Annotated in this window: 41 protein-coding genes and 1 pseudogene (1 of these 42 only partly in view); 37 read left to right on the top strand and 5 right to left on the bottom strand. The window is 45.7% G+C overall.

Going from position 1 to position 50,339, the window contains the following annotated elements; genetic code table 11:
• Positions 1 to 137: 137 nt before the first annotated feature.
• Complete coding sequence (cysK, locus tag WKT17_RS09215; protein ID WP_173749363.1) at positions 138 to 1,073, top strand: cysteine synthase A; 936 nt, start codon at positions 138 to 140, stop codon at positions 1,071 to 1,073.
• A gap of 7 nt (positions 1,074 to 1,080) precedes the next feature.
• Here cysK and WKT17_RS09210 read toward each other — a convergent pair whose 3' ends face one another.
• Positions 1,081 to 3,180, bottom strand: coding sequence for a glutamine synthetase III family protein (locus WKT17_RS09210; protein WP_291682295.1), 2,100 nt, complete (start codon positions 3,178 to 3,180; stop codon positions 1,081 to 1,083).
• A gap of 266 nt (positions 3,181 to 3,446) precedes the next feature.
• Between WKT17_RS09210 and WKT17_RS09205 the strand changes: the two genes are divergently transcribed.
• From WKT17_RS09205 to WKT17_RS09120, 18 genes are all read left to right on the top strand, one after another.
• Complete coding sequence (locus WKT17_RS09205; protein ID WP_173749361.1) at positions 3,447 to 3,677, top strand: HPr family phosphocarrier protein; 231 nt, start codon at positions 3,447 to 3,449, stop codon at positions 3,675 to 3,677.
• 186 nt (positions 3,678 to 3,863) lie between these two features.
• On the top strand, positions 3,864 to 5,477 hold the full coding sequence (locus tag WKT17_RS09200) for a CTP synthase (protein WP_173749360.1): 1,614 nt from the start codon (positions 3,864 to 3,866) through the stop codon (positions 5,475 to 5,477).
• A 1-nt stretch (position 5,478) separates the two neighbouring features.
• Positions 5,479 to 10,011, top strand: coding sequence for a glutamate synthase large subunit (gene gltB / locus WKT17_RS09195; RefSeq protein WP_173749359.1), 4,533 nt, complete (start codon positions 5,479 to 5,481; stop codon positions 10,009 to 10,011).
• A 37-nt stretch (positions 10,012 to 10,048) separates the two neighbouring features.
• Positions 10,049 to 11,530 (top strand): glutamate synthase subunit beta, encoded by a 1,482-nt coding sequence (locus WKT17_RS09190; protein ID WP_173749358.1) that lies wholly within the window; start codon positions 10,049 to 10,051, stop codon positions 11,528 to 11,530.
• 33 nt (positions 11,531 to 11,563) lie between these two features.
• Positions 11,564 to 11,866, top strand: coding sequence for an urease subunit gamma (gene ureA / locus WKT17_RS09185; protein WP_173749357.1), 303 nt, complete (start codon positions 11,564 to 11,566; stop codon positions 11,864 to 11,866).
• A gap of 13 nt (positions 11,867 to 11,879) precedes the next feature.
• The gene (ureB, locus tag WKT17_RS09180) at positions 11,880 to 12,242 is read left to right on the top strand and encodes an urease subunit beta (protein WP_173749356.1); all 363 of its coding nucleotides are present in this window, start codon (positions 11,880 to 11,882) and stop codon (positions 12,240 to 12,242) included.
• 12 nt (positions 12,243 to 12,254) lie between these two features.
• Positions 12,255 to 13,976 carry an urease subunit beta gene (ureB, locus tag WKT17_RS09175; RefSeq protein ID WP_173749355.1) on the top strand — a complete coding sequence of 574 codons (1,722 nt, stop codon included), beginning with the start codon at positions 12,255 to 12,257 and terminating at the stop codon, positions 13,974 to 13,976.
• A gap of 15 nt (positions 13,977 to 13,991) precedes the next feature.
• Positions 13,992 to 14,498, top strand: a complete 507-nt coding sequence (locus tag WKT17_RS09170) for an AmiS/UreI family transporter (RefSeq protein WP_173749354.1) — start codon at positions 13,992 to 13,994, stop codon at positions 14,496 to 14,498.
• 12 nt (positions 14,499 to 14,510) lie between these two features.
• Complete coding sequence (locus WKT17_RS09165) at positions 14,511 to 14,990, top strand: urease accessory protein UreE (protein WP_173749353.1); 480 nt, start codon at positions 14,511 to 14,513, stop codon at positions 14,988 to 14,990.
• A 21-nt stretch (positions 14,991 to 15,011) separates the two neighbouring features.
• Entirely contained in the window at positions 15,012 to 15,704 is a 693-nt protein-coding gene (locus WKT17_RS09160; protein WP_173749352.1) for an urease accessory protein UreF, read from the top strand.
• 23 nt (positions 15,705 to 15,727) lie between these two features.
• Positions 15,728 to 16,336 (top strand): urease accessory protein UreG, encoded by a 609-nt coding sequence (gene ureG / locus WKT17_RS09155; RefSeq protein WP_173749351.1) that lies wholly within the window; start codon positions 15,728 to 15,730, stop codon positions 16,334 to 16,336.
• A 2-nt stretch (positions 16,337 to 16,338) separates the two neighbouring features.
• Entirely contained in the window at positions 16,339 to 17,130 is a 792-nt protein-coding gene (locus WKT17_RS09150; protein WP_173749350.1) for an urease accessory protein UreD, read from the top strand.
• A gap of 95 nt (positions 17,131 to 17,225) precedes the next feature.
• Complete coding sequence (glnA, locus tag WKT17_RS09145; RefSeq protein ID WP_173749349.1) at positions 17,226 to 18,557, top strand: type I glutamate--ammonia ligase; 1,332 nt, start codon at positions 17,226 to 17,228, stop codon at positions 18,555 to 18,557.
• A gap of 29 nt (positions 18,558 to 18,586) precedes the next feature.
• Positions 18,587 to 19,138, top strand: coding sequence for an ANTAR domain-containing response regulator (locus WKT17_RS09140; RefSeq protein WP_173749348.1), 552 nt, complete (start codon positions 18,587 to 18,589; stop codon positions 19,136 to 19,138).
• 13 nt (positions 19,139 to 19,151) lie between these two features.
• On the top strand, positions 19,152 to 20,366 hold the full coding sequence (locus WKT17_RS09135; RefSeq protein ID WP_291682286.1) for an LL-diaminopimelate aminotransferase: 1,215 nt from the start codon (positions 19,152 to 19,154) through the stop codon (positions 20,364 to 20,366).
• Between the two features lie 71 nt (positions 20,367 to 20,437).
• Positions 20,438 to 21,172 carry an RNA polymerase subunit sigma-70 gene (locus WKT17_RS09130; RefSeq protein WP_291682284.1) on the top strand — a complete coding sequence of 245 codons (735 nt, stop codon included), beginning with the start codon at positions 20,438 to 20,440 and terminating at the stop codon, positions 21,170 to 21,172.
• A 135-nt stretch (positions 21,173 to 21,307) separates the two neighbouring features.
• Positions 21,308 to 23,230 (top strand): ATP-dependent zinc metalloprotease FtsH, encoded by a 1,923-nt coding sequence (ftsH, locus tag WKT17_RS09125; RefSeq protein WP_173749345.1) that lies wholly within the window; start codon positions 21,308 to 21,310, stop codon positions 23,228 to 23,230.
• 201 nt (positions 23,231 to 23,431) lie between these two features.
• Positions 23,432 to 25,381, top strand: a complete 1,950-nt coding sequence (locus tag WKT17_RS09120; RefSeq protein WP_291682280.1) for a glycoside hydrolase family 31 protein — start codon at positions 23,432 to 23,434, stop codon at positions 25,379 to 25,381.
• A 75-nt stretch (positions 25,382 to 25,456) separates the two neighbouring features.
• Here WKT17_RS09120 and WKT17_RS09115 read toward each other — a convergent pair whose 3' ends face one another.
• Positions 25,457 to 26,446: a uroporphyrinogen decarboxylase family protein gene (locus WKT17_RS09115; protein WP_291682279.1), complete on the bottom strand. Its 990-nt coding sequence runs from the start codon at positions 26,444 to 26,446 to the stop codon at positions 25,457 to 25,459.
• Positions 26,447 to 26,621: 175 nt separating this feature from the next.
• The gene (locus tag WKT17_RS09110) at positions 26,622 to 28,145 is read right to left on the bottom strand and encodes a PucR family transcriptional regulator (protein WP_291682277.1); all 1,524 of its coding nucleotides are present in this window, start codon (positions 28,143 to 28,145) and stop codon (positions 26,622 to 26,624) included.
• Between the two features lie 136 nt (positions 28,146 to 28,281).
• Between WKT17_RS09110 and WKT17_RS09105 the strand changes: the two genes are divergently transcribed.
• The 8 genes from WKT17_RS09105 (at position 28,282) to WKT17_RS09070 (ending at position 36,086) form a co-directional block, all read left to right on the top strand.
• Positions 28,282 to 28,809, top strand: coding sequence for a hypothetical protein (locus WKT17_RS09105; protein WP_173749341.1), 528 nt, complete (start codon positions 28,282 to 28,284; stop codon positions 28,807 to 28,809).
• 220 nt (positions 28,810 to 29,029) lie between these two features.
• Positions 29,030 to 29,179 (top strand): glutamyl-tRNA amidotransferase, encoded by a 150-nt coding sequence (locus tag WKT17_RS09100; RefSeq protein WP_173749340.1) that lies wholly within the window; start codon positions 29,030 to 29,032, stop codon positions 29,177 to 29,179.
• 164 nt (positions 29,180 to 29,343) lie between these two features.
• Positions 29,344 to 30,738 carry an MATE family efflux transporter gene (locus WKT17_RS09095; RefSeq protein WP_226853594.1) on the top strand — a complete coding sequence of 465 codons (1,395 nt, stop codon included), beginning with the start codon at positions 29,344 to 29,346 and terminating at the stop codon, positions 30,736 to 30,738.
• 253 nt (positions 30,739 to 30,991) lie between these two features.
• Complete coding sequence (locus WKT17_RS09090) at positions 30,992 to 32,107, top strand: ABC transporter ATP-binding protein (RefSeq protein ID WP_442860026.1); 1,116 nt, start codon at positions 30,992 to 30,994, stop codon at positions 32,105 to 32,107.
• Positions 32,104 to 32,976 carry a carbohydrate ABC transporter permease gene (locus WKT17_RS09085; RefSeq protein ID WP_173749338.1) on the top strand — a complete coding sequence of 291 codons (873 nt, stop codon included), beginning with the start codon at positions 32,104 to 32,106 and terminating at the stop codon, positions 32,974 to 32,976. The genes WKT17_RS09090 and WKT17_RS09085 overlap by 4 nt, the downstream gene beginning before the upstream one ends.
• Before the next feature lie 83 nt (positions 32,977 to 33,059).
• Positions 33,060 to 33,899, top strand: coding sequence for a carbohydrate ABC transporter permease (locus tag WKT17_RS09080; protein WP_291682305.1), 840 nt, complete (start codon positions 33,060 to 33,062; stop codon positions 33,897 to 33,899).
• 23 nt (positions 33,900 to 33,922) lie between these two features.
• A complete protein-coding gene (locus tag WKT17_RS09075; protein WP_173749337.1) occupies positions 33,923 to 35,329 on the top strand; it encodes an ABC transporter substrate-binding protein in 1,407 nt (468 codons plus the stop codon).
• A gap of 22 nt (positions 35,330 to 35,351) precedes the next feature.
• Entirely contained in the window at positions 35,352 to 36,086 is a 735-nt protein-coding gene (locus WKT17_RS09070; protein WP_291682303.1) for a glycerophosphodiester phosphodiesterase, read from the top strand.
• A gap of 43 nt (positions 36,087 to 36,129) precedes the next feature.
• Here the strand turns inward: WKT17_RS09070 and WKT17_RS09065 are convergent, their stop codons facing one another.
• Positions 36,130 to 36,834, bottom strand: coding sequence for a zinc metallopeptidase (locus tag WKT17_RS09065; protein WP_291682273.1), 705 nt, complete (start codon positions 36,832 to 36,834; stop codon positions 36,130 to 36,132).
• Between the two features lie 248 nt (positions 36,835 to 37,082).
• Between WKT17_RS09065 and malQ the strand changes: the two genes are divergently transcribed.
• Genes malQ through WKT17_RS09045 form a run of 4 tightly spaced genes read left to right on the top strand, consistent with a single transcriptional unit; the run spans position 37,083 to position 43,001 of the window.
• Entirely contained in the window at positions 37,083 to 38,561 is a 1,479-nt protein-coding gene (gene malQ / locus WKT17_RS09060) for a 4-alpha-glucanotransferase (protein WP_291682271.1), read from the top strand.
• A gap of 25 nt (positions 38,562 to 38,586) precedes the next feature.
• On the top strand, positions 38,587 to 39,657 hold the full coding sequence (locus WKT17_RS09055; protein ID WP_291682269.1) for a LacI family DNA-binding transcriptional regulator: 1,071 nt from the start codon (positions 38,587 to 38,589) through the stop codon (positions 39,655 to 39,657).
• 19 nt (positions 39,658 to 39,676) lie between these two features.
• On the top strand, positions 39,677 to 41,941 hold the full coding sequence (locus WKT17_RS09050) for a glycogen/starch/alpha-glucan phosphorylase (RefSeq protein ID WP_173749333.1): 2,265 nt from the start codon (positions 39,677 to 39,679) through the stop codon (positions 41,939 to 41,941).
• Positions 41,942 to 41,972: 31 nt separating this feature from the next.
• On the top strand, positions 41,973 to 43,001 hold the full coding sequence (locus tag WKT17_RS09045) for an alpha/beta hydrolase (RefSeq protein ID WP_291682266.1): 1,029 nt from the start codon (positions 41,973 to 41,975) through the stop codon (positions 42,999 to 43,001).
• Here the strand turns inward: WKT17_RS09045 and WKT17_RS09040 are convergent.
• The gene (locus WKT17_RS09040; RefSeq protein ID WP_173749331.1) at positions 42,926 to 44,107 is read right to left on the bottom strand and encodes a MerR family transcriptional regulator; all 1,182 of its coding nucleotides are present in this window, start codon (positions 44,105 to 44,107) and stop codon (positions 42,926 to 42,928) included. The two genes, WKT17_RS09045 and WKT17_RS09040, sit on opposite strands and share 76 nt — an antisense overlap.
• A gap of 187 nt (positions 44,108 to 44,294) precedes the next feature.
• Here WKT17_RS09040 and glmM point away from each other — a divergent pair, with 187 nt between their 5' ends.
• The 6 genes and pseudogenes from glmM to WKT17_RS09010 form a co-directional block, all read left to right on the top strand.
• On the top strand, positions 44,295 to 45,653 hold the full coding sequence (gene glmM, locus WKT17_RS09035; protein WP_291682264.1) for a phosphoglucosamine mutase: 1,359 nt from the start codon (positions 44,295 to 44,297) through the stop codon (positions 45,651 to 45,653).
• A 3-nt stretch (positions 45,654 to 45,656) separates the two neighbouring features.
• Complete coding sequence (gene glmS, locus WKT17_RS09030) at positions 45,657 to 47,495, top strand: glutamine--fructose-6-phosphate transaminase (isomerizing) (RefSeq protein ID WP_291682262.1); 1,839 nt, start codon at positions 45,657 to 45,659, stop codon at positions 47,493 to 47,495.
• Between the two features lie 144 nt (positions 47,496 to 47,639).
• Positions 47,640 to 48,656: a 3'-5' exonuclease gene (locus tag WKT17_RS09025; protein ID WP_291682260.1), complete on the top strand. Its 1,017-nt coding sequence runs from the start codon at positions 47,640 to 47,642 to the stop codon at positions 48,654 to 48,656.
• Positions 48,657 to 48,675: 19 nt separating this feature from the next.
• A pseudogene (locus tag WKT17_RS09020) lies at positions 48,676 to 48,912 on the top strand (carbohydrate ABC transporter permease); the annotation flags it as partial.
• A 30-nt stretch (positions 48,913 to 48,942) separates the two neighbouring features.
• Positions 48,943 to 50,055 carry a glycoside hydrolase family 172 protein gene (locus WKT17_RS09015; RefSeq protein WP_291682258.1) on the top strand — a complete coding sequence of 371 codons (1,113 nt, stop codon included), beginning with the start codon at positions 48,943 to 48,945 and terminating at the stop codon, positions 50,053 to 50,055.
• Positions 50,056 to 50,067: 12 nt separating this feature from the next.
• Positions 50,068 to 50,339, top strand: the 5' portion of a protein-coding gene (locus WKT17_RS09010; RefSeq protein WP_291682256.1) for a hypothetical protein. Its footprint extends 253 nt past the window's final position; only the first 272 of its 525 coding nucleotides appear in the window; it begins with the start codon at positions 50,068 to 50,070; its stop codon lies off the right edge, out of view.

Raw genomic sequence — 50,339 nt, 5'->3', positions numbered from 1 at the left:
CGGTTCCGCTGGTGTAAAACCTGCGGAATCGCTTTTTTTGAAAAAATCCCTTGACAAATCTTACTTAATAACATATAATTCCTACTAAGTTAATAGGAATATAAAACATGAAATCACAATATAAGGAGGAATCAGTTATGGCAAAGAAGATTTATAAAGGTGTACAGGAATTAATCGGCGGAACTCCGCTTCTGGAAGTGACCAACATTGAAAAGGAAGAGGGATTAAAAGCAACCGTTCTGGTGAAGCTGGAATACCTGAATCCTGCAGGAAGCGTAAAGGACAGAATTGCAAAAAATATGATAGAAGATGCGGAAGCCAAAGGGCTTTTGAAGCCGGGGGCAACCATTATTGAACCGACTTCCGGAAACACGGGGATTGGTCTGGCCTCTCTTGCAGCATCCAAAGGCTATAAGCTGATTCTTACCATGCCGGAAACCATGAGTGTGGAGAGAAGAAATATTCTCAAAGCATACGGAGCAGAGATTGTACTGACAGAAGGAACCAAAGGCATGACAGGCGCTATTGCCAAAGCAAAGGAATTAAATCAGGAAATTCAGGGCAGCTTCCTCACAGGGCAGTTTGATAATCCGGCAAATCCGGCAGCGCACATTGCCACTACAGGACCGGAAATCTGGAATGACACAGAGGGAGAAGTGGATATTTTCGTAGCAGGTGTGGGAACCGGCGGAACCGTAACAGGTGTAGGTGAATATCTGAAAGAAAAGAAACCGGAAGTGAAGATCGTGGCTGTAGAGCCGTCTGATTCACCGGTGCTTTCCAAAGGAACCCCAGGTCCTCACAAAATTCAGGGAATCGGTGCGGGATTCGTACCTCAGGTATTAAATACAAAGATTTACGATGAAGTGATAACCGCCACTGCGGAAGATTCTTTTGCAGCAGCAAAATTCTTTGCACACAAGGAAGGAATTCTGGTAGGTATTTCCTCCGGAGCTGCTCTGCACACAGCTATTGAGCTGGCAAAGCGTCCGGAAAATGAAGGAAAAACCATTGTGGCACTTCTGCCGGACAGCGGAGACAGATATTACTCCACCCCGCTGTTTGAATCTTAAATCTTATTTAGATAGAGAATAAAAGTGCGTCATAAGTAGGATAAGGCAGGTTTTCATCCGGGATTTTGGCTTCCACGGCGTCTGCGGTCTGACGGAGTTTGTCCATGGACACCAGGAGCGTGCTGCGGCAGTAGTCCGCGGCCTTCTGCATGGAAGCAAAACCGGAGACAGTCTGAATTTCCTTATCCAGAGCTTTCACACCGGAGGAAATGCTTTCATAAGCAGAAGTCAGTTTGCCAACCAGTGCGGCGGCTTCTGCAGTGGAAGCTTCCGGTATAAAGTTTTTCACAGCCATAGCCTTGTCTGCCTCCTGGGCTGCATAGTCGGAAAGGGCAGGCAGGAAATCTTTGGTCAGCATTTCTTTTAAAGTTTTCGCTTCGATTTCTACTGTTTTCACATAGTTTTCCAACAGAATTTCATATCTGGAGAAAATTTCTTCCCGGGTAAAGATTTTGTGTTCTGTAAAGAGCCGGATATTTTTTTCTTCAATAAAGGCAGGGAGGCAGTCCGGTGTGGAAACCAGATTGTAAAGTCCCCGTTTTTTCGCTTCTTCCACCCATTCTTCGGTATAGCCGTTTCCGTTGAAAATAACTTTTTTGTGCTTTTTGATGGCGCGTTTAATCAGTTCATGTACGGCATGCTCCATATCTTCCGGAGCCGTGCCTTTTAATTCTTCATAAAACTGAGCCAGGGCTTCTGCCACAGCAGTGTTCAGTACAATATTCGGCGTGGATACAGAGGCAGAGGAACCCAGCATGCGGAACTCAAATTTGTTGCCTGTAAATGCAAAAGGTGAGGTACGGTTCCGGTCTGTGGTATCCTTGAAAAAGTGAGGCAGTACATGAGCGCCTGTTTCCAGAGCCACTCTCTGCTGTTTACCGAAATAAGTATCTTCTTCAATGGATTTTAAGACAGCGGTCAGTTCATCTCCAAGAAAGATGGATACAATGGCAGGCGGCGCTTCGTTGCCGCCCAGGCGGTGGTCGTTTCCGGCGCTGGCGGCAGATACACGCATCATATCTGCATACTCGTCTACGGCTTTGATTACGGCCATGAGGAACACAAGGAACTGGATGTTCTGCGCAGGAGTTTTGCCCGGCTCTAAAAGATTGTCTCCCTGGTTGGTAGTCAGGGACCAGTTGTTGTGCTTGCCGCTGCCGTTAATGCCTTCAAAGGGCTTTTCGTGGAGCAGACATACCATATTGTGTCTGTCCGCTGTATTTTTCATGACTTCCATGGTAAGCTGATTGTAGTCCACAGCTACGTTGGCTGTGGAGAAGATGGGCGCCAGTTCGTGCTGGGCCGGGGCAACCTCGTTGTGCTTGGTTTTGGCCGGAATGCCCAGCTTCCACAGTTCTTCGTCTAAATCATGCATATAAGCGGCAACTCTGGGCTTTAAGGAACCGAAGTAATGGTCTTCCAGTTCCTGTCCCCGGGGAGCCGGTGCGCCTATCAGGGTTCTGCCGCAGAACTGCAGATCACGTCTTTGGCGGTACAAATCCTTATCTACCAGAAAGTATTCCTGTTCCGGTCCGATGGTGGTGGAAACACTGGTGACATCGGTGTTTCCCAGTGTGTGAAGAATCTTCACCGCTTCCCGGCTGAGTGCTTCCATAGAGCGCAGAAGAGGTGTTTTCTTATCCAGGGCTTCTCCGCCGTAGGAACAGAAAGCTGTGGGGATGTACAGAGTTCCATCCTTAATAAATGCAGGAGAGGTAGGGTCCCATGCGGTATAGCCTCTGGCCTCAAAGGTGGCGCGAAGTCCGCCGGAAGGAAAGCTGGAGGCATCCGGTTCTCCTTTTACCAGTTCCTTGCCGGAAAAGTCCATAATGACTTCCCCGTCTCCGGAAGGGGTGATAAAGCTGTCATGTTTTTCGGCTGTGAATCCGGTCATGGGTTGAAACCAGTGCGTGTAATGGGTAGCGCCCTGTTCCACAGCCCATTCCTTCATGGCAACCGCTACGGCATTTGCCACGTCCAGCTCCAGATGGGTTCCGTTTTCAATGGTTTTTCTCAGCGCCTTGTAAACATCCTTGGGAAGTTTGTTCCTCATAACCTTGTCATTAAATACCAGGCTTCCGTATAAAGCGGGAATATCTTTCTTCATAGTGGTGTCTCCTTTCATTTTGCATAAAACAGAAAAAGACGCCTTGGAAGTTATCCAAAGCGCCTTTGCTTTATGTTCTGTAGTATACTCAAAAAAATCGGCTTGTCAATACATTTTTTGAAAAAAATGGAAAGAGCCTGTATAGATGACGGCAGCAGGGTCATACTGAAAAGAGAGTGGGAAATACATCAAAAAGGCAGGTTCTGCATAGGTTAAAATAATAACAGAACGTCTGCAAAAAGGCTCTGGAAAAGGAGATTTGGATTATGGAAGAAATAAAAATCCGCCTGACGACGGCTGAAGAAGTGAGAGAATTTGTAAGGGCTGCCAGAAAATGTGAGTTTGACGTGGATATTTCTTATGGAAGGGCTGTGGTGGACGGAAAATCCATTATGGGAATTTTTGCCCTGGGACTGGAACATTTGCTGACTGTAAACTGCCACGGGGAGAACCCGGAATTTCGACAGAGCATAGGGAAATTTGCGCAGGAAGCATAAGGAGAGCAAAATTTGGTTATATTTTTTAAAATTCGGGGATTTACAAATCGGGAAAAATCGTTTATAGTAGACAGCAAGTGAAAAATGAGTATGACAAAGGCGTCAGAATTTCTTTTAATACGGGGATTCTGACGCTTTTTTATTTTTTCAGCAAAGAAATAAGAAAGGAGAACGGAGGAAAACACCATGGTAAAGTATGTATTTGTAACAGGAGGCGTTGTTTCAGGGCTTGGAAAAGGCATTACAGCGGCCTCTCTGGGGAGACTGTTGAAAGCGAGAGGGTATCAGGTCACTATGCAGAAATTTGACCCTTACATTAATATAGACCCGGGTACCATGAACCCCATACAGCACGGGGAAGTGTTTGTGACAGATGACGGGACGGAAACGGACTTGGACCTGGGACATTACGAACGGTTTATTGATGAAAGTCTGGATAAAAATTCCAATGTAACGACAGGGAAGATTTACTGGTCCGTTCTCCAGAAGGAACGGCACGGAGATTACGGCGGAAGAACCGTTCAGGTGATTCCTCATATTACCAATGAGATTAAAAGCCGGTTTTACAGAGGGAAACTGCCCGAAGAAAACCGTATCGCCATTATCGAGGTAGGAGGTACGGCCGGGGATATAGAAAGCCAGCCGTTTTTGGAAGCCATCCGTCAGTTTCAGCATGATGTGGGAAAGGAAAATGCAGTACTCATTCATGTGACGCTGATTCCGTATCTGAAAGCGTCGGGGGAACTGAAGACCAAGCCTACCCAGGCAAGCGTAAAGGAGCTTCAGGGTATGGGGCTGCAGCCGGACATTCTGGTGTGCCGTTCTGAATACCCTCTGTCTGAGGAACTAAAGGACAAGATTGCTCTGTTCTGCAACGTACCCTCCCATCATGTACTGCAGAATCTGGATGTGGAATATCTCTATGAAGCGCCTTTGGCCATGGAGAAAGAACATCTGGCCCAGGCCGTTTGTGAGTGTCTGAAGCTGCCCTGTGAAAAACCGGATTTGGAGGAATGGAAAGCCATGGTGGAGGCTTTGAAGCACCCGGTCTCAGAAACGGAGATTGCCATTGTAGGAAAATACATTCAGCTTCATGATGCGTATTTAAGTGTGGTAGAAGCTTTAAAGCACGGCGGCATTGCCGGCCATGTAAGCGTGAAGCTGCGCTGGGTGGATTCCGAGGATATTGAAAAGCAGGGCTGTGAAGGGCTTCTTTCAGGAGTACATGGAATTCTCATACCGGGAGGTTTTGGCACCAGAGGTACGGAAGGGAAAATTCAGGCCGTGCAGTTTGCCAGAGAGAACAAAATCCCATTCCTTGGTATCTGTCTGGGCATGCAGATGGCTATCGTGGAATTTGCCAGAGATGTGCTGGGGTATCGGGATGCCAACAGTGCGGAACTGAACCCGGACACCATGTATCCGGTGATAGATCTGATGCCGGAGCAAAACGGTGTGGAAAATCTGGGAGGAACCCTGCGGCTTGGAGCTTACCCCTGTGTGCTGAAAGAGGGCACAAAGGCGCGGCAGCTTTACGGGAAAGAAGAGATTTCCGAGCGGCACAGACACCGCTATGAGGTCAACAACGATTACCGTCTCCGTCTGGAGGAAGCAGGACTGGTGCTGTCCGGCCTGTCTCCTGACGGAAGAATTGTAGAAATGATAGAAATTGAAACACATCCCTTTTTTGTGGGAACGCAGGGGCACCCGGAACTGAAATCCAGACCAAACCGTGCTCACCCGCTGTTTCGGGGATTTGTAAAGGCAGCAGACGAATATGGAAAGCAAGGAGGAAATTAATATGAGCCGAAATCAACAGGGCTTATACAGCCCCACATTTGAACACGATAACTGCGGTATCGGCGCTGTGGTAAACAGCAAAGGTATCAAAAGCCACCAGACCGTAGAACGGGCGCTGTGCATTGTGGAAAATCTGGAACACCGCGCCGGGAAAGACGCGGAGGGCAAGACCGGAGACGGTGTGGGAATCCTTCTGCAGATTTCCCATAAATTTTTTGCAAAGGTCTGTAAGAAGCTGAACATTGCCATTGGGGGAGAACGGGAATACGGAATTGCACAGCTGTTTTTCCCACAGGATGAGATAAAGCGCAGACAGGCAAAGAAAATGTTTGAAATCATTGCCGAAAAGGAAGGCCTGGAACTGCTGGGATACCGGGAAGTCCCTGTATATCCCCAGGTACTGGGACACAAAGCGAAAGAATGTATGCCCCATATTGTGCAGGCCTTTATCAAAAAGCCGGAAGGTGTGGAGAAAGGGCTTGATTTTGACCGGAAGCTGTACATTGCCAGAAGAGTTTTTGAGCAGAGCAATGACAATACTTATGTGGTTTCCATGTCCAGCCGGACCATTGTCTACAAGGGTATGTTTCTGGTAGGGCAGCTTAGAACTTTTTTTGCGGATTTGCAGGATAAAGATTATGAATCTGCCATTGCCATGGTACATTCCAGATTCAGCACCAATACCAATCCAAGCTGGGAGAGAGCACACCCCAACCGCTTTATGGTACATAACGGGGAAATCAATACTATACGGGGCAACGCGGACAAAATGCAGGCCAGAGAGGAAAATATGGCGTCTGCTCATCTCAAAGGGCAGCTGCACAAGGTTCTCCCTGTGGTAGACCGCAGAGGTTCTGACTCCGCCATGCTGGACAACACCCTGGAATTTCTGGTTATGAGCGGTATGGAGCTGCCTCTGGCTGTGATGATTACCATTCCGGAGCCCTGGGCCAATAATAAAACGCTGTCACAGGAAAAACGTGACTTCTACCAGTATTATGCTACGATGATGGAGCCCTGGGACGGCCCGGCCTCTATTGTATTTTCCGACGGAGATGTGATGGGAGCCGTATTGGACAGAAACGGTCTGCGTCCTTCCCGGTATTATGTGATGAAAAACGGCGACGTGATACTGGCATCGGAAGTAGGTGTGCTGAAGGTTCCGGAAGAGGACATTGTGCAGAAAGAACGTCTGCATCCGGGAAAAATGCTTCTGATTGATACGGTGAAGGGCAGAATCCTGTCTGACAACGAGGTAAAGGAACGTTATGCCAAGGCGCAGCCTTACGGAGAATGGTTGGACAGCAATCTGGTGGAATTAAAGGATTTAAAGATTCCCAATATCCGTGTGGAAGAGTATACGCCAAAGCAGAGAAAACAGCTGCAGAAAGCCTTTGGCTATACATATGAGGAGTACCGCAATTCCATCTGCAGTATGGCGTTAAACGGGGCAGAGGGCATTGCTGCCATGGGTGTGGATACCCCGCTGGCTGTGCTTTCTGAGAAGAACCGGCCTTTGTTCGATTACTTTAAACAGCTTTTTGCACAGGTCACCAATCCGCCTATTGACGCTATCCGTGAGGAAATTGTCACCAGTACCACCGTGTATGTAGGCAAGGACGGAAATCTGCTGGAGCAGGTACCGGAAAACTGTCAGGTACTGAAAATCAATAACCCGATTCTCACAAACACCGATTTGCTGAAAATCAAAAATATGAAGCAGGAAGGCTTTAAGGTGGCAGTGGTTCCTACCACTTACTATAAATCCACCAAGCTTGCGAGGGCCATGGAGCGGCTGTTTGTAGAGGTGGATAAGGTTTACAGAGAGGGCGCCAACATTGTGATTCTTTCCGACAGGGGCGTGGATGAAAACCATGTGCCCATTCCGTCGCTTCTGGCGGTTTCCGCAGTACACCAGCATCTGGTGGATACGAAAAAGCAGACCTCTCTGGCGTTGATTCTGGAATCCGGAGAGCCAAGAGAAGTGCACCACTTTGCAGCCCTTCTGGGATACGGAGCCTGTGCAGTGAATCCGTATCTGGCCCTGGATACCATTCAGGAACTGATAGATGAAAAACTGCTGGACAAAGATTACTATGCAGCAGTCAGTGATTATAATTACGCCGTGATTCACGGCATTGTAAAAATTGCGTCCAAAATGGGAATTTCTACTATCCAGTCCTATCAGGGTTCTAAGATTTTTGAGGCTATCGGTATCTCAAAGGAAGTCATTGACAAATATTTTGCCGGTACGGTGAGCCGTGTAGGCGGCATTACGCTGGACGACATAGCCCGGAACGTGGATATGCTTCATTCTCAGGCCTTTGACCCGTTGGGCAGAAGCACAGATTTGACTCTGGACAGCATGGGCAGACACAAAATGCGCAAAGACGGAGAAGAGCACCGCTACAATCCGGCTACTATTCACATGCTGCAGAAAGCCACCCGTCTGGGGGATTACGGCATGTTTAAAGAATATACAAAGATGGTAGACGCAGAGCGAAGCGGAAACCTCCGCAGTCTTATGGACTTTAGGTTTGCAGAACATCCCCTTCCTCTGGAGGAAGTGGAAAGCGTGGATGACATTGTGAAACGCTTTAAAACAGGGGCTATGTCCTATGGCTCCATTTCGCAGGAAGCACACGAAACCCTGGCCCTGGCTATGAATATGCTTCACGGCAAATCCAACACCGGTGAGGGCGGAGAAAGCGAGGAACGTCTGGATTCCGCAGGAAGTGACAGGGACCGGTGTTCTGCCATTAAGCAGGTGGCCAGCGGACGTTTCGGCGTGACCAGCCGCTATCTGGTCAGCGCCCGGGAGATTCAGATTAAGATGGCTCAGGGCGCGAAGCCGGGAGAAGGCGGACACCTGCCAGCCAGAAAGGTGTACCCGTGGGTGGCCAGAACCAGACACTCCACACCGGGAGTCAGCCTGATTTCTCCTCCGCCGCATCACGATATTTATTCTATCGAAGACTTGGCACAGCTTATCTATGATTTGAAAAATGCCAACAAATATGCCCGGATTTCCGTAAAACTGGTTTCTGAGGCAGGCGTGGGAACCGTGGCGGCAGGCGTGGCCAAGGCGGGTGCGCAGGTGATTCTGATTTCCGGCTATGACGGCGGTACGGGAGCAGCACCGGAAAGTTCCATTCACAATGCAGGACTTCCCTGGGAACTGGGACTGGCAGAAACACACCAGACATTGCAGAAAAACGGTCTGCGAAACCGGGTAATGATAGAGACGGACGGAAAGTTGATGAGCGGACGGGACGTAGCCATTGCGGCGCTTCTGGGCGCGGAAGAATTCGGATTTGCCACAGCGCCTTTGGTAACCATGGGTTGTGTCATGATGAGAGTCTGCAACCTGGATACCTGTCCGGTGGGTGTGGCTACCCAGAATCCGGAGCTTCGTAAGAGGTTTAAGGGAAAACCGGAATATGTGGTAAACTTTATGCGTTTTCTTGCAGAGGAACTGCGGGAATATATGGCAAAACTGGGTATCCGCAGCCTGGATGAAATGGTGGGAAGAAGCGACCTCTTAAAGAAGAAGGAAGAAGCGGAGAATCCCATGGCAGCTAAGGTTGATTTAAGCGCGATTCTGGAAAACCCTTATTTGGAGGACAAAGACCAGGTGATTTTCCAGCCGGATAAGGCTTATGACTTCCAGCTTGAGAAGACTCTGGATGAAAAGGTACTGCTGAAAAAGCTGGGGACGGCTCTGAAAAAGGGAGAGAAAGCCTCTGTGTCCGTGGAAGTGAGCAACACGGACAGAACCTTTGGAACGATTTTCGGTGCGGAAATCACAAGACAGCATAAAAACGGACTGCCGGAAGACACGCTGACAGTGAACTGCAAAGGTTCCGGCGGGCAGAGCTTCGGCGCCTTTATTCCAAAGGGACTGACCCTGAATCTGGAAGGAGATACCAACGACTATTACGGAAAAGGTCTTTCCGGAGGCAAACTGGTGATTTATCCACCGAAAAACAGGCATTACTGTGCAAAAGACAATATGATTGTGGGTAACGTTGCACTTTACGGCGCCACAAGTGGAAAAGTCTTTATAAACGGTGTGGCAGGCGAGCGTTTTGCCGTGCGAAATTCCGGCGCTTACGCAGTGGTGGAAGGCGTAGGAGAGCATGGCTGCGAATATATGACTGGAGGCCGGGTCGTGATTCTGGGCTCCACAGGCAAGAACTTTGCGGCCGGTATGAGCGGCGGTATTGCTTATGTGCTGGATGAGGACAACACCCTGTACAAAAATCTGAATAAGCAGATGATTTCCATTGAAAAGCTGGAGAGCAAGATAGATGTACATGAATTAAAAAGCATGCTCAAAGAACATCAGACTCTGACCGGGTCGGAGAAAGCGCAGGAGGTACTGGAGCATTTCACAGAATACCTGCCTAAATTCAAGAAAATCATTCCATATGATTACAAGAAGATGACAGCCCTGAGCATGAAACTGGAAGAGCAGGGAATGTCTACAGAACAGGCGCAGATGGAAGCGTTTACGGAAGTATTTCAGAAATAGAAACAGGAAGATGTGATTTTTTAAACGGAGGCAGAACATGGGAAAACCCACGGGATTTTTAGAATTTGACAGAAAAGAAGCGGTGCACAAAGAGCCGCTGGAGAGAATCAGAGATTTTCAGGAATTTAAGAAACCGTTGTCCCTGAAAGAGCAGCAGAAACAGGGCGCCCGCTGTATGGAGTGCGGCGTGCCCTTCTGCCAGTCCGGCATGATGATTGCTGGTATGGCATCGGGATGTCCCCTGCACAATCTGGTGCCGGAGACCAATGACCTGGTATACCGGGGCAAATGGAAACAGGCGTACGACCGTCTGGCTAAGACACACAGTTTTCCGGAATTTACCAGCCGGGTATGCCCGGCTTTGTGTGAGGCGGCCTGCACCTGTAATATAAACGGAGAACCGGTGGCTACCAAGGAAAACGAAAGGGCAATTATAGAAAAGGCCTGGGAAGAGGGCTGGGTGACACCTCAGAAGATTCCGGTGCGCACCGGGAAAAAGGTGGCTGTCATTGGCAGCGGGCCTTCCGGACTGGCGGTAGCCCAGGAATTAAACCGCAGGGGACATGAGGTTACGGTATTTGAGCGGAGGGACCGGATAGGCGGCCTTCTGCGCTACGGTATTCCCAACATGAAGCTGGATAAATCTGTCATTGACAGAAGAGTGAAGTTGATGGAAGCGGAAGGTGTGGTATTCCAGACCGGTGTGGATGTGGGAAAAGACAGGAAGGCATCTCAAATCCGGAAGGAATTTGACAGGGTGGTACTGGCCTGCGGCGCGTCCAATCCCAGAGATATTTCCGTGCCGGGGAGAGAGGCAGGCAATATCTGCTTTGCCGTAGATTTTCTTACCTCTGTGACCAAAAGCCTTCTGGATTCCAACTTTGAGGATAAGCAGTATATTTCCCCAAAGGGAAAAGATGTGCTGGTTATCGGTGGCGGTGACACGGGAAATGACTGTGTGGGAACTGCTATTCGTCTGGGGGCAAAATCTGTAACCCAGCTGGAAATGATGCCCGAACCCCCAAAAGAAAGAACTTTGCAAAATCCATGGCCGGAGTGGCCCAGGGTGCTGAAAACAGATTACGGTCAGGAGGAAGCCATTGCCGTCTTTGGAAAAGACCCCCGCATTTATCAGACCACAGTGACAGAGTTTATCAAAGATGAAAAGGGCAATGTAAAGAAGGCGAAAATCGTGAAGCTGGCGCCTGAAAAGGATGAAAAAACCGGACGGATGAACATGGTTCCCGTAGAAGGAACCGAAGAAGAGCGTCCGGCACAGCTGGTACTGATTGCCGCAGGTTTTCTGGGCAGTCAGAAATATGTCACAGATGCCTTTGGAACAGACTTAAATCCCAGAACCAATGTGCTGACAAAGCCGGAGGAATACGAAACCAGTGTACCGGGGGTATTCGTGGCAGGCGATATGCACAGAGGCCAGTCTCTGGTGGTATGGGCCATTGCAGAGGGGCGAAAGGCAGCAGAGGCTGTGGACAGGTCTTTGATGGGCAGCAGTTTTTAAGACACAAGAGAACAAGACAAGGAGGATAAATTCATGCGACTCAATCCTAAGGAACAGGAAAAATTAATGCTGCATATGGCAGGTATGCTGGCAAAAGAGAGAAAAGACAGAGGACTGAAGTTGAATTATGTGGAGGCTGTGGCTTTCCTTAGTTCAGAACTTCTGGAACTGGCAAGAGACGGAAAAGACGTGGTGGAACTTATGCGTCTCGGAAGAGAACTTTTGACAAAAGAAGACGTTATGGATGGTGTGGCAGACATGGTACATGAGGTACAGGTAGAGGCAACTTTTCCGGACGGTACCAAGCTGGTAACGGTACACGACCCGATTCAATAAGGAGGAAATAAGGATGAAAATCGGAGAAATCATGGCTTTAGACAGAGAAATTACCTTAAACGAAGGGAAAAAGAGTCTTGTGCTTTCTGTGTCCAATGTAGGAGACAGACCGGTGCAGATAGGCTCCCATTTTCACTTCTTTGAAGTCAACAGATGTCTGAAATTTGACAGGGAAAAAGCATATGGATACCATCTGGACATTCCTTCCGGTACTTCGGTAAGATTTGAGCCCGGAGAGGAAAAGGAAGTGCAGCTTACGGAAATGGGCGGTACAAAGCGCATCTTCGGTTTTAACGATTTGACCTGTGCCCAGGTATCCGAAAATACGAAGAAGGCAGCACTTGAGACAGCAGCGAGAAAAGGTTTTTTAGAGTAAGGAGGCAGACAAATGAGCACAAAAATTTCCGGTGAAAAATATGCGGCAATGTACGGCCCGACTACAGGGGATAAAGTAAGACTTGCAGATACCAGTCTTGTCATTGAAGTGGAAAAAGATTATACCCATTACGGTGACGAAATCAAGTTCGGCGGCGGCAAAACCATTCGTGACGGCATGGGACAGTCTGTAAAAACAAAAAGCAGCGACGGAGATTTGGATTTGGTGATTACCAATGCCCTGATTGTAGACTATACAGGGATTGTAAAGGCGGATATCGGAATTAAAGACGGCAAAATCAAGGGTATCGGCAAGGCAGGAAATCCTGCAGTCATGGACGGGGTGACTCCGGGGATGATTGTAGGCGCATCCACAGAAGCGTTGGCAGGAGAAGGTCTGATTGTCACTGCAGGCGGCATTGACACACATATTCATTACATCTGCCCGCAGCAGATTGATTGTGCGCTGTATTCCGGTGTTACTACCATGATTGGCGGCGGCACAGGTCCGGCAGACGGAACCAATGCAACTACCTGTACACCAGGCCCCTGGAATATGGAAAAAATGCTTCAGGCCGCAGAGGAGTATTCCATGAATCTGGGCTTTCTGGGCAAGGGAAACTGCTCTGATGAAGGTCCTCTGGAGGAACAGGTAAAAGCGGGCGCCATGGGACTGAAAATTCACGAAGACTGGGGTGCCACTCCGGCTGTGATTGACCACTGCTTAAATGTGGCGGACGAATATGACGTACAGGTTGCCATTCACACGGACACCTTAAACGAAGGCGGCTGCGTGGAAGATACCTTAGACGCCATTGCGGGAAGAACCATCCATACATACCACACTGAGGGCGCAGGCGGCGGACATGCGCCGGATATTATCCGTGCGGCAGCCACAGAAAACGTACTGCCCTCCTCCACAAACCCCACTATGCCGTTTACGGTAAATACTCTGGACGAACACCTGGACATGCTGATGGTATGCCATCACCTGGATAAGAAAATCCCCGAAGACGTGGCTTTTGCAGATTCCAGAATCCGTCCGGAAACCATTGCGGCAGAAGACGTACTTCACGACATGGGCGTTTTCAGTATGATGAGCTCTGACTCCCAGGCTATGGGACGTATCGGTGAGGTCATTACCAGAACCTGGCAGACTGCCAGCAAGATGAAAGACGAAAGAGGCGCCCTTTTGGAAGACGAAGCCAATGGAAACGACAACTTCCGTGTAAAGAGATATATTTCCAAATATACCATTAATCCGGCTATTACCCACGGAATTTCCAACTATGTAGGTTCTGTGGAAGAGGGCAAATTTGCAGACCTGGTACTGTGGAATCCCGCTTTCTTTGGTGTGAAGCCGGAAATGATTTTAAAAGGCGGCATGATTGTGGCTTCCAAAATGGGTGACGCCAACGCTTCCATCCCGACTACACAGCCTGTTATCTACCGTCCGATGTTCGGAGCCCAGGGAAAGGCAAAATACAAAACCAGCATTACTTTTGTATCCAAAGCGGCAGCAGAAGGCGGCGTAAAGGAAAAATACGGACTGGAGAAAATGGTGCTTCCAGTAGAAAACTGCAGAAATATCGGCAAAAAGGATATGAAATTCAACGGCGCCACACCGGAAATCACGGTGGATCCGGAAACCTACGAGGTAAAGGCAGACGGCGTTTCGATTACTTCCAAACCGGCTAAGAGTCTTCCACTGACACAGCTTTACAGTTTATTCTAGAAGAGGAGAGGGAATATGTTAGGAGTTTGTCTGCTTTTTGTAGGAATTGTGCTAATTAACAACGGTATCTGCGGTCTTTGCCGCATAGACGGGAAAGCAGCGTCTGTGATGAATATTTTCACAGGCGGTCTCTCCCTGTTTATTAACTTCGTCAATCTGGCTCAGGGAAATTATTATGCGGCAGGTACCGGGCTTCTCTTTGGCTTTACCTACTTGTTTGTAGCTGCCAACAATCTGTTTCATCTGGACACCCGTCCGTTTGCCTGGTTTTCTTCTTTCGTGGCAGTCAATGCTGTGATTTTCGGAACCATGGAAGGCTTTTTGGGAATTCCTGCATGGAATATTTCCCCGGACTGGAGATGGGCAGCTATCTGGTATCTGTGGGCCATTCTCTGGGGAACGGCTTTTGTAGAGGATATTATGGGAAAGAAGCTGGGAAAATTTGTGCCCTGCCTGCAGGTGTTTGAAGGCGTGGTAACGGCCTGGATTCCGGGCGTAATGCTGTTATTAAACTGGTGGTAGGAGAGAGAAAACATGCTGTGTGAAAATATTTGGGGAAATCTAAAAGATATTGATACAACAGGAAAAAAGATAGATTATGTGGAATTTGAATGGGATGAAGCCTTTAAAAGAATTCACAAGAAGGTCAGCAGAGCGGGAAAAGAAGTGGGTATCCGTCTGGACGATTCTGTGCTGACGAAAGGAATCCGCACGGGAGATATTCTCTGGCAGGAGGGAGATGAACTTCTGGCGGCGGAAATTCTGCCCTGTAAAGTCATTGAGGTAAAGCTTACCAAAGGCCATGAAAAAATGGCCGCCAAGGTCTGCTACGAAATCGGAAACCGTCACGCCGTACTTCTGTGGGGAGAGGAGGAACAGACTTTCCTCACTCCCTACACACAGCCGGTATTGGAAATGCTGGAAAAAATCCACGGCGTAAAGGCAGAAGTAAAAGAACAGGCGCTGGATTTTGACAAAAGAATCTCCGCCTCCATCAATTCCCATACACATTAAAAACTGGAAAAGGGAGAGCGTATGGATAAAAAGAGTAAATTTCTGCTGCTGCAGGTGAATGACGCCCTGTTTCCCATAGGGGGATATTCCCATTCCTATGGACTGGAAACTTATATTCAGAAAGAACTTGTCACCAATGCAGCAGAGGCAGAATCCTATATCAGAAACAAACTGACACAGAATCTTCTGTACAATGAACTTTTCTTCTGCCGTCTGGCCTGGGAACGGGGGCAGGCACAGGATATGGAAGGCTTACAGGAGCTGGAAGAAGTGCTGGAGGCGGGAAAAGTGCCGTCAGAAATCCGGGAGGCGTCCAAAAAGATGGGCTCCCGGTTTGCAAAGACACTGAAAAACTGTGGAATTGTCTATGAGACACCGGTCTTTCTTCGCTATCTGGAGAAAAAAAAGAACGGCAGCGTACATCATGTCATAGCTTACGGAATTTTCTGCAGCAGCATTGGCATTTCCCTGGAAGACTGCCTGGAACATTTTCTCTATGCCCAAACGTCTGCCATGGTGACCAACTGTGTAAAAAGCATACCTTTAAGCCAGACCACGGGACAGCAGATTCTGGTGTCCTGTACAGAGGAAATGAGCCGCCTTTTGGAACAGGTGAAGGAACTTCCAACAGAACTTCTGGGGGCAGGCGCTCCCGGATTTGACATTCGGTGTATGCAGCATGAAGGGCTGTATTCCAGAATTTATATGTCATAATAACAGAGGAAAGGGGACAAAACATGTCTTATGTGAAAATAGGTGTTGCCGGGCCGGTGGGTTCCGGCAAAACGGCGTTAATTGAATGTCTGACAAGAAAAATGGCAGGACAGTACAGTATTGGAGTCATTACCAATGATATTTATACAAAAGAAGATGCGGAATTTCTCTGCAAAAACAGTGTGCTTCCAAGAGAGCGCATTATCGGTGTGGAAACCGGCGGCTGCCCCCACACGGCTATTCGGGAAGATGCTTCCATGAATCTGGAAGCAGTAGATGAGATGCTGGAGCGTTTTCCGGATATAGAGCTGTTGTTTATAGAAAGCGGCGGAGATAACCTGTCTGCTACCTTCAGTCCGGAACTGGTAGACGCTACTATTTTCGTCATTGATGTAGCAGAGGGGGACAAGATTCCGAGAAAAGGCGGTCCGGGCATTGTTCGTTCCGACCTGCTTGTGATTAACAAGACCGATTTAGCGCCCTATGTAGGGGCCAGTCTGGAAGTTATGGAACGGGATTCCAAAAAAATGCGGAAAGACAGACCCTTCCTCTTTACCAACATCCGGGGCGAAGAGGGCACGGATAAGGTTGTGGAATGGATACAGAAAAACGTACTTCTGGAAGGATGTTAAGTATGGAAAATCAATTCGGAAGAACTTCTCTTTGCACCCTGAGGGCAGGGGAAAAAGAGGGGAAAACCGTACTGGAACAGGTGTCGTTTACCGCGCCCTTTAAGATTATGAGCCCCTTTTACGAATCGGGAGACTTTATGCATGTCATGCTTTTGTCCGCTTCAGCAGGCATTATGGAAGGGGATACCCAGGAATTTGACATAGAGGTAAAGGAGGGCGGCAGACTGCGGTTTTCCGCCCAGGCTTATGAAAAAATCCACAAGATGAAGCAGGGCAGCGCCAGGAGAAATGCCCGTATTCGGGTAGCGCACGGCGGTATCATGGACTACGGTTCCCAGCCGGTGATTCCCTTTGCACAATCTGCCTTTCGCAGCACTTTGGAGGCGGAGCTTGAAGACGAAAGTTCCCTTTTCCTGTATCAGGAGGTGCTGTCCTGCGGGCGGGCTGCCAGAGGAGAAAAATTTGAATACCGTTTTTATCATAATCTGGTTCATGTAAGGCGACAGGGGAAACTGATTTACAGGGACAACTGTTTCTTTGAACCTGAAACCATGGACCTGCCAGGACTTGGCATGTATGAAGGCTTTTCCCATATGGGCAGTTTTTTGGTGTTCGGAACGGAAAATACGTCAGAGAAAGTGGAGAAAATCCGGGAACTTCTGGAGGAGGACGAAAAGACTCAGGGCGGTGTGACGCGGATTTCGGATATGGATTTGGCGGTCCGGATTCTGGGAAACGGTGCACAGCATATAGAAGACTTGTTTGCACAGATACGGAAAATCATTGACATTTAAAATGTGGACTGCTATAATACGACCCATAAAGGACAAGGGCGTTCTTATTCAGAGATTTGAATAAGTGCGCCCTTTTTGTAAAAGGAGCAAAAACTATGGAAAAGTATACCAGAGAAGATATTCTGCAGATGGCAGAAGAGGAGGATGTGGAATTTATCCGTCTCCAGTTCACCGATATGTTCGGAACCATGAAGAATATTGCGGTTCCGTTCAGTAAGCTGGAAAAGGCCATGGACAACCAGTGCGTCATAGACGCGTCTTCCATGGAGGGTTTTTATCGAAACGAAGAGGAGGACATGTATTTACATCCGGATTTGAATACGTTCTGTATTCTGCCCTGGCGTCCTCAGCAGGGGAAGGTGGCAAGATTTATCTGCGATATTTATAAGGCGGACGGCACGCCTTACAGAGAAAGTCCCAGATATATTCTGCAGGAAACCGTAAGGAAAGCAAAGGAAAAGGGATATACGTTTATGGTAAATCCCGAGTGTGAATTTTTCCTGTTTCACACGGATGATAACGGCATGCCCACCACAGTCACCCATGAGCAGGCGGGCTATATGGATTTGAGTCCTGTGGATTTGGGCGAAAATGCCAGAAGAGATATTGTGCTTACCCTGGAGGAAATGGGATATGATGTGGAATCTTCCCACCATGAGATTGCGCCCGGACAGCAGGAAATTGACTTTACCATGTCAGATGTTCAGGAAACCGCGGACAAGCTGATGACCTTTAAAGTAGCGGTGCGAACCATTTCCAAGCGCCACGGGCTTCACGCTACCTTTATGCCAAAGCCGAAAGAAGAGGTCAATGGTTCCGGTATGCACATCAACATGGTTTTGTATAAGGACGGGAAGAATATTTTTGAAGACGAAAACGACATTCTGGGACTCAGCCGTGAAGCCTATGCTTTTATTGCGGGAATTCTGGAGCACATCAAGGGCATGACGGCAATTTTCAATCCGCTGGTGAATTCTTACAAACGTCTGGTGCCGGGATTTGAGGCGCCTTCGGAGATTACCTGGTCTTCAGGACAGAGAACTGCCCTTATCAAGGTGCCGTCCAGACGGCAGAGAGAGAAAGAAATCGAGCTGAGGAGCCCGGATCCTTCCGCAAACCCATATCTGGTCTTTGCCCTTTGCCTGGCAGCAGGGATTGATGGGATTGAGCGGAATCTGGAGATACCGGAGGAACTGACAAAAAGTATTCGCAGCATGTCTGAGGAAGAGAAAAACAGTCAGGGAATTGACTCCCTGCCGGAAAATTTAAGCGACGCTTTATATGAACTGGAAAAAGATGTGTGGCTGAAAGAAATACTTGGAACCGCCTTTTTTGAGCATTATAAGAAAGCAAAGAAAAAGGAGTGGAAAAGCTACATGAAACAGGTTTCCGATTGGGAGCTGGAGCAGTATTTATACCAGATATAAGCAGAAGGAGAAAAGGCAGGGAGCAGTATATGAGCATCATCATTGTGGCATTACCAAAAATTGAAGATGCAAAGCGGATACGCAGAATCCTCACCGACCACGGATTTGAAAATATTGTATCCTGCAATACCGCTTCCGCAGCTTTGATTGAGGCAAACAGACATCAGAGGGGACTGGTTATCAGCAGCTACAAACTGCCGGATATGCATTATTCCCAGCTTGCACAGTGCATCCCGGATTATTTCGAAATGCTGCTGATAGGCTCGGCCACTACGGTAAGTGCAGCGGGCAGCGGCATTATGGCCATTACCACACCTGTGAAAATTTACGACCTGGTCAACACAGTGGAGCTGATGGCAGGTCAGGCAGAGAAAAGATACAAGAAAGCAAAGAAGAAGCCGAAGAAACGCTCAGAGCGGGAAGAGAATTATATTAAAAATGCCAAACTGCTTTTGATGGAGCGAAATCATCTTTCCGAGGAGGAGGCTTTCCGCTATATTCAGAAATGCAGTATGGACAGTGGTACAAATATGGTGGAAACGGCCCAGATGGTATTGACACTGATTTATGACGAATGTTAAAGGAGAATGTGAAATGTTTACGATAAATGAAAATTACCTGAAACTGCCGGGAAGCTATCTGTTTTCCGACATTGCAAAGAAAATTGCGGCATATCAGCAGGAAAATCCGGGAAAAGAGATTATCCGGCTGGGAATCGGAGACGTGACGCAGCCTTTAGCGCCGGTCATTATTCAGGCTCTGCACAGTGCGGTAGAGGAAATGGCTCATGGGGAGACCTTTCACGGTTATGCCCCGGATAAGGGATATGGGTTTTTAAGAGAAGCCATTGCCAAAAATGATTTTCAGGACAGAGGATGCCGAATTGACGCAGATGAAATCTTTGTGTCAGACGGCGCCAAGTGCGATTCCGGAAATATTCAGGAAATCCTTGCTTTGAACAACAAAATCGCTGTCTGCGATCCTGTGTATCCGGTGTATGTGGACACCAACGTGATGGCAGGGCGCACAGGCAGCTACAATCCCAAGACGCAGAATTTTGACGGTATGATTTACATGCCCTGTACGGCCCAAAACGGTTTTGTGCCGGAATTTCCAAAGGAAACGCCGGATGTTCTTTATCTCTGTTTTCCAAACAATCCTACAGGAGCTGCAGTAACAAAAGCACAGCTGCAGGAATGGGTGGACTATGCCAACAGAAACGGAATTCTCATTATCTATGACGCGGCTTATGAGGCTTACATTACCCAGGAAGAAGTGGCTCACAGCATTTACGAATGTGAAGGCGCGCAGACCTGTGCCATAGAGCTTCGCAGCTTTTCCAAGAATGCGGGATTTACAGGGGTGCGTCTGGGATACACGGTTGTTCCGAAAGAATTGAAGTCCGGGGAGGTTTCTCTGAATGCTCTGTGGGCAAGACGCCATGGCACGAAGTATAACGGCGCGCCTTATATTGTACAGAAAGCAGGGGCAGCCGTGTATACAGAAGAAGGAAAAGCCCAGGTGAAAGAGCAGGTGGCTTATTACATGCGGAATGCACATGCCATTTACAATGGCCTGAAAAAAGCGGGTTACACCGTATCCGGCGGTGTCAATGCCCCGTATGTATGGCTGAAAACACCGGGAAATACCACTTCATGGGACTTTTTCGACCAGCTTTTAAAGACGGCAAATGTGGTAGGCACGCCGGGAAGCGGATTCGGAGCCCATGGAGAGGGATATTTCCGTCTCAGCGCCTTTGGTACCTATGAAAATACGCTGGAAGCCATTGACAGAATCACGAAAATGTAATCCCTGCTTTTCAGACGGAACGGTTTGTGTTAAGCTACCTTTATAGTATAGAGAACAATAAGGAGGCAGCTATGGATATTAATCAGTTTCAGGAGAAATTAAAGGATATACAGACCTTAGCCATGCAGAATGGAAAAAAGGTTCACACAGAGTTGGTAGAGCAGTTTTTTGACGAACCGGGCATGGATAAGGACAAACTGCAGAAAGTGTATGATTTTCTCGAAGTCCAGGGAATCTATGTGGAGGGATACAGCAAAAGCCGTTCTAAAGAAGCAGAGGCAGATGTTCCGGCGGAAATTCTGGCGCTTACCCCGGAGGAAGAAGCCTTTCTGGAGGAGTACCTGGAGGGCTTTGTACTTCCGGGTCAGGCGGAAAAAGAAGCTGTTTTAAAGGCGCTGAAAGCAGGCGGAGACTATGAAGCAGAAGAACTGCTGCGCTGTCTGCAGGAGGATTTGATTCAGGCGGCAAAGGAATTGAACTGTCGGGAAATCTTTTTCGGAGACTTGCTGCAGGAGGGCAACATGGGGCTTCTTATGGCTGTCAAAAGCGCAGAAGAACAGGAAAATCTTGCCAAGTGGCTTCTGGAAGAGGCCAGAAGTACCATGCGCCTTTTTATTGAAGACCAGACACAGCAGAAAAAAGAGGACAATATTCTGGTGGAAAAGGTGCGGAATCTGGAAACAAGGGTGAAAGAACTGACAGAAGACGAAAATGTGAAATACAGTGTGGAAGAACTGGCGGCCTTTCTGGACATGGATCCGGAGGAGATGGAAGCCGTGATTAAGCTGACCGGAGACGATAAATAAGCGGTTTATTCTTTTTTTATAGAATAAACATGTTTTCTTCATTGCATATTATCTTTGAAAGACGTATAGTTGATATAACAAGAATAGCACAGCAGATTTTTGTGTCTGCCATGTGCTGAAACGGAGGAGATAGAAATGGACGTTGAAGAAAAAAAGAAACCCCAGCCGCCGAAGAAACCGCTGCTGTTCTGGTATGCGATTATTCTGGTGGCTTTGATGGTCATTAATTTATTTATTACCCCGGCCATAGCGGAGAAAAGTATTAAACAGGTATCCTATGATAAATTTCTGGAAGATTTGGATGATGGAAAAATCAAAGAAGTAAATCTGGAATCCGATACAATTTATTATTCCCTGGAGAGTGAAGACAAGAACGGAAAAGAGCAGATTTGCAAGACCGGACGTATTGCGGACGGACAGGAGGTAGAACGTCTGCAGGAGGCGGGCGTAAAGTTCTCCTCTGAGATACCGAACAGAGCCAATCCTCTTGTGAGTTTTTTGATTTCCTGGGTACTTCCTTTTGTATTTATCTGGTTTGTAGGCGGCTGGTTTATGAAACGGATGATGAAAGGTATGGGAGGCGCCGGAGGTCCGGGCGCTATGACATTCGGAAAGAGCAATGCCAAGATTTATGTGAAATCCTCTACGGGAATTAAATTTTCAGACGTAGCGGGAGAGGATGAGGCGAAAGAACTTCTGACCGAAATCGTGGATTACCTTCACAACCCTGAAAAATACAGAGAAATCGGCGCTTCTATGCCGAAGGGCGCACTTCTTGTAGGCCCTCCGGGAACCGGTAAAACTCTTCTGGCAAAAGCCGTTGCAGGAGAAGCCAATGTGCCGTTTTTCTCCATTTCCGGTTCTGAATTTGTGGAGATGTTTGTGGGTATGGGCGCTGCCAAGGTAAGAGATTTGTTTAAGCAGGCCAACGAAAAAGCACCCTGTATTGTGTTCATTGACGAGATTGATACCATTGGTAAAAAGCGTGACGGCAGCGCCATGGGCGGTAATGACGAGAGAGAGCAGACCCTGAACCAGCTTCTGACCGAGATGGACGGATTCGACGGATCTAAGGGTGTTGTGATTCTGGCTGCGACCAACCGGCCGGATTCCCTGGATGCGGCCCTGCTTCGTCCCGGCCGTTTTGACCGGAGAATTCCGGTGGAACTTCCGGACTTAAAGGGAAGAGAAGAAATCCTGAAGGTACATGCAAGAAAAATTAAGATTTCCGATAATGTAAACTTCCACGAAATTGCAAAGGCAGCTTCCGGCGCTTCCGGCGCAGAGCTGGCCAATATTGTCAATGAAGCGGCGCTTCGGGCTGTTCGTGACAGAAGAAAATTTGCCACACAGGCGGATATGGAAGAGAGTATCGAAGTGGTAATTGCCGGTTATCAGAAAAAGAGCCGTGTGCTGTCTGAGAAGGAAAAGCTGATTGTTTCCTATCACGAAGTGGGCCATGCGCTGGTAGCCGCTTTGCAGACCAATTCCGCCCCGGTACACAAGATTACCATTATTCCCAGAACGTCAGGCGCTCTCGGCTACACCATGCAGGTGGATGAAGGTGAGCACTTCCTGATGTCCAAAGAGGAACTGGAGAATAAGATTGCAACCTTTACAGGCGGAAGGGCGGCAGAAGAGCTTATCTTCCACTCCGTAACCACAGGTGCGTCAAATGATATTGAGCAGGCAACCAAGATTGCCAGAGGCATGATTACCCGCTTCGGTATGAGCGATGAATTTGATATGGTGGCTATGGAGAGCATGTCCAATCAGTATCTGGGCGGTGACAGTGCCCTGGCCTGCTCCTTTGAGACACAGACTTTGATTGACAAGAAAGTTGTGGAACTGGTTAAAAAACAGCATGATAAGGCCTATAAGATACTGGAAGATAACATTGCGAAACTCCATGAACTGGCGAAATTCCTGTATGAGCACGAAACCATTACCGGAGAAGAATTCATGAGAATTCTGGAAACGAAGCCGAGAATCGGTATGAGTGAACCGGAAGAGACAGAAAGCAGTGAAGTTTCTGAAGAGGCTGCGGAAGAAGAATAGAGCTAAATTTATTATAGGAAAAGCGGGGACTATCGTACGAATATTCGTGTGGTAGTCCCTTTTCTATAGGCGAAAGGTTTTGTGTCCGCTAAAAATAGTAAGAAATTTTACATTAAAATGAGAAAAAACACCTATTGAGCCATCCCAGGCAAAATGCTAAAATGACCTTATCATCAATGGTTTATGTAAAGGAGAAGGACAATGATTCAGAAATACAAGTTTGGAAAGCCTTTTGAAACAGAGGCGGTTGTGCGGGACATTCCCTGTGCGGAAGGAATGCCGAAGTACGGAAACATTAATCTGGAAAAAGGATTTCGGTTTACTTACGAAATGCAGGAAAAGGACATGGTGTATGGGCTGGGAGAGGCGAACAGAGGCATCAATAAGCGTGGTTTTGTTTACATAAGTAACTGTACCGATGACCCGGAGCACACAGAAGATAAAAAGTCTCTGTACGGCGCGCACAATTTTATTATCGTATCCGGGGAAGAAACCTTTGGTATGTTTGTGGATTACCCGTCTGTTTTGACTTTTGACATTGGCTATACACAGCAGAACCGTCTGGATATCACCTGTGAAGATGCGGATTTGTACCTTTATATCATAGAAGGAACTTCTGCCTACGATATTGTGAAACAGTTCCGTAAAATCATCGGACGAAGCTATATTCCTCCGAAATTTGCTTTTGGTTTCGGACAGAGCCGCTGGGGCTATAAGACAGCAGAGGATTTCCGTGAAGTGGTGAGACAATACAGAGAAAATCACATTCCTATGGATATGCTGTACATGGATATTGACTACATGGAATCCTTCAAAGACTTTACAGTAAATAAAGAGAATTTCCCGGACTTCAAGGCATTTGTGGATGAAATGAAAGCCCAAGACATCCATTTGATTCCCATTATTGATGCCGGGGTAAAAATTGAGGATGGATATGATATCTACGAAGAGGGAAAAGCCAAGGGGTATTTCTGTAAGCAGGAAGACGGCAAAGAATTTGTAGGAGCCGTATGGCCGGGCTGGACCCATTTTCCGGATGTGCTGAATCCAGAGGCAAGAGAGTGGTTTGGCAGTAAATATGAAATTCTGACTTCTCAGGGAATCGAAGGCTTTTGGAATGACATGAATGAGCCGGCAATTTTCTACTCTGAAAAGGGTGAAAAAGAACTTCGGGACATGGTAGACGCTTATGCAGAGGACAAGAGCCGCGGCACTTACGGCATTACCGAGAAACTGCAGCACTTGAGCAATGACCCGGAGGACTATCGCAGCTTTTATCACAAGGTAAAGGGAGAGAGAGTCCGTCATGATAAGGTGCACAATCTTTTTGGCTATAACATGACCCGTGCAGCAGGAGAGGCCTTTGAGAAAATTGCGCCGGATAAGAGAATTCTCATGTTTTCCAGAGCTTCTTACATTGGTATGCACCGCTATGGCGGTATCTGGACAGGAGACAACAAATCCTGGTGGTCTCATCTGCTTCTGAATCTGAAAATGATGCCCTCCTTAAATATGTGCGGTTTCCTGTATGCAGGTGCGGACTTAGGCGGATTTGGGGCAGACGCCACAGCGGATTTAGTGCTGCGCTGGACAGCCCTTGGAGTATTTACACCTCTTATGCGAAACCATTCTGCCCTGGGAACCAGAGAGCAGGAAAGCTACCGCTTTGGAAATGCAGAAGACTTCCGCCATGTAATTGGTGTGCGCTATCGTCTGGTGCCATATCTGTACAGTGAGTACATGAAAGCCGCGCTGCAGGATGATATGTACTTTAAGCCGCTGGCCTTTGTGTATCCGGAAGATACACGGGCGCGGACTGTGGAAGACCAGTTGATGCTGGGAAATGAAATCATGATTGCACCTGTTTACACGCAGAATGCAGACGGACGCTGTGTCTATCTGCCGGAAGAAATGATGTTCGTGAAATTCATGCCGGACGGCAGCATCCAGGAAGAGATACTGGAAAAAGGACATCACTATGTAGAAGTGGCGCTGAACGAAGTACCGCTGTTTATCCGCAAAAGAAAATGCATTCCTGTGGCTGATGTGGCAGAAAGCGTCAGCCGGATTCGGGAAGACAGTATTCAGTATGTGGGATACGAGGGGGCGTCCTATGAATTGTATGAGGATGATGGAGTGAGCCGGATTTAGAGAAAAAGGTGAAAACATAGAAAAGGCTGTCGTAGGAAAGCGGCGGCCTTTTCTATGTTTATAAAAATCGTTGTCCTAGAAAATTTCTTTGCTTATTTTTTCAATCACTTCACTTGTAGCTTCATAGACACCTGGGAAGGTACTGATACCAAGTCCCTGGGTCAGACATGGAATAAAGTATTTTGTACCGTTTTCCTGGCAGACCCTGCGAACTTCTTTATCTACCAGTTCCGGCGTCCAGTCGGGTCTGTCGATGGAGGCACTGTCAATACCGCCCATAAAAGTTATCTGACCTCCGTATTTTTCAATCAGTTCCGGAATGTTGTTGGAACTCATAGTTCCCTGCCAGATATCAATCCCCATATCAATCATGTATGGAACCAGTGTTGCAGCGTAAGAATCACTGTGGTGGATAATCAGTTCTACTCCATGAGATTTATAATAGCCGTAAATCTTTTTGTAAGAAGGCAGAATAAATTCCTCAAACATGGCAGGAGAAATAAAGGTTGAAGTCTGGCTGCCCCAGTCATCATGATGAAAAATGGCGTCTGGCTTTATGTATCTGCAGATTTTTTCCGCATACTGCAGTTCCCATTCCGTGAGGTAGTCAATGAGCTCCTGGGTAGCTTCCGGTTCCTCATAAAAATTCATCAGACAGTTCTGGATTTCCTGCAGATGATGACACTGCTCAAAAATACCAGGTGCTATGAACTGAGTAACAAAATATTCTTTTCGGTCAATTTCCTCTGCAGCTTTGATATAAGGTTCCCATTCAGCATCAGAATAATCCAGCCGCGGTGCATGTACATAATTTTTCCAGTCTGTAATATCCTTGCATACGATGTGTTCCTCATCGTGAATAGGGAAACCGCCCGGCGTACCTTCCGGCCATACATTGGTTACACCCCGGGCATTTTTCACAGGACCTTTCCCATATTCCGGTGCCGGGTTATTTACCGTATAAGGATTATTCATAAGCATAGCCAGTGCTTCATACTGATTTACATAACGGTCCGGTTTCCCGCCCCGGACAGTTTCTAATAAGTTTTGCCTTTTTGTGAGCATACGCAATACCTCCTTGTGACCGGGTACATGAACTGTACCCGTATAATCTCATAAAGGGCTGTTGGTGGACCAGCTCCTTCTTGCCTGACCTTATGATAACAGGAAAGGCGGCAGTCTGTAAATCCATATAAATAAGGTAAAATCCTTTTAGTATTGCGACACTGTGTAGGAAACCCTACATTTCCTCATTGTCCAGAAGGCGGAAGGACAGATTCAGATAAAACAGTTCGTCCGGGTCTTCCAAATCCGTTTCCAGAATACTTTTAATTCGCTCCAGACGGTACAGAAAGGTACTCCGGTGGATAAAGAGAGCCTTGGCGCTTTGAACAGTATTCAGATTGTGTTCCAGATAGACACGCAGAGTTTTCATGTATTCCGTATTCTGCAGTTTGTCGGATTTTTGTAAATCCAGTAATTTCTCGTAACAGAGCATATGGCCGGGAAAAGTTTTTACGGACTGCCGGAGAATATAAGGTAGGGCAATCTGGTTAAAATGATGAATCCAGAGCTGGGGACGGATTTCCAGCCCCAGAGTCAGGGCGGTGAGACCCTGCAGATACTGCCTGCGCAGATTCATGTGCCCGCACATGGAACGGCTGTATCCGGCTTTTAACATACTGTCCCGGATAAAATATACAAGTCCCCGGAAAATGTCTTCCGCTTCCATTTTTAATAGTGTTTCGTTATAGAAGCTTACCACATATTCCTTGAAAACAAGACTGCAGGAAGCGGGAAATTTATTTTTGATATACTGGCATATGGTATTCCCGTTCAGGGAAGACGGCCCTTCTGTCTGAATGACGGAGCACAGATAGGTATGCTCTGCCAGCCAGCCCACATTGGTGAGCAGATGGCTGATACCCATGTAATCGGCAGTGCGGTCCGATAAAACACTCTGAAAAATAGATTGCAGAGTCGTACTGCGGGAAGAGGATTCTGACTGCATACGGTGCAGAATGTACTCTGCGTGATGAGCCAGAATGGTAATCAGATACCAGTCTGCATCTGTGAGAGGCGTTCCGTTTTCGAGAATGGAGAGCTGGTATGCCGGTTTTTCATCCAGAAACAGGCGGATGTTCAGAGAACGGTGTCCGGTAAGATAGGCCGGAAAGAGGAAAGGCTTTGGAGAAGCGTCCTCCAGATGAAAATTTTCGTCCTGAATCAATGCGTGAATATAATCCAGACGGAGCGTATGATTTTCAAATATCTGCTGTTCTTCGGGAAGCTGGGAAAGTCCCCGGTGGGCCACCAGAGAAAAATCCATATTCATAATGCACAGAGGATTTTTAAATACGGGCTGGGAGATTTCCAGTAAATCGGACAAGGAACCATTCTGATGACAAATGGATACCAATTGCCCTTCCCATTCTTCATAGTAATCAAAAATAGACTGGATACAGTTAAATACATGAATAACTGAAGTATGGCAGGACAGCAGCAGACAGGAAAAACGACCCTCCGGGAGATGGGAGGTCTCATCTTTCTGGCAGATAATCAGCACGGCATCCTCTGGTATGGATGAAAAAACATCCAGGTCTAAAATAGCGTCTGTGAGATAAATATGGTTATTTTTAAACCCCTTGTCTGCCTCAAAGAAAAAGGGACGGGCAAGGGGTTGGTTTTTGGATAAAAGCCGATAGTCAGCAATGTGAAATTGTTCCTTCAAATTTTGATATAGTAAAATAGAGGTAAGCTGCAAAGTAAAATTCTCCCCCTTTCCTCAGACAATAAAGGTTTTTGCCAGTTCTGCCGCGTCGACAGCGGATTCTGTGTAAGCGTCAGCGCCGATATGTTCAGCAAATTCTTTTGTCACGGCGCCGCCGCCGCGTTTTATAGTGTTTTACAATGGTCTGGAGGAACAGCCGGACAGGAAAATCTTAAGACTGTCTGATTTGTATACTATAAAAGAAGAATACAGTCTGGAGCTGAAAGCAGTTATGCTGAATGTAAACAGCGGGCACAACAAAGAGCTGATGAAAATGAGTCATACCTTGTGGGAATACGCGGAATATACGGCGAGAGTGAGGAAACACGCGGAGGAAATGGAACTGGCCGAGGCAGTAGAGAGAGCCATAGAAGAGTGTATAAAGGAAGGGATACTGAAAGAATTTCTGGAGAAGAATCGAGTGGAGGCGAAGAGCATGAGTATATTTGAGTATGACCAGGAAAAGCATATGAGGCAGGAGATGGAAGAAGCCTGGGAGGAAGGAAAGAAGGAAGGAAAGCGAGAGTTGCTCTGTAAACTGATACAGAAGAAGATACAGAAAGGAAAAACTACGGCAGAAATCGCAGAGGATTTAGAAGAACCGGAAGAGGTCATAGCGGAAATTTTGCAAGATTCAAACTGCTCTTTATCTAAATAAAACAAAAGAGGAGTGTTGAGAAATTTGCATAAAAAGTGAACGAAAAACAACGGAGAAAATGCAAAAATAATTTTGACTATATTAGCGCGTTGAAGTGCGAAAAGTCAAAAGGGAGAAGTGCTGCCAAGGGTATTGTTTTGGGGATTTAAAGGTGCTATGATTAGGAATCGTAAAGAGAAACTTTTAAATATGCAAAGAAAAAGAAAAGAGGCAATGCTATATGGCAGCAAAAGAAAATAAAACAGAGGGAAAGAAGAGTTTTAAACAGAAATTTCATGATTATTGTATGAGACAGTCCTTGATTGCACCTTTTGGACTGAATGACAAAGAAGATAAATATTACCACAGCATTTTTAACTTTACAAAATAGGAAGAGTAAAAATGACGAAAAAGAAGAGGTTTGTGTGCAGAACACAGTCTCTTCTTTTTTTGCGGTTAAAAACAGTGGAAATGTGGGAATGTCTTGAATCCAGCCGGAGACATGGGGTATAATGTCTCTTACGACCATGAAACAGACAAAAGAGGGGGATTGTGATGAAAAGTACATGGAGACAAAAGCTGATAGGAGACAAAAGTTTTTATAAGATGGTGCTGCTCATAGCCGTACCGATTATGATTCAGAATGGTATTACGAATTTTGTAAGTCTTCTGGACAACATTATGGTGGGTCAGGTCGGGACAGAGCAGATGACCGGTGTGGCCATTGTCAACCAGTTGATTTTTGTATATAATCTGTGCATTTTCGGAGGGGTTTCCGGTGCGGGGATTTTTACAGCACAGTTTTTCGGGCAGAAGGATGATGAAGGCGTGGCAAATACCATGCGGTTTAAACTTTACATGGGAGTAATTCTGACGGGAATTACGATTCTGCTGTTTCTTACTTTTGGGGAATCGCTCATTCAGATGTATTTAAACGGAAATCAGGACGGAGGAGATGTGGCTGCCGCACTGCGCTATGGAAAAGAATATCTGAGAATTATGCTCATAGGTCTGCCGCCGTTTATGCTGGTGCAGGTTTATGCCAGTACACTGAGAGAGTGCGGAAGAACTGTTACACCTATGAAGGCAGGTATTGTGGCTGTGATAGTGAATCTGGTATTTAATTATTTTCTGATTTACGGTAAATTCGGATTTCCAAAGCTGGGTGTGGCGGGAGCCGCAGTTGCAACCGTGATGTCCCGCTATGTGGAGGCTTTTATTGTAGTGGGCTGGACACACAGGCACAGGGAAATCAATACCTATATTTCAGGTCTGTATAAGACTGCAAAGATACCGGGATATCTGGTGAAAAGGATTCTGATAAAGGGAACGCCGCTGCTGCTGAACGAGACTCTTTGGGCGGCGGGCATGGCTATTCTTTTGCAGTGTTATTCTGTCAGAGGCATGAACGTAGTTGCCGGAATGAACATTTCCAATACGATTTCTAATTTGTTTAATGTGGTATTTATTGCTCTGGGAGATTCTGTGGCTATTGTGGTGGGACAGCTTCTGGGGGCAGGCAAAATGGAAGAGGCAAAGGACACAGACAGAAAGATGATAGCCTTTTCTGTAGCCTGCTGTACTCTTATAGCGCTGGTCATGCTGGCCATTGCACCGCTGTTTCCACAGCTTTACAATACCAATGCCCAGTCCAGGGAATTTGCGAAATATTTTATTATGGTGACAGCCGTGTTTATGCCGCAGAATGCCTTTTTGCATGCCGCTTATTTTACCCTGCGTTCCGGAGGGAAGACGATAGTTACCTTTTTCTTTGACAGCGTGTTTATATGTTGTGTAAGTGTACCTATTGCGTATTTGCTGGGACATTTTACAAATTTGTATGTGGTGTATATTTTTATTGCTGTACAGCTTGCAGATATCGTGAAGTGCTTTATTGGATTTATTTTGGTGAAAAAAGGTGTCTGGCTGCAGAACATTGTAGAAGTATAAAAGAAAAACAGGGAATCCCTGACAGTATGACGTAGAAAGAATACGTCCGGCTGTCAGGGATTTTTTTATTTTACTGCGCTGTCTTACAAAAATTTTACCATGATTTTTGAAAACTGTGGTAGTTTCCAAGACGTATTCCCGTTAAACTAAAACCCGGACTTAGCGTTAAAGAAGTAAAATATGAGAAATTGTAATGGAGTTTTAAGGGAGGAAGAAATCGGTGTCGGGAATTGCATTAAAGAATGTCTGCAAGATGTATGACGGTGCACATTATGCCGTAAAAGATTTTAACCTGGAAATACAGGATAAAGAATTTGTAATCTTCGTAGGTCCTTCGGGTTGTGGGAAATCCACTACGCTGCGTATGATTGCGGGACTGGAGGAAATCAGCGACGGAGAGTTATGGATAGACGGGGAACTGTGCAATTATTATGAGCCCGGAGAGCGGGGGCTTTCCATGGTTTTTCAGAATTATGCCCTGTATCCCAATATGACGGTTTATGGAAATCTGGCTTATGCCTTGAAAATCAGGAAAATACCGAAAAAGGAAATTGATGAAAAGGTACATAAGGTGGCGAAAACATTAGAAATCGAGCATTTGCTGGACAGAAGGCCGGCGGCGCTCTCCGGGGGACAGAAGCAGAGGGTGGCAATCGGAAGTGCCATTATCCGAAAACCAAAAGCTTTTCTCATGGATGAACCCCTGTCTAATCTGGATGCCAAGTTAAGGGCGCAGATGCGTATTGAACTGGCTAAGCTGCACAAAGAACTGGAAACTACAGTAGTCTATGTAACCCACGACCAGACGGAAGCCATGACTCTGGGCAGCAGAATTGTGGTTATGAAGGACGGTGTGGTGCAGCAGGCAGATACCCCTCAGAATGTGTACAATTCTCCATCAAATCTTTTTGTGGCAGGCTTTATCGGATCTCCTTCCATGAATTTTTTGGAGGCCTGGGTGTCTGTGGAAGACGGCAGAACGGTGCTGTACCCCGGAGGAAGTGAACTGGGCAAAAAGGTTTATCTGGACGGAGAAAGAGGAGAGCTGGTAAGACAGAAAGAAAACGGAAAGAAAGTGATTCTGGGTATTCGTCCGGAGGATATTTACGAATATGAAGAGGCTGTGGAGAAGGGATTTGCCCAGAACTGCCAGGGTCTGGAGGAAACGGTGGTAACCAGGGAAATGCTGGGGGCAGAGGTGATTCTTTACTATGAGTCCCAGGAAAGGACCCATGCGGTAAGGCTCAGCCCGGAAAATCAGACCCAGGTAGGGGAAAAGATTACTCTTTACTTTGATACAGAGAAAATCCATGTTTTTGATATGGAAACAGAAGAAAATTTATTTTACAGGGAGGATGTGCAGGCATGAACACGGGAAAAAAGAAGAAAATAAATCTTGCGCCTTACGGCTATCTTCTTCCATGTATGGCAGTTTTTGCGGTATTTCTGTTTTATCCGTTTTTTAAGACCATTTACCTGAGTCTTTATAAAACCAACAAAATGGGAGAAGCAAAGCTGTTTGTGGGTCTTGGCAATTATACAGAACTGCTCAGTTCTGCTTCCTTTCGGAACAGCTTAAAGGTAACACTGATATTTGTGGTGATTGTGGTTCTGGGAAGTATGCTTTTGGGGCTGATTGCGGCAGTTCTCTGCAACAAGGCATTTCCGGGAATTCGGTTTTTCAGTACGGCGTATGCATTGCCTATGGCCATTGCGTCCAGCTCTGCAGCCATGATTTTCCAGATTATGCTTCATCCTTCTGTGGGCATTGTGAATAAGCTGCTGGGGCTTGATATTAACTGGCTGAATGACCCTAAAACAGCCCTTTACTGTGTGGCTATTCTCACCGCATGGCTCAACAGCGGTATTAATTTCCTGTATTTTTCCGCAGGGCTTGGAAACATTGATGAAACCATTTACGAAAGAGCTTCTGTAGACGGTGCCAGCGGTGTGCAGCAATTTTTTACACTGACGCTGCCGGGACTTTCCCCGATTATGTTTTACACTCTGGTAGTAAATATTATTCAGGCGTTCCAGTCTTTTGGACAGATTAAAATTTTGACAGAAGGCGGACCAAATGAGAGCACGAATGTCATTGTGTATTCCATCTACCGTGACGCTTTCTTTAACTACAGATTTGGAAGTGCGGCGGCTCAGTCTGTTATCCTGTTTTTCATTGTAATGCTGATTACGCTGGTGATGTTCCGCATAGAAAAGAAAGGAGTGAAATACTCGTGATACAGAGCGAAAATCTGGTTCTGGAACATCCGGAACAGAAAAATTCTATATCGAAAGAACAGCTTCTGGAATTGAAGCGTCAGATGAACAGCAAGGCTTTGGCTAAGCGCAGAGCCCGCACAGGACTGCGGGTGACGGCCAATTTTGTTTTGGCTTTTGTGGTGCTGCTGCCTCTTTTATATGCGGTGAGCATTGCATTTATGCCCTCCGGCGAACTGTTTACCATGGATTTGAATTTAGTTCCCCAAAATCCAACCTTCAGCAATTTTAAAGACGCCATGACCAATGTACCTTTGCTTCGTTTTATTTTAAACTCTTTTATCATGGCGGGGTGTATTACCCTGGGTCAGATTGTGACCTGTTCTCTGGCCGCATTTGCCTTTTCCTTTCTGGACTTTAAGGGAAAGGGCGTACTCTTTATGATTGTTATGGCGACCATGATGGTTCCCGGAGAGGCAACGATTATTTCCAACTATCTGACGGTGGGAAATCTGGGGATGCTGGACACGTATTCTGTATTGATTGTACCTTATCTGACATCAGCAATGGGAATTTTCCTGTTCCGTCAGTTTTATATGACCTTTCCGATTTCCCTGTATGAATCTGCCAAGCTGGACGGCTGCGGCAATCTGAGATTCATTGTGCGGATTTTGATTCCGCTTACCAAGTCGGCAATCGGAGCTATGGCGGTTTACACGTTCATTAATGCATGGAATATGTATATGTGGCCGCTTTTGGTAACAGGTTCAGACCAGATGAGAACAGTACAGATTGGTATCAGTATGCTGAACAGCATTGATTCCCAGTCCATTACCCTGATGATTGCAGGTGTGGTAATTGTAATTATTCCGTCCATTTCTATTTTTATCGTAGGACAGAAACAGCTTATCAGAGGCATGTTCTCTGGAGCAGTCAAAGGCTAAAAAGCAAAAAAGGAGAAACGTAAATGAAGAAAAAATTGATTTCGGCACTTTTAATCGGAGTAATGTCCATGAGCGCTCTGGCAGGCTGCGGAAGCGGAAAAAGCCTGGAAGAGACACCGGCGGCAACGGACGGCAGCGACAGCCAGAAAACAGAAAGTACAGACGAGGAATTTTCCATGGCAGACGCAAAAGATGTAAGCGGAACAGAAATTTCTTTCTGGCATTCTATGGGCGGTGTCAACGGACAGGCGATTGACGCATTGGTAGAGAAATTTAACGAAGAAAATGAATATGGCATTACAGTAAACGCGCAGTATCAGGGAGAATATGACGATTCTCTGAACAAATTAAAAAGTGCGCAGATTGGAAATATGGGAGCGGATTTAGTGCAGGTGTATGAAATCGGAACCAGATTTATGATCGAATCCGGCTGGATTACTCCTATGCAGAATATGGTAGATGCAGACAATTATGATTTGTCTCAGATTGAACCAAACCTGGCAGCTTACTACACCATTGATGATGAGTTGTATTCTATGCCGTTTAACTCTTCTACTCCGATTATGTATTACAACAAGGATATGTTCGAGAAAGCCGGTATTACAGAGATTCCGGACAGCCTGGAAGCCATTGAGGCGGTAGGAGATAAGCTGTTGTCCGACGGCGGTGCAGGGGAAGTGATGTCTCTGAGTATTTACGGCTGGTTCTTTGAGCAGTTTATGGGCAAACAGGGGCTGGAGTATGCCAATAATGGAAACGGAAGAGAAAAAGCAGCTACAGCGGTAGCTTTTGATGAAAACGGCGGTGCAAAGAATATTCTGACCGCTTGGAAATCTCTGTATGATAAGGGATTTGCACCAAATGTAGGAAAAGGCGGAGACGCAGGACTGGCTGATTTCTCAGCAGGAAAGTCCGCAATTACTTTAGGATCTACCGCTTCTTTAAAGCAGATTCTGCAGGATGTAAACGGCAAGTTTGAAGTGGGAACCGCTTATTTCCCGAAAATCAAATCCAGCGATGAAGGCGGTGTATCCATCGGAGGCGCTTCTCTTTGGGCGCTGAACAATGATGACCCGAAAAAGACAAGAGCGACCTGGGAATTTGTAAAATTCCTGATTTCCCCGGAATCTCAGGCATACTGGAATGCACAGACCGGTTACTTCCCTGTTACAACAGCGGCTCAGGACGAGCAGGTGTTTAAAGACAATGTTGCAAAATATCCACAGTTCCAGACAGCCATTGACCAGCTGCATGATTCTTCCCCGGAATACACAGGCGCATTGCTCAGCGTGTTCCCGGAAGCAAGAGCAACGGTGGAATCTGAGATTGAAAATCTGCTAAATGGCAACGAAGATGTGGACGGTGCAGTGAAAAACATGGCAGATGCTATTAACAAGTCCATTGAGGAATATAATCTTGTAAATGAGTAAGAAAGAACAGGGTGAAGACCAGATGACAAAAGTATTTGCACACAGAGGCGCCAGCGGCTATGCTCCGGAAAATACGCTGGAAGCCTTTGCTCTGGCCGGGGAGCAGGGCGCTCAGGGAATTGAACTGGATGTGCAGCTGACGAAAGACGGCGAAGTGGTGGTTATTCATGACGAAACCATTGACCGGGTCAGTACCGGAAAGGGTGCAGTCCGGGATTATACACTGGAAGAATTGCGGAGATTTTCTTTCCATAACCACAAAAAAGAGTATGAGGGCGTGCAGATTCCTACGCTAAGAGAAGTTTTGGAACAGGTAAAGCCCGGCGGCATGGAGGTCAATATTGAACTGAAAACCGGTATTTACTGGTATCCGGGGCTGGAAGAGAAGACGGTAGAATTGGTAAAGGCAGCCGGTATGGAAAATAGAGTGATTTATTCTTCTTTTAATCACTACAGTGTACAGAAAATACTGGAACTGGATGCGGAGGCAGAAACGGCCTATCTCTACAGCGATGTATTGTTAAATGTGGAAAACTATGCAAAAAATACCGGGGTATGTGGACTGCACCCGGCAGTGTATCATCTGAAAATGGCGGATTTTCTGGAAAGCTATCGAAGAAGCGGCTTGAAAGTCCGGGTGTGGACGGTAAATGACGAGGCGGATATGAGGCAGTTCATAGAAAAGGATTTAGAGGCTGTGATTACCAATTATCCGGACAGGGCTCTGAGGGTGAGAGATGAAATGAATCAAAAATAGATAAGACAGCTGAAACTCATGTGAGGACATGGTTTCAGCTGTTTTATGAATCATTGTTTCGCCTGTTTACAATGGTCAGCAGCCGGAATAGCTGCATGAGTGAAACCGCAAGAGCGGCCACATAGGTCAAAGCCGCTGCGGTAAGCACTTTTTTGGAGCCATAAATTTCATCGGATGTGAGGATTCCGCAGGTTTCAATGGCCCGGATAGCCCGTCTGCTGGCATCAAATTCTGTGGGCAGCGTAAAAAGCTGAAAGAGGGTGGAAAGCCCGAAACAGGCAACACCCACATAAGCCAGTGTGCCCATAGAAGAACCGGAACCGGCAAAGAGCAGTCCGATTAGAATCAGGGGCATAGCCAGCTTGGAACCCAGGTTTGTAACGGGAATAATAGCATTTCGCAGCCTGATAGGCGCATAGTTCTGCGCATATTGAATGGCATGTCCGGCTTCGTGGGCAGCGACACCGATAGCAGCAGTGGAAGTCTGATGATAGACACTGTCTGAAAGCCGTATGACGTTATTTCTGGGGTCATAGTGGTCGGTGAGGCTACCGCTTACTCTCTCGATTCTTACGCTGTAGAGCCCATTGGCGTCCAAAACCCGTCTGGCAGCATCATAGCCGGTCATATTCCGCATGGAGTACTGTGTGGAGTAGCGGCGGAAGGTGCTGTTGACATGGGAACTGGCCCACATGGCAAAGAGAACAGCAGGAAGTACATAAACCACATAAGAATAATCTATAAACATTTCTTTCATCTCCCGTAAGATAATCTATAATCAGTATACTACGCCAAAAAAAATTATATGCAAGAAAAAGAATATAAAAAATTATAAAACTTATAGAAAAAATTAGACAAATCAAAACCGCAAATTTTGTTTGATTTTACAAGATTGAAATTCAAAAGCAAGTGTGGTAATGTATTTATACAGATTATCGGAAACGTTACCGATATCGTTACCGGAAACACAGAGAAAGGGATAAAAGGAGAAGAGAGATGAGAGCAAGCGGAATATTACTTCCTGTTTCGGCACTTCCGTCACAGTATGGAATCGGCAGTTTTTCAAAAGAAGCCTATGAGTTTGTCAATCAGTTAAAAAGGGGAGGACAGCATTACTGGCAGATTCTGCCTCTGGGTCCCACAGGATACGGAGATTCCCCGTACCAGTCCTTTTCTACTTATGCAGGCAATCCATATTATATTGACCTGGAAACGCTGGCAGAAGAAGGACTGCTTACCAAAGAGGAATGTGAGGCCTGTGATTTTGGGAGTCATGCTTCTTATGTGGATTATGAGAAAATTTATTACGGAAGATTTGATATTTTACGGAAAGCCTTTGGAAGATTTGAACCGGGGGAAGATTTTGCGCAGTTTGTAAAAGAGAATGCTTTCTGGCTGGAAGATTACAGTCTCTATATGGCTGTGAAAAACAGTTTGAACGGGGTGAGCTGGAGTGAGTGGGAATCTGACTTAAAGGGAAGAAATCCTGATGTGCTGGAACAGAAGAAAGAAGAACTGGCAGAAGAAATACAGTTTGTCCGTTTTCAGCAGTATGAGTTTCTGAAGCAGTGGACAAAGCTGAAAGCTTATGCAAATGAGCAGGAGATTAAGATTATTGGAGATATTCCCATTTATGTTGCCTTTGACAGTGCGGACGCATGGGCAAATCCGGAGCTTTTCCAGTTTGATGAAGACTGCACACCTCTCGCAGTGGCAGGCTGTCCGCCGGATGCTTTTGCGGCTACGGGACAGCTTTGGGGGAACCCGCTGTATCGCTGGGATTATCATGAAAAAACAGGATTTGTCTGGTGGATTCAGAGATTGAAATATTGTTTTAAACTTTACGATGTGGTGAGAGTAGACCATTTCAGAGGATTTGATGAATATTATGCGATTCCATATGGAGATAAGACTGCAGAATATGGAACATGGCAGCAGGGCCCGGGAATGAAACTGTTTGAGGCTGCAAAAAGGGAACTGGGCCAAGTAGATATTATTGCAGAGGATTTGGGTTATCTGACAGAGAGTGTGTTAAAACTGGTAAGAGATACGGGTTATCCGGGCATGAAAGTGCTGCAGTTTGCCTTTGATTCCAGGGAGGAGAGCGATTATCTTCCGCACAACTATGAGAAAAACTGCGTCGTATATACAGGAACACATGACAATAATACGGTGCTGGGCTGGCTGGATGAAATGTCTCCCAAGGACAGAGCCTTTGCACAAAAATATATGAATTATGCAGATAAAGAGAAAAAAGATTTGCCATGGGATTTTATTCGGCTTGCAATGGCATCTGTAGCGAATCTGGCGGTGATTCCGATTCAGGATTATCTGTGTCTGGGCAGCGAGGCCAGAATCAACAAACCCTCCACTCTGGGAACAAACTGGAAATGGCGACTGCGGCCCGGAGAACTTACAGATGAGGTTCTGGAAAAGATGTACGATATGACAAAACTTTACGGAAGACTCTCGTAAGGGGAAATGGGAGGAAAATACCGTAATGGGAAACATGACGATAAAAGACATAGCAAAGAAATGCGGGGTTGGTGTCAGCACAGTATCCCGTGCTATGAACAATCATCCGGATATCAATCCGGAAACAAAGGAAAAAATTTTAAAAACCATTGCCCAATCGAACTATGTGCCCAATAACAGTGCACGAAATCTGAAGCGTACCGATACCAAAGCCATTGCTGTGCTGGTCAAGGGCATAGGAAATACCTTTTTCAGTGATTTGGTCAGCGGGCTGGAGAGAGAATGTCAGTACATGAATTACAGCTGTATCCTGCAGCATGTAGAGGAGCAGGAAGATGAACTGGATATTGCCCTGCACATTACCAAAGAGAAAAAACTGCGGGGACTGGTCTTTTTAGGAGGAAACTTTTCCCACCCAAAGGAGAAAATGGAGCAGTTGGAGGTGCCTTATGTGCTGAGTACGATTCGTACCTCAGATATGGAAGACAAAAAATATGCGGCTGTTTCGGTAGATGACTTTAAAGAAAGTTATAAGATGACAGAATATCTGATCCATCTGGGACACAAAAAAATTGCCATTCTGACTGCACCAAAAGAGGATAAGAGTATTGGAAAGCTGCGTCTTTTGGGGTATCAGAAGGCATTAAGAGATTATGGGATTCCGTATTCTGAGAAGCTGGTGAGTTATATGGACGCAGAGGAGGACAGATATTCTTTCCGTTCCGGCTATAAGCTGACCAGGCAGCTTTTAATGGATACAGAGTTTACGGCTTTGTATGCGACGTCAGATACGATGGCGATTGGAGCCTGCAGAGCTTTGAAAGAGGCAGGAATTTCGGTTCCGGGGCAGTGCTCTGTGGCAGGATTTGACGGTATGGATACCGGGGAATTTTATATACCCAGTATTACCACCATACGCCAGCCGGTGGAACAAATAGCAAAGGCCACGGCGGATTTGCTTTTTGATATGATAAATGGGAAAGAGAAGCCCAGACAGTTAATTTTTGAAGGAGAACTGGTAGAAAGAGAATCTACCATTCCCCCTGCAGACAAAGAAAAGCAGAGTTCAAATGGAACAATGAAACGTGAAAAATAACACAGCGAGGAGAAAAGACGTGGAAAAAAAATTAGAAGCCTTACTTGAAGAAAAATTTCAAAAAAATTTAGATAACTGTACTAAGGAGGAGCTCTTTGAGGCGCTGCTCATATTTACCAGGGAAGCAGCAGAAAAACTCCCTGCCAATACAGGAAATAAGAAATTATATTATATTTCCGCAGAGTTTCTGATTGGCAAGCTTTTATCAAATAATCTGATTAATCTTGGACTATATGAAGAGGCGGAACAGATATTGAAGAAACATGGATATGAATTATGCGATATAGAAGAACTGGAACAGGAACCCTCTCTTGGAAACGGGGGACTGGGAAGACTGGCTGCCTGTTTTCTGGATTCCATTGCTACCCTGGGGCTGCCGGGGGACGGTATTGGTCTGAATTACCATTTCGGACTGTTTCGGCAGAAATTCCGGAATCATAAGCAGAAAGAGGTGAAGAATCCCTGGATTACAAAAGAAAGCTGGCTTATGCGGCAGCCGGAAAGCTTTCAAGTGCAGTTTAAAGACTTTGAAGTGGAATCTGTATTGTATGATATTGCTGTTCCGGGATATGAATCCGGGTGTGGAAGACTGCATCTGTTTGACGTGAAATCTGTGGATGAAAGTATTGTTTCTGAGGACAGTATTGATTTTGACAAAGAGGAAATCCGTAAAAATCTTACCCTGTTTCTGTACCCGGATGATTCGGATGATGCAGGCCGTAAACTGCGTATTTATCAGCAGTACTTTATGGTAAGCAGCGGCGCACAGCTGATTTTGCGGGAATGCGAGCAGAAGGGATATGATCTGCATAAACTTCACGAACATGTAGTGATTCAGATTAATGACACACATCCGTCTATGGTGATTCCTGAATTGATTCGTCTGCTTAAAGAGAGAGGATTTTCCATGGATGAGGCCATTGATACGGTAAGCAGAACCTGTGCGTATACCAACCATACAATTCTGGCAGAAGCGCTGGAAAAATGGCCTATGGAGTATCTGGAGGAAGTAGTTCCGCACCTGGTACCGGTGATTCAGGAATTGGACAAAAGAGTAAGAAGCAGGTATGAAGACGAATCGGTATATATCATAGACAAAGACGAAAGAGTGCATATGGCACACATGGATATTCACTATGGATTTTCTGTCAATGGTGTGGCAGCCCTTCATACAGAAATCCTGAAAGAATCCGAATTAAAGAATTTTTACGATATTTATCCTGAAAAGTTTAACAATAAGACGAATGGTATTACCTTCCGCCGCTGGCTTCTTCACTGCAATAGACAGCTTAGCGCTTACTTGGAAACTCTGATTGGGAGCGGGTTCAAAAAAGATGCTGCTGAACTGGAAAAGCTTTTGGCCTTCAAAGGGGATGAAAATGTATTGCAGAAGCTGGCTGAAATTAAGCTGGAGAAAAAACTGGAATTCAAGAAATTTATGAAGGAAACACAGGATATAGAGTTAGATGAAAATTCCATTATCGATGTGCAGGTGAAACGTCTTCATGAATATAAACGGCAGCAGATGAATGCCTTGTATGCGATTTACAAATATCTGGATATCAAAGCCGGGAATAAGCCGAAGCGTCCGATTACCATGATTTTCGGAGCAAAAGCAGCGCCAGCTTATGTGATTGCAAAGGATATTATTCATTTGATTCTGTGTCTGCAGGAGCTCATTGAGAAGGATCCGGATGTGCGTCCGTATTTCCGTGTGCTGATGATTGAAAATTATAATGTTTCCAAAGCGGCAAAGGTAATTCCAGCAGCTGATATTTCAGAACAGATTTCCCTGGCGTCAAAAGAAGCTTCCGGTACAGGAAATATGAAATTTATGCTGAACGGTGCGCTGACTTTGGGAACGGAAGATGGTGCAAATGTAGAAATCAGAGACCTGGTGGGAGAAGAAAATATTTACATTTTTGGTAAAAAACCACAGGAGGTCATTGACTTATATGCCAGTGAGGGATACTGTGCAAAGGATATTTACGGCCAGGATAAGATGATTCATACACTGGTAGATTTTATTACAGGCGATGAACTGTTGGAAATCGGAGATGAAAAGAGTCTTACTCGTCTTCATAAAGAACTGGTTGGAAAAGACTGGTTTATGACACTTCTGGATACCAGAGAATATATCCGGACGAAAGAACAGGTATATGCAGACTACGAAAATCAGAAGGAATGGAATGAGAAGGTGCTGATGAATATTGCAAAGGCGGGATTTTTCTCTTCAGACAGGACGATTAAACAGTACAATGAAGAAATCTGGCATTTAAAATAAGCAGCAGAAAATGCATGAGAGGTGACAGAAGATGAAAAAGAAGCACTGGAAGTGCATAGGAATTGCAGCAGTTGTATTGCTTTTCCTCATTTATCTGGCAGCAGCTAATTTTCTGGTAAGTGCGGCTCTGGTGCCATCGACCATGGAGAAACTGGACGCTTTTTCCAGAATCACAGAAGACAGCATGGAAGCGTTGGTACAGACGGATGATATAGAGCAGCAAAAAGAGAAGGCCTGGGAAGAAACTGAAAAATGGGCGGAAAGTGCCAGAGGAGAGAAAGTGACGAAAACTTCCGAAGATGGTTATAAGCTGGTTGCACAGGAAATTTATGCTTCGTCGGACAGTCATCAATGGGCATTGATTCTCCATGGGTATACAGGCTGGAAAGAGGAGATGTACCCTTTCGCAGCCTGGTACAACCAAAATGATTTTCATGTACTGGTGCCGGACATGAGGTGTCAGGGGGAGAGTGAAGGGGATTTTATCGGAATGGGATGGACAGACAGAAAAGATAATCTGATGTGGATACAGTATATTCTGGAAAAAGACCCATCAGCGGAAATTGTCATTCACGGGCAGTCCATGGGAGCAGCCGCCGCTCTGATGCTTACAGGAGAAAAGTCCCTGCCGGATAACGTAAAGGCGGTGATTTCCGACTGCGCCTATACGGATGCGTATGAAATGTTCCGCCAGAAGATGAAAGAGTGGTTTCATCTTCCTGCCTTTCCTCTGCTGGACACAGCAAATCTCATGCTTCAGCTTCGCGGAGGTTATGATTTAAAGAAAGCGTCTGCCCTTGAGGCAGTGAAGAAAAGTCATGTTCCCACTCTGTTCATTCACGGAGATGAGGATAAGATGATAGACGTTGGTATGGCAAAGCAGCTTTATGAAGCGCCTGCCTGCACCAAAGAACTTTTGATTGTGGAAGGTGCAGGACATGCCCAGTCCCAGGATAAGGATCCGGAGACCTATTATGGAACCATTCAGGCTTTTCTGCAGAGAAATACACCGGCTTCTTTTGTGATGAAAAATCCCGAAGAAGTTTTTTTCGATACATAAGAACGGAATTCCTTATAGCGGTCCAGCAGATATTGGTTCTGGTTTCCGTGACAGGAGAGAATATATTCAATAATAGGCTCCGGTGTATCCACAAAGAGGCTGTCTTCATATAAACGCCATTGAATTTCCTGGAAATAAGGGGACAGGAGGGCAGCGCCGTTTTCTTTTCCGAATTTTTCATAGAGTTTTTCTGCAGACAGAATAATACGGCTGTCGAACTCCTGTACAAGCTGGCTGATTTCTGCCATGTGATTCATTCCGTAGGCACTGCACAGAAAGCGTCCCTGAGGTTTTAAAACTCTGGACACTTCTCTGCAGACCTGGGGAATATCACAGTAAAATAGTACATGATTGGCAATTACAAGGTCGAACTGCTCATCTGGATAGGGAATTTTATGGCAGTCAAAAGCCCGGAAAGAAAAGCGGGAATCCTTTGTGCCGATTTCTCTCTGAGTATCGCGCAGCATTCCCCGGGAAATATCAGAAAGAGTGATGGAAACAGGATTGGGAATCCGGGCGAGACTTTCTTTCCACAGGGCACCGCTTCCACACCCGATCTCCAGAATGTTCATATTTTCAGTGATTTCACACTGCTCAAACAGCCAGGGAAACCATCCCTGTTTGTTTTTGGAATAAAGACTGTGAAGATGAATTCTGGCAGAAATATTGCTGGAATTTTGATACTGGCTTTTCATACTTTTTTCCATATTAGTAAGATGAATCAGATTCAGCATATGACTCCAGTTGACCGCATGGTTGCTGCGGATTTCTTCTGTGGTATCCTGTATGGCTTTTTCCACCATCTGAAGCTGTTCTATACGGTCTTTAATCAGCTTTTGCTGCAGATTCAGAGAGTTCAGCATAAAATGATAATCCGTATCGTTAATGGTCATTTCTTTAATATCATCAAGAGAAAATCCCAGATATTTTAACAGTAAAATCTGCTGCAGGCGGGCGAAGTCCCGGTCAGTATAAAAACGGGAACCAGAGGAAGACACATAAGAGGGTTTCAATATATTCTGTTTATCATAAAAACGCACAGTCCGGACAGAGATGTTTGCCATTTTGGCAAACTGACCGGAGGTATAGTAGCCGGGAAGCTTCATTGAGGGTTCCTCCATTTCTTACTTATCGTAAATATTATAATAAAAAACAGGGGAAAAGGGAAACTTTTTTGTACGGTATGGAAAAAAATAAGAAAATAAAAAAGAAAATCTTAAAAAACAGAAGGAAATCTGGTATAATTAAACAAAATGTGTAAAAAAAAAGAACGATTGTACAAAGGAGTTTGTTATGGCAAAATATTTTGGAACAGACGGTTTCCGAGGAGAAGCGAATGTGGACTTAACTGTAAATCATGCATATCAGATTGGACGCTTTCTGGGCTGGTATTATGGCAGAAAAAAGCAGCCGGATGAAAAGTGCAGGATATTGATAGGAAAAGATACCCGACTGTCCTCCTACATGTTTGAATATGCATTGGCATCCGGAATTACTGCATCCGGGGCAGACGCGTGTTTGCTGCATGTAACAACGACTCCTTCTGTGGCTTATGTTGTCAGAACCGAAGATTTTGACGGTGGAGTGATGATTTCTGCAAGTCATAATCCGTATTATGACAATGGTATCAAGCTGATTAACGCGGCTGGTGAGAAGATGGACGAGGAAACTCTTCTGAAAGTGGAAGCTTATATGGATGGTATTTCCGGTGAGATTCCTTTTGCATATAAAGAAAAAATCGGCTGCACTGTGGACTATTCCCAGGGACGCAGCAAATATATGAATTATCTGATTTCCCTTGCTGTGAAATCTTACAGTGGAAAGAAAGTAGGGCTGGATTGTGCAAATGGAAGTGCCTGGATGCTGGCTAAGCAGGTATTCGATGCCTTGGGCGCTGAGACTTATGTGATAAATAATCATCCCGACGGAAATAATATCAATGAAAACTGCGGGTCTACTCATATAGAAGAACTGCAGAAATTCGTAATAGAGAATCATTTAGATGTGGGATTTGCTTTTGACGGAGATGCAGACCGCTGTCTTGCTGTGGATGAAAACGGTAAGCTGGTGGATGGAGACGCCATTATCTATATTTATGGCCGTTATCTCAAAGAAAGAGGGAAGCTGACAGGAAATAAAGTCGTTACTACGGTTATGTCTAATTTCGGTCTTTATAAGGCTTTGGATGAGATTGACGTGGCATATGAAAAAACAGCAGTAGGAGATAAGTATGTATATGAAAGTATGTCAGACAACGGATACCGCATTGGCGGCGAACAGTCCGGACATATTATCTTCCGTAAATATGCGACTACCGGAGACGGAATTCTCACAGCAATCAAGCTGATGGAGGTTATGCTGGCCAAAGACCAGACGCTTTCTCAGCTGGCAGCGCCCATGAAGGTATATCCCCAGGTGCTGGTAAATGTGAGAGTAAAAAATAAGAAAGCAGCGCAGGAAGACCCGGCTGTACAGGCAGCGGTGAAAGCAGCAGAAGAAAAGCTGGGAGACAGCGGAAGAATTCTGGTGCGGGAAAGCGGCACAGAGCCGGTTATCCGCGTTATGGCAGAGGCAGCAGAAAAAGCAGAATGTGAAAGGCATGTGCAGGAAATCGTAGACGTTATTATAAAACAGGGACATCAGGAGGCATAAAATATGTGTGGAATCGTTGGATATGTGGGAAAGGAAAATGCAGCGTCTATTTTAATAGACGGACTTTCAAAACTGGAATACAGGGGCTATGACTCTGCCGGTATTGCAGTGCTGGATGACAGTCAGGAGAACAAAGAAATCGAAGTTATCAAAGCGAAAGGCCGTTTGCAGGCTCTTCGTGAAATGACGGATAATGGAAGAGCAGTAAAGGGCTGCTGCGGAATCGGCCATACCCGGTGGGCAACTCATGGAGAACCCTCTGTGGTGAATGCACACCCTCATGTATCAAAAGACAGAAAAATTGCAGTGGTACACAATGGCATTATTGAAAATTACAAGGAAATCAAAGAATATTTGCAGAAAAAGGGATATGAATTTCTATCTGAGACAGATACAGAAGTCATTGCACATCTGCTGGATTACTATTACAAAGGAAATCCCCTGGAAGCCATCACAAAAGTGCTGGGAAGGGTGAGAGGTTCTTATGCCCTGGGAATTCTGTTTCAGGAAAATCCGGGTGTGATGTATGCAGTGAGAAAAGACAGTCCTCTGATTATCGGAAAATCTGCCCAGGGAAATTTTATTGCGTCGGATGTTCCTGCAATTTTGAAGTATACAAAGACGGTATGTTATATTGATGACAGAGAAATTGCAGAAATTACAGCAGACAGCATTCGTTTTTATGATGTAGACCAGGAAGAACTGCAGAAAGAATTCAAAACTGTAGAGTGGGACGCGAAAGCGGCTGAAAAAGAAGGGTTTGAACACTTTATGCTGAAGGAAATCTACGAACAGCCAAAAGCAGTGGCAGATACCATCAGCCCCAGAATTAAAAATGGGAAAATTGTGATTGATGAACTGGAAATGACAGATGAGGATATTAAGAATGTGAGCCGTATTCAGATGGTGGCCTGCGGCTCTGCTTATCATGTGTGTGTATGCGCGAAGTATGTGCTGGAGGAATTGGCTCAGATTCCGGTAGATGTGGACTTGGCGTCTGAATTCCGGTATAGAAATCCGCTTCTGACAGAAAACACTCTGGTCATTGTGGTGAGCCAGTCCGGTGAGACGGCAGATTCTCTGGCGGCTTTAAGAGAATCTAAGAAAAAAGGTTATAAGGTACTGGGAATTGTAAATGTAGTGGGAAGTTCTATTGCCAGAGAAGCGGACAGTGTGTTCTATACCTGGGCAGGGCCGGAGATTTCCGTGGCAACAACGAAAGCCTACAGCACACAGTTGGCAGCGGTATATCTGATTGGTCTGCTTTTCGGAAAAGTGAGAGGCACGATTAAGGACAAAGAATATAAAGAGTATATTCAGGAATTGGGAAAACTTCCCGAGAAAATTCAGCGGATTCTGGATGAAAAGGAAAGAATTCAGTGGCTGGCAAATAAATATTCCCATGCAAGAGATGTATTTTTCATCGGAAGAGGATTGGACTATGCCATTTCTCTGGAGGGTTCTTTGAAACTGAAGGAAATTTCCTATATCCATTCTGAGGCTTATGCAGCAGGAGAATTGAAACACGGTACGATTTCGCTTATTGAAGAAGGCGTTCTGGTCATTGGAGCAGCTACACAGCCTGCATTATTTGAAAAGGAAATCAGCAATCTGGTAGAGGTGCGCAGTCGTGGAGCGTCAGTATTGGGATTGACTTCTTACGGAAATTATACAATGGAAGATATTGCGGATTTTACCGTGTATGTGCCTAAAACAAAAGACCCTTTTACCACCAGTCTGGCGGTAATTCCTCTGCAGCTTTTGGCATATTATATCTCAGTGGCCAAGGGACTGGATGTGGATAAGCCCAGAAATCTGGCAAAAAGTGTGACAGTAGAATAAGGGAAAATGCAAAAGATGTCGGACAGAAAAGGGCTGTAAGCGCTGTGTCCGGCATCTTTTCTCAATGGAGCCGCATTGACTTGTATAGGATATTTTGCTAGAATGATTCTGCACAAATGATGATTCCGAAAGAAAGGTGCTGGTATGAATTATATTGTTTTGGACTTAGAGTGGAATCAATGTCCTTATGGAAAGGGAAGAGAGAATAAGAAACTGCCTTTTGAAATTATCGAGATAGGTGCGGTGAAACTGAATGAAAAGCGGGAAATTGTAGATTCTTTTCAGCAGATTGTAAAACCCTGTGTTTATCGAAAGCTGCATTTTCGCACAAAAGAGATTTTGGATATTGATGTAGCAGCACTGGAAAAAGGTATGCCTTTTGCCAAAGCGGCAAAGCAGTTTATGAAATGGTGCGGATCTGATGTGAAATTTTGTACATGGGGATGTTCGGATTTGGTTGAATTGCAGCGCAATCTGAAGTATTACCGAATGATAAATCTTTTAAAAGGACCTGTTTTCTATTATGATGTGCAGAAATTGTTTGGATTGTTTTACGAAGGAGAAAAAACTTCCAGGTCCCTGGAATATGCCATAGATTTCCTGTGTATGGGAAAAGAGGGGAAATTTCACAGAGCACTGAATGATGCTTATTACACTGCCGAAATCCTGCAGAAGATTCCCGAAGCTTTTGTACAGGAACATTATTCTATTGACTGCTATCAGAACCCCAAAGCCAGAGGTGAAGAAATTTATCGGGTTTTTGAAAACTATTCTAAGTATATTTCCAGAGAGTTTTATTCAAAAGAAGAAGCGATGGAGGACCGGGAAGTAACGAAAACAAAGTGCTTTCTCTGTGGTCAGACAGCCAGAAAGAAAATACGCTGGTTTTCCCTGAATCCCAAATCCCATCTCTGCCTGGCTTATTGTCCGGAGCATGGGTACTTTAAAGGAAAGGCCAGGATAAAAAAGACAGATGAGGGGAAATATTATGTGGTCAGGACTCTGAAACAGATAAAGGAAGAAGAGGCAGATTTGATTCGGCAGAAAAAGGAAGAGTTGAGGAAGAAGAGACGGCTCAAGAGACACAGTGAAAAGACGCAGGGTGAGGAAGCAGGAACACCTGTAAAAAAGACGGGAAAGAAAAGGAAAAAGAGAGCATAGACTTTAGGGGGAAGAACTTCTTATTAATTTTATTACCTGCCTGAACAATTTCTTTACGCCGTTATATTACTCTAATGATATTCAGGTGTTATCTGTTGCTATTGTACAGCTTCCTCTGAGAGATAATATGTATGGAGTGCCGTGGGAGCTGGTCAGTGCTATGGGGTGGATTATATTGCTTCCAATTATTATTTTTGTGGCAATTTTTGAGAAACAGATTATGGATGGAATTATGGCAGGCGGTGTAAAGGCTTAGAGCAGGAAAAGCAGACAGGAGGAGAATAAGATGAACTATGATTTAGGAGGAAGCCTGGGAACTCTGGCATTGGCGAAGCACAGAAAAAGCCGTGCCATTAATGCAGAGAATCCTACAGGAGAAAAAGGCAAAGGGGGAATGGCGGCGAGCCCCCTGGGACCATCAAGGAAAGGAAGCCCGTGCCTGCGGGATATACCAAGCGGCGAGACTGTGACATTGGCAGAAATCGAAGGGCCGGGAACCATCAATCATATATGGATTACTGTGACTAATAAAACTACAGAAGCGGACTGCTTTGTTTTAAGGGATTTAGTGCTGCGTATGTATTGGGATGATGAAGAGGAACCCTCTGTGGAAAGCCCTCTGGGAGATTTTTTCTGCTGTGGCTTTGGCAGGGAGTGTATTGTAAATTCACTTCCTATTGCGGCAGTTCCAAGCAGGGGACTGAACAGTTATTTTCAAATGCCGTTTAAAAAGAAAGCAAGAATTACATTGGAAAATCAGCATGTGAATCCGATACCGGCATTTTTCTACCAGATAGATTACTGCCTTTGGGATGACCCTTTACCAGAAGATATTGCTTATTTTCATGCACAGTGGAGAAGACAAAAAATTACGGAGCTTCAAAAAGATTATGTGATTTTGGATAATGTGAGAGGAAAAGGTCATTATGTGGGAACTTATATGGCCTTGACAACATTAGAACGCTACTGGTGGGGCGAAGGAGAAATGAAGTTTTATATTGATGGGGATGAGGAATACCCTACGATATGCGGAACAGGAACAGAGGATTACTTTGGTGGTTCCTGGAGTTTTGCAAAACAGGTGGACGGCAAAACCGTGGAGCAGAACTATTGTACGCCTTATATGGGATATCCCTATTATTCTTCTCATGATGAGGTGATTCACAACGATTATCACAATGATGACTGTATGCCTATGCGGGGATTTTACCGTTGGCATATTCAGGATCCTATTTGTTTTGAAGAAAATTTGAAGGTAACCATTCAGCAGATTGGTGTGGGGTACAGAGGACTTTTTGAGCGTCAGGATGATGTGGCAAGCGTGGCATACTGGTATCAGGCGGAGCCTCATAAGGGTTTTGCTCCCCTGATGGAAAAGGAGGACCGGTGGCCCAGATAAGGAGAGAGGTTTTTGAAAAGACGGGTGTTGGGTTTTGTAATTGGGGTTTGTATTTTGGGTATTACGGGTTGTATGGCAGAGGAACAGGAAAAAGAGAAAGCTCTGAAAGAATCGAGGGAGGCTGATTTGACGATTATGCATATTGATGCAGAAAATCCGGAATTTCAGAAATTTATCCAGCGGGCAGAAAAAGAACTACAGATGGAAATAGAGGTACTTTCCTGCCCAGAGAATGCAGATAACCGCCATGCAAAAATTTCCACTATTTTGGCAGCAGGAGAGGC

It is taken from the genome of Blautia sp. HCN-20427, assembly GCF_037890365.1.
Lineage (GTDB): Bacteria > Bacillota > Clostridia > Lachnospirales > Lachnospiraceae > Blautia.
Note: the sequence above shows the minus strand (reverse complement) of the source record. Positions and strands in the feature narration are given on the sequence as shown.

Coding starts and splice junctions, on each gene's coding strand:
- WKT17_RS09075 (WP_173749337.1), top strand. CDS start 33,923: ATGAAGAAAAAATTGATTTCGGCACTTTTAATCGGAGTAATGTCCATG.
- glnA (WP_173749349.1), top strand. CDS start 17,226: ATGGAAAAGTATACCAGAGAAGATATTCTGCAGATGGCAGAAGAGGAG.
- WKT17_RS09065 (WP_291682273.1), bottom strand. CDS start 36,834: ATGTTTATAGATTATTCTTATGTGGTTTATGTACTTCCTGCTGTTCTC.
- WKT17_RS09170 (WP_173749354.1), top strand. CDS start 13,992: ATGTTAGGAGTTTGTCTGCTTTTTGTAGGAATTGTGCTAATTAACAAC.
- WKT17_RS09135 (WP_291682286.1), top strand. CDS start 19,152: ATGTTTACGATAAATGAAAATTACCTGAAACTGCCGGGAAGCTATCTG.
- WKT17_RS09115 (WP_291682279.1), bottom strand. CDS start 26,446: ATGCTCACAAAAAGGCAAAACTTATTAGAAACTGTCCGGGGCGGGAAA.
- ftsH (WP_173749345.1), top strand. CDS start 21,308: ATGGACGTTGAAGAAAAAAAGAAACCCCAGCCGCCGAAGAAACCGCTG.
- WKT17_RS09140 (WP_173749348.1), top strand. CDS start 18,587: ATGAGCATCATCATTGTGGCATTACCAAAAATTGAAGATGCAAAGCGG.
- WKT17_RS09165 (WP_173749353.1), top strand. CDS start 14,511: ATGCTGTGTGAAAATATTTGGGGAAATCTAAAAGATATTGATACAACA.
- glmS (WP_291682262.1), top strand. CDS start 45,657: ATGTGTGGAATCGTTGGATATGTGGGAAAGGAAAATGCAGCGTCTATT.
- ureB (WP_173749355.1), top strand. CDS start 12,255: ATGAGCACAAAAATTTCCGGTGAAAAATATGCGGCAATGTACGGCCCG.
- WKT17_RS09040 (WP_173749331.1), bottom strand. CDS start 44,107: ATGAAGCTTCCCGGCTACTATACCTCCGGTCAGTTTGCCAAAATGGCA.
- WKT17_RS09150 (WP_173749350.1), top strand. CDS start 16,339: ATGGAAAATCAATTCGGAAGAACTTCTCTTTGCACCCTGAGGGCAGGG.
- ureB (WP_173749356.1), top strand. CDS start 11,880: ATGAAAATCGGAGAAATCATGGCTTTAGACAGAGAAATTACCTTAAAC.
- ureG (WP_173749351.1), top strand. CDS start 15,728: ATGTCTTATGTGAAAATAGGTGTTGCCGGGCCGGTGGGTTCCGGCAAA.
- WKT17_RS09190 (WP_173749358.1), top strand. CDS start 10,049: ATGGGAAAACCCACGGGATTTTTAGAATTTGACAGAAAAGAAGCGGTG.
- WKT17_RS09085 (WP_173749338.1), top strand. CDS start 32,104: ATGAACACGGGAAAAAAGAAGAAAATAAATCTTGCGCCTTACGGCTAT.
- gltB (WP_173749359.1), top strand. CDS start 5,479: ATGAGCCGAAATCAACAGGGCTTATACAGCCCCACATTTGAACACGAT.
- WKT17_RS09160 (WP_173749352.1), top strand. CDS start 15,012: ATGGATAAAAAGAGTAAATTTCTGCTGCTGCAGGTGAATGACGCCCTG.
- WKT17_RS09120 (WP_291682280.1), top strand. CDS start 23,432: ATGATTCAGAAATACAAGTTTGGAAAGCCTTTTGAAACAGAGGCGGTT.
- cysK (WP_173749363.1), top strand. CDS start 138: ATGGCAAAGAAGATTTATAAAGGTGTACAGGAATTAATCGGCGGAACT.
- WKT17_RS09070 (WP_291682303.1), top strand. CDS start 35,352: ATGACAAAAGTATTTGCACACAGAGGCGCCAGCGGCTATGCTCCGGAA.
- WKT17_RS09025 (WP_291682260.1), top strand. CDS start 47,640: ATGAATTATATTGTTTTGGACTTAGAGTGGAATCAATGTCCTTATGGA.
- WKT17_RS09095 (WP_226853594.1), top strand. CDS start 29,344: ATGAAAAGTACATGGAGACAAAAGCTGATAGGAGACAAAAGTTTTTAT.
- ureA (WP_173749357.1), top strand. CDS start 11,564: ATGCGACTCAATCCTAAGGAACAGGAAAAATTAATGCTGCATATGGCA.
- glmM (WP_291682264.1), top strand. CDS start 44,295: ATGGCAAAATATTTTGGAACAGACGGTTTCCGAGGAGAAGCGAATGTG.
- WKT17_RS09015 (WP_291682258.1), top strand. CDS start 48,943: ATGAACTATGATTTAGGAGGAAGCCTGGGAACTCTGGCATTGGCGAAG.
- WKT17_RS09100 (WP_173749340.1), top strand. CDS start 29,030: ATGGCAGCAAAAGAAAATAAAACAGAGGGAAAGAAGAGTTTTAAACAG.
- WKT17_RS09200 (WP_173749360.1), top strand. CDS start 3,864: ATGGTAAAGTATGTATTTGTAACAGGAGGCGTTGTTTCAGGGCTTGGA.
- WKT17_RS09090 (WP_442860026.1), top strand. CDS start 30,992: ATGTATGACGGTGCACATTATGCCGTAAAAGATTTTAACCTGGAAATA.
- WKT17_RS09045 (WP_291682266.1), top strand. CDS start 41,973: ATGAAAAAGAAGCACTGGAAGTGCATAGGAATTGCAGCAGTTGTATTG.
- WKT17_RS09205 (WP_173749361.1), top strand. CDS start 3,447: ATGGAAGAAATAAAAATCCGCCTGACGACGGCTGAAGAAGTGAGAGAA.
- WKT17_RS09080 (WP_291682305.1), top strand. CDS start 33,060: ATGAACAGCAAGGCTTTGGCTAAGCGCAGAGCCCGCACAGGACTGCGG.
- WKT17_RS09055 (WP_291682269.1), top strand. CDS start 38,587: ATGGGAAACATGACGATAAAAGACATAGCAAAGAAATGCGGGGTTGGT.
- WKT17_RS09130 (WP_291682284.1), top strand. CDS start 20,438: ATGGATATTAATCAGTTTCAGGAGAAATTAAAGGATATACAGACCTTA.
- malQ (WP_291682271.1), top strand. CDS start 37,083: ATGAGAGCAAGCGGAATATTACTTCCTGTTTCGGCACTTCCGTCACAG.
- WKT17_RS09210 (WP_291682295.1), bottom strand. CDS start 3,180: ATGAAGAAAGATATTCCCGCTTTATACGGAAGCCTGGTATTTAATGAC.